The sequence below is a fragment of the Azospirillum brasilense genome (assembly GCF_007827815.1).
In the GTDB taxonomy this organism is placed as follows: Bacteria; Pseudomonadota; Alphaproteobacteria; order Azospirillales; family Azospirillaceae; genus Azospirillum; species Azospirillum brasilense_C.
Genome location: NZ_VITH01000016.1, coordinates 57,672 through 114,729, shown reverse-complemented (window position 1 = coordinate 114,729; position 57,058 = coordinate 57,672). Strand labels below are relative to the sequence as shown.

Genomic DNA, 57,058 nt, shown 5'->3' with positions numbered 1-57,058 from the left:
CGAGCGCCTCGGCTTCGCACCGCTGACCGGCGACGCCGAGATCATCGGGATGTACCTGGTCAAGGCGGCCGAACGGCTGACCGTGCCGACGCTGCGCGTCCACCTCGCCGCCATCGCCACCGCCCACCGCCTCGCCGGGGTTCCGGTCGACCTCAAGCACCCGCGCATCGCCCTGGTGCTCGACGGCCTCGCCCGCGGCCAGGCCGACCGCCCGATCCGCCAAGCCGCGCCGATCCTCCTCGACGTCCTGCCGCGCCTGCTCGTGGCGCAGCCCGACGGGCCGCTCGGCCTGCGCAACCGCGCCATGCTGCTGATCGGCTACGGCGCCGCGCTCCGGCGCTCCGAGTTGGTGGCGCTGCGCGTCGCCGACGTCACCCGCCATCCCGACCGCGGCGTCGAGGTGACGGTGCGCCGCTCCAAGACCGACCAGCGCGGGCGCGGCGACGCGGTGGCCATCTGGGCGGCCGCCGATCCGGATCTCTGCGCCCTGCGCGCCCTCGACGCTTGGCTGGCGGTGCGCGGCGCGTTGCGCCCCGAGGACCCGCTGTTCTGCGGCGTGCTGAAGAACGGCGCGGTCACCGGTAAGCCGCTGTCCGACAAGGCGGTGGCCCGGCTGGTCAAGGAGAGCGCCGTCCGGGCCGGCCTGCCCGAGCCGGAGCGCTTCTCCAGCCACAGCTTGCGTGCCGGCCTTGCCACCGCGGCGGCCGAGGAGGAGGCGCAGCTCCACGACATCATGCGCCAGACCCGCCACAAGTCCACCGAGGTGGCGCGGCGCTATTTGCGCTCGCGCGACCGCTGGCGCAACAACGTCACCGAAAAGCTCTTCCGCTCACGGGGCGGGGGCGGCTCCTGATCGGGAACGCAGGCGAGCCCTTCGGTGAGGCCGTGTGGTCCCTTGCGGTCCGGCCGGACACGGTGAGAATTCTCACCGGACCGTCGGCCAAACCGCAGGCAGGAAAGCAGGCAGGAAAAAGGCCCTTCCCCGCATCCGCAGGAAAGGGCCTTGTTCGGTTGGATGCCGTCAGTGGGCGCTTCCGCCGTCCTCGAAGGAGGGTGCCTGGAGGCCGGACGCCGCCAACTGCGCGACCACCATATCCTTCAGCCGCTCCAGCCCTTCGGAGGTTGCGGATTCGGCACGGGCCACCAGAACGTCCTGGGTGTTGGAGGCGCGCAGCAGCCACCAGCCGTCCGCCGTCGTCACACGGACGCCGTCGATGTCGTTGACGTCGGCGCCCTCGGCCGTCAGCCGGTCCTTGACCTCCTGCACGACCTGGAACTTGCGCTCCTCGCTCACCTGGAAACGGGTTTCCGGGGTGTTCACCACAGCCGGAAGGCGGTCGCGCAGCTCCGACAGCGGCACGCCGAGCTTGCTGACGAGGCCGATCAGCCGGACTGCGCAGTACAGCGCGTCGTCGAAGCCGTACCATTTGTCGGCGAAGAAGATGTGGCCCGACATCTCGCCGGCCAGCGGCGAGCCGATTTCGGCCATCTTCGCCTTCAGCAGCGAATGACCGGTCTTCCACATCAGCGGCTCGCCGCCCAGCCGGGCGATCTCGTCGAACAGCGTCTGGCTGGCCTTCACGTCGGCGATGATGGTGGCGCCGGGATGGTCCTTCAGCACGTCGGTGGCGTAGATCGCCAGAAGCTGGTCGCCCCACACCACACGGCCCCGGTGATCGATGGCGCCGATGCGGTCGCCGTCGCCGTCGAAGCCGATGCCGATGTCGCAGCCCTTCTCCGCCACCGCGGCCTTCAGGTCCACGAGGTTCCGCTCGACCGTGGGATCGGGATGGTGGTTCGGGAAGCTGCCGTCGATGTCGTCGAACAGCAGGGTGTGCGTCCCCGGCAGGCGGGCGGTCAGGCGGCGCAGGATCTCGCCGGTGGCGCCGTTGCCGGCGTCCCAGGCGACCTTTAGATCGCGGGTGCCGTCATAGTCCTTCAGCAGCCGGTCCACATAGGCGTCCCGGACGTCGATCTGTTCCGAGGAGCCCTCGCCCGAGACATAGTCGGCTTTGCCGGCGATGACGCCAAGGTCGAGGATCTGCCGGCCGTAGACCGGCCCCTTTCCCAGCATCATCTTGATGCCGTTGTAGTCCGGCGGGTTGTGGGAGCCGGTGATCATCACGCCGGCCGCCGCCTCGCGGTCGCGGGTGGCGAAATAGAGCATCGGGGTGGGGCCGAGCCCGATGCGCAGGACATGCAGGCCGCAGGCGACCAGCCCCTCCACCAGGGCGGCTTCCAGCTCCGGTGAGGAAAGACGGCCGTCGTAGCCGACGCACACGGTCTTCCCGCCGCCGCGGGCGACCACGGTGCCGAAGGCCCGCCCGACCGCGCGGGCATCGGCGGGGGTCAGGGTGCTGCCGACGATGCCGCGGATGTCGTATTCGCGCAGCACCGTCGGATGGAACGTGTGGGCCTCGCTCATGGTCTGGACTGACCTCCTTGAACCGGTTCCGTTTCAGACGCTGGTGGGCTCGGCAGGCCGCCCGATGGAGGAGTAGGCGAAGCCGGCGGCCGCCATGTCGGCGGGATTGTAGATGTTGCGCAGATCGATCATCACCGGCCGCTTCAGCAGCGCCTTGACCCGCTTCAGGTCCAGCGCGCGGAACTCGTTCCATTCCGTCAGGATGGCGACGCAGTCCGCCCCCTCCAGGGCGCCGTAGGCGTCCTTCGCCCATTCCACGCCGGGCAGCAGCCGTTCGGCCTCGTGCATGCCGGCGGGGTCGAAGGCGCGCACGGTGGCCCCGGCGGCCTGGAGGGCCGGGACGATGTCCAGCGACGGGGCGTCGCGCATGTCGTCGGTGTTGGGCTTGAAGGTGACGCCCAGCACGCCGACGGTCTTGCCGGCCAGCGACCCGCCGCAGGCGGCGACGATGCGCTCGGCCATCCGCTTCTTGCGCGCGTCGTTGATCTCCACCACCGTCTCGACGATGCGCAGCGGGCTGCCCGCTTGCTGGGCGGTGCGCACCAGGGCGAGCGTGTCCTTGGGGAAGCAGGAGCCGCCGTAGCCCGGACCGGGATGCAGGAACTTCTTGCCGATGCGCCCGTCCAGCCCGATGCCGCGCGCCACGTCGTGGACGTTGGCGCCCACCTTCTCGCACAGGTCGGCGATCTCGTTGATGAAGGTGATCTTGGTGGCCAGGAAGGTGTTGGCGGCGTACTTGGTCAGCTCCGCCGTTTCCAGCGAGGTCAGGACGATCGGCGTTTCGATCAGGTAGAGCGGGCGGTAGAGCCGGCGCATCACATCGGCGGCGCGCTCCGAGGAGGCGCCGATCACCACGCGGTCGGGGCGCATGAAATCGCCGATGGCCGAGCCTTCGCGCAGGAATTCCGGGTTGCTGGCCACGTCGAAATCGGCCTGCGGGTTGGTGCGGCGGATGATCGCCTCGACCTCGCGGCCCGTTCCGACCGGCACGGTCGACTTGTTGACCACCACCGCGTAATGGTCGAGATGGGCAGCGATCTCCTCCGCGGCGGCGTAGACGTAGGAGAGGTCGGCATGGCCGTCGCCGCGGCGGGTCGGGGTGCCCACGGCGATGAAGACGGCGTCGGCCCCGGTCATCGCCTCCTTCAGGTCCAGCGTGAAGGACAGCCGCCCGGCGGCGACGTTGCGCGCCACGAGATCGTCCAGACCCGGCTCGTAGATCGGGATCTCGCCGCGCTTCAGCCGCTCGATCTTGCCGGCGTCCTTGTCCACGCAGGTGACGTGCACCCCGAATTCCGAGAAGCAGGCGCCGGACACCAGCCCGACATAGCCCGTACCGATCATCGCTATGCGCATGAAAGTTCCTTTTCTGAAAGCCACGCGCCTCTGCCCGTCTCCGGACCGGGAGGCGGTTCCTGGCATTCAAACGCTGTGCGGTGCGTTTCGGGCCGCAGCCTGGATGACCCGGTCCGTTTGCAGGAGGGCGCGGAAGCCGTGGAGGCCGGCGCGCATCGGGCCGCCCGTGGCCGGCCGGGGAAGGGCCGGCCCGGCCGATGGCCGCTTGCGGCGCGCTGTCGGTGCGAACCGGCCTTCAGGCCATCCGGGTTTGGGGCCATCCAGTGTTGGTGCGGCCTCAGATCGCCTGGAGATAGGCGGGGTCGAGGGCGCCGTGGCGGAACGGGATCCAATCCTTGTGGTCGGCCCGGTACTGCAGGCCGTAGGGATTCTTGAAGAAGATCTTCTGCAGCGGCTGCCCGCCCTCGGCGCGGGTGCGCTCAAGGTCGATCAGGGGAGAGGGGGCGAACACCTTGTCCCACAGTTCGGCGTTGTCCACGTCGCGGCCCGCGTTCTTCACGTAGTCGCGCGCAGCGTCGCTCAGTTGCCAGGCCTCTTCGACCATCGCGTAATAGTCCACAGTACCCTCGGCCATGACCCTGCTCCGAAGCGTTCGAGATGACGCTTGGCATAGCGCATTTTTGGAAGGGAGAAAACCGTTCAGCAGCGCCGCCGGCCAGCGACGATGCGGGGGGTCACGCCGGAGCGGGCAGGCCCAGCGCCGCGGCCAGGGCGGCGGTGACCCGGTCCACGTCGGCGTCGGCCATCGCCGGGAACAGCGGCAGCGACAGGGTGCGGGCGTAATGGGCGTCGGCGCCGGGCAGGGCGAGGTCGCCGTAGCGCCGGCGCCAGTAGGGCTGGCGGTGGACCGGGATATAGTGGACCTGGGTGCCGATGCCCTGCGCCCGCAGATCGGCCATGACCCGCGCCCGCGTCCGCCCGGCGGCGGCGAAGTCGATGCGGGCGGCGCAGAGATGCCAGGCGGGGCGGCACCAGGGCACGCGGGCCGCCGGCCGGACCAGAGGGGCGAGCGGGGCCAGCCGCTCCGCATAGAGGTCCATCAGACGGCGGCGGCGCTCCACGAAGGCGTCCAGCCGCGTGAGCTGGCTGAGGGCGAGCGCCGATTGAAGGTCGGTCAGGCGGTAGTTGAAGCCCGGCTCCGCCATCTCGTAATACCAGGGATTGGCCGAACCGTGTTCGTCGACGGCGGCCTCGCGGTCCTCGAACCCCGCCGGGTCCCGCTCCATGCCGTGGTTGCGGAAGCGGCGCAGGCGGGCGGCCAGATCGCCGTCGTTGGTGGTCACGGCGCCGCCTTCGCCCGCCGCTATGGTCTTCACGGGATGGAAGGAGAAGGCGGTGAGCGTGCCGAAGGCGCCGCCGCCGACCGGCAGGGCGCGTCCGTCGGGCGCCAGATCCAGGCTGCCGATGGCGTGGCAGGCGTCCTCGATCACCGCCAGCCCGTGGCGCCCGGCGAGCGCGCCGAGCCCGGCCATGTCCGCGGTCTGCCCGGCGAAATGCACGGGGGCCAGGGCGCGCACCCGCCAGCCGGCGCGGGTTGCCCGTTCCAGCGCCGCCGCCGCCTGCTCCGGCCCCATCAGGCCGGTGTCGGGATCGACGTCGGCGAAGGCGACCTCCGCCCCGACATAGCGGGCGGCGTTGGCGGTGGCGAGGAAGGTGACGGCGGGCACCACCATCGCGTCGCCGGGGCCGAGCCCCAGCGCCAGGGTGGCCAGATGCAGGGCGGCGGTGCCGTTGGCGCAGGCGACCGCATGGGCCGCGCCGGTGCGCTCGCACAGCGCCCGCTCGAAGGCCTCCACCGCCGGCCCCTGGGTCAGCCAGTCACCGCGCAGAACGGCGGTGACCGCGTCGATGTCGGCCTGATCGATGTCCTGGCGCCCGTAGGGCAGGAAGGGCGGCGGGGACCCGGACGCGGAACTGGTCATCGGAGGGCCGTCACGGGGTTTCCGCGATCAGCCGCATCAGCCGCGGGCCGTCCAGCCAGTCGCCGTTGGTGTCGCTGGCGTAGCGGAAGCCGTCGGCCACCGGACGCGCGCCCAGCCGCTGGTAGGGCTCGTGCGTCCAGAAGGCGAAGGCCGGCTCGATGACGAAGCGGTCCGGCAATTCGAAGGTCTGGCGGGAATCGTCCTCGGTGATCATCACCTCGTGCAGCTTCTCGCCGGGGCGGATGCCGACCGGCTTGTGCGGCAGGTGGGGCGCCATCGCGCGGGCCAGATCGGTGATGCGCATGCTGGGGATCTTCGGCACGAAGATCTCCCCGCCCTGCATCATCGCGATGCAGGAGACGACGAAGTCCACCCCATGCTGCAGCGTGATCCAGAAGCGGGTCATCCGCTCGTCGGTGACCGGCAGCGTCTCCGCCCCTTCCGCGATCATCTTGCGGAACAGCGGAATCACCGACCCGCGGGAGCCCACCACATTGCCGTAGCGCACCACCGAGAAGCGCGTGCCGAGCGACCCCGACAGGTTGTTGGCGGCGATGAAGATCTTGTCCGAGGCCAGCTTGCTCGCGCCGTAGAGGTTGACCGGGTTGGCCGCCTTGTCGGTCGACAGGGCGATCACCCGCTTCACGCCGGTGTTCAGCGCGGCCCGCACCACATTCTCCGCCCCGTAGACGTTGGTGTGGATGCATTCCATGGGGTTGTATTCGGCGGCCGGCACATGCTTCAGCGCGGCGGCGTGGACGCACACGTCCACCTCGCGCATGGCCAGTTCCAGCCGCTCGCGGTCGCGCACGTCGCCGATGAAGAAGCGCAGCGTGGAAGCCCATTCCGAGCCCAGCTGCTGTTGCATCTCGTACTGCTTGAACTCGTCGCGGGAGAAGACGATGACCCGGCGCGGGTTGGCCCGCCGCAGCACCGTTTCGACGAAGCGGCGCCCGAAGGACCCGGAGCCGCCGGTGACCAGGATCGAGCGGCCGTCCAGCAGGCCGAAGCCGGATTGCAGAGCCTCGGTCGGCGCCCCATTCGAACGGTCAAGCTGCTGCATGGTCACCGTGGTCGCGCGTGATGGTGTCTGAGGTCGTCCCGGCCGACCTTAGCCCGATACCCCTATCAGTGGGTTAATATTTCGGCAACCAGCGGGGCGGTCCCACAGCTTTGCCGAAAGCGCCCTTCGCAAAAAATTGTTGCACCGGCACCATTCCTTTGCACTCTGGCGTGCATGCCGGCCAACGATCCTTCCGCAACGGCGAACCGGTCCGGGGCGCCCTCCCTCCCGCCCGCGGGCGCCGTCCATGACGCGGAGGCGTTCCACCGCGCCGTTCTCCGCGGCGATCCCCGCAACGCCGACTCCTTGCTCGGCCTGGGCGCCCTGTGTCTGGACACCGGGCGGGCGGGAGAGGCGGAGACCCTGTTCCGGGCGTTGGCATCCGTCCGTCCGGGGCCGGACTGCAGCTACCACCTCGGCCTTGCGCTGACGGCGTTGGAGCGGGCGGAGGCCGAGGCGGCCTACCGGCAGGCCCTGGTCTTCCGGCCCGACTTTCCCGAGGCGCTGTGCAACCTCGGCGCCGGCCTCAACGCGCAGGGACGGCTGGAGGAGGCCGGGCGGATCTACCGCCGGGTCCTGACGGTCCGGCCCGACCATGCCGAGGCGCTGTCGAACCTCGCGTTGATCCGGCAGGGGCAGGGGATGATCGATCGCGGGGTCGCGGCGCTTTGCCGCGCCCTGGCGGTCCAGCCGGGCAACCCGGACATCCTGCACAACCTCGCCCTTGCGCTGGACAGACAACGGCGGCCGGACGAGGCCGCCGCCGCCGCCCGGCGCGCCGTGGCGGTCCAGCCCTTCCACGCCGAGGCCCTGTCCACGCTCGGCACCCTCCTGCGGGAGCTGGACCGTCTGCCGTCGTCCATTCTGGCGCAGCGGAACGCCATCCTCCTCCGGCCCGCCTGGGCGGAGGCGCTGAACAACCTCGGCAACAGCCTGCACGATCAGGGGCGGCTGGACGAGGCGGTCACGGCCTACGACCGGGCCGTGGCGAGCCGCCCGGACTTCACGAACGCCCATTGGAACCGCGCGCTGTCCCGGCTGCTCGGCGGAGACTTTTCCTGCGGCTGGGACGATTACGAGTGGCGGCTGCGCCAGGAGGGGAACCAAGCGCCGGGCGGTCCCTTTCCGCAGCCGTTGTGGCGGGGGGAGGAGCCGGTCCGCGGCACACTGCTCGTCCACACCGAGCAGGGCTTCGGGGACACGATCCAGTTCATCCGCTACGTCCCGGCCGCCGTGGCGCGCGGGTGGCGCGTGGTGGTCGAGGCGCCGCGCCCGCTGCTCCGCCTGCTCGGCTCCCTGCCGGTTCCCGAGGGCCGTGTGACGCTGGTGGCCAAGGGCGAGCCCCTGCCGCCCTTCGACGCCCATTGCCCGCTGCTCAGCCTGCCGCGCGCCTTCCGCACGGAGTTCGGGACGATCCCGGCGCCCATCCCCTATCTGAAGGCCGAGCCCGACCGGGTCGAGGCCTGGGCCCGGCGGCTGCCGCCGCGGACGGTGGGCGCCGATGGGCCGGGCGGCCTGCGGGTCGGCATCGTCTGGCAGGGCAACCCGCAGGCGGCGGTCGACCGCGGGCGCTCCGTGCCGCTCGCGGAGTTCGCGCCGCTGGCGCGGATCCCCGGCCTGCGGCTGGTCAGCCTGCAAAAGAATCACGGGCTGGAGCAGCTCGACCGGCTGCCGGAGGGCATGGCGGTGACGGTGCTCGGGCCGGGATTCGACGATGGACCGCACGCCTTCCGCGACACCGCGGCGGTGATGATGGGGCTGGACCTGATCGTCACCACCGACACGGCGGTCGCGCATCTGGCCGGCGCGCTCGGCCGCCCGGTCTGGCTGGCGCTGAAGGCCGTGCCGGACTGGCGGTGGCTGATGGGGCGGGAGGACTGCCCCTGGTACCCGACCATGCGGCTGTTCCGACAGACGCGGCCGGGAGACTGGCGCCCCGTCGTCGCGCGGATGGCCGGCGAATTGTTCCAGATCATGATGGCGAAGGCGATGCGGACGACGGACATCCTCGTGGAAACCGCTCCGGGAGAACTCCTGGACAAGATCTCCATCCTGGAGATCAAGCGTGAGCGAATCCAGGACCCGGTCAAACGGCGCAATGTGGAGACCGAGCACGGCATCCTGACGCGGACCGCGGACCGGCACATACCGTCCACCGCCGAACTGCGCGAACTGGCCGCCGCTTTGAAGGCGGTCAACACGGCCCTGTGGGAGATCGAGGACGCGATCCGCGACTGCGAGCGCGCCCAGGATTTCGGGCCGCGCTTCATCGAACTGGCGCGGGCCGTGTACCGGACGAACGACCAGCGCGCCGCCATCAAGCGGCAAATCAACGAACGGCTCGGCAGCGCGCTCGTCGAGGAGAAATCCTACGCGGCCTATTGAGGCCATGCGCGGGAATGACATGTCGGTGGGAATTGGTCTTCGCGATATTGGAGCGGGCGAAGGGATTCGAACCCTCGACCCCAACCTTGGCAAGGTTGTGCTCTACCCCTGAGCTACGCCCGCGCCGCTCCAACGAAGGAGGCAGGGAGATACCGCACCGGCCCGGCGGAACGCAAGCCCTCTGTTCGGCCTCCGCTTGATTTTTCACGCCGGAGGAAATCGGTCGCCGTCTCCTGCGCATCGGAGGGAGCGTTAGGCTTAAAGTTATAACCCACTCAATGCTGTTGACTTCACAGTGCCGACTGTGGAAATTTCCCTTCACAAAACAAAGGCCTTGAGGTCTGGGGAGGAAACCAAAAACATCACGATGCTCCAAGAGCATTAGTCTGCCGCGCCGACCTCGTGTCCGGACGCGGCTTTTTTTTGTCCGCCGTCGTTCTTTTGCCGGAATCCGGTAATACCACTCCGGGCGATGGCGGGCGGGACTTGGCCCCGCCCGTCTCGGCGCAGTGCTTGGCGTCACAGCGCTCCGTGTCAGCGGCTTCGTGCCACGGGGCTTCACGTCATAGGGCTTCACGTCACAGGGCGATTCCGCCGGCCTCCAGATAGGCCTCCAGGGCCAACGCCTCCACCGTCGTCCGCCCGGCGCGCAACTGCGCGCGCAGCCCCTCCTCCATCCGTTCGCGCTCCGCCGCCTTGGCGAGCGCGGCGGCGGCCTCGGCCTGGGGCACCACGACCACCCCGTCGTCGTCGCCGACCAGGATGTCGCCCGGCATGACCATCACGCCGCCGCAGACGATGGGGGTGTTCACATCGCCCGTGGGCTGGGTCTTGGTGGTGCCCTTCATGCTGGTCCCCCGGCAGAAGACCGGGAAGCCCATCTGGCGGATGGCCGCGGCGTCGCGCACGCAGCCGTCGATCACCAAGCCGGCCAAGCCGCGCTGGAGCGCCGCCTCGGTCAGCACGTCGCCCCACGGGCCGGCCTCGGTCATGCCCTTGAAATCGACCACCAGCACGTCGCCCGGACGGGTCAGCGCCATGGCGGCGTGGATCATCAGATTGTCGGTCGGTCCGCCGGACACGGTCACCGCGGTGCCGAACAGCGTCATGCCCGGATAAAGCGGCTTGATCGGAAAGGACATCGCGCCCTTCTTGCCCATCGCTTCGTGCAGCGTGGCCGGGGACTGGCCGCGGAAGGCGGCGACCAGATCGGGGGCGGGACGGGGGAACTCTTTGACGACGGTCATCGCACAGGCACCTTTCACGGCGTGAAGGCCGCCCGCTTCCCGGAGGAGGGCGGGCGGGGAGAAAAGGACATTCGGACTCACTCGTCCTTGAAGGCTTCGTCGCGTCGCCGCCGTATCGCCGGCATCACCATCACGAGCAGCAGAAGAGCGGCGACGGCCAGCAGGCTGCCGCTGATCGGGCGGGTGGCGAAGACGGTGGGGTCGCCGCCCGACAGCAGCAGGGCGCGTCCGAGATTCTCCTCCAGCAGGGGGCCCAGCACGAAGCCCAGCATCAGCGGCGCCGGCTCGCAGTCCAGCTTGCGCAGGACGTAGCCCAGCACCCCGAACAGGGCCATCAGCAGCACGTTGAAGGCGCTGTTGTTCAGCGTGTAGGTGCCGATGCAGCAGAAGACCAGGATGGCCGGGAACAGATAGCCGTAGGGCACCCGCAGAAGCCGCACCCACAGCCCGATCATCGGCAGGTTCAGGATCACCAGGATCACGTTGCCGATCAGCATGCTGGCGATCATGCCCCAGAACAGCTCCGGCTGCTTGACCATGATCTGCGGCCCCGGCGTGATGCCGTGGATGGTCATGGCGCCGATCATCAGCGCCATGATGGCGTTGGGCGGGATGCCCAGGCTGAGCATCGGGATGAAGCAGGCCTGCGAGGCGGCGTTGTTGGCGGCCTCCGGTGCGGCCACCCCCTCGATGGCGCCCTGGCCGAAGCGCTCCGGGTGGCGGGACACCTTCTTTTCCAGCGAATAGGCGGCGAAGGAGCCGAGCGTGGCGCCGCCGCCGGGCAGGATGCCGAGAAGCGCGCCCATCACCGTGCCGCGCACCGTCGCCGGCCACGCCTGGCGGACATCCTCGCGTTTCGGCCACAGGCTGGCGATGGGGGCGGTGGTCCGCCCGACGCCGCCGGTCTGCTCCAGGCTGGCGATGATCTCGGCCAGCCCGAACAGGCCCATGGCGAGCGGAACGAAGTCGATGCCGTCGTAGAGCTGCGGCAGGCCGAAGGTGAAGCGCGTGTCGCCGGAATTCACGTCGGTGCCGACCATGCTCAGCAGCAGGCCCAGCAGGATCATCGCGATGGCCTTCACCACCGAGCCGTGGGCCAGCGTCACCGCCCCGATCAGGCCGAGCAGCATCAGCGACACGTATTCCGCCGGTCCGAAGGCGAGCGCCACCCCGGCCAGCGGCGGGCCGGCCACGGCGATCAGAAAGGTCGTGACGATGCCGGCGAAGAGCGAGGCGAGCGCCGCCGTGGCGAGCGCCACCCCGGCCCGGCCCTGCCGCGCCATAGCGTGGCCGTCCAGGCAGGTCACGACCGAGGAGGATTCGCCCGGCAGATTCACCAGGATCGCCGTCGCCGATCCGCCATACTGCGAGCCGTAGAAGATGCCCGCCAGCATGATCAGCGCGCCGACCGGCGGCAGGTGGAAGGTCAGGGGCAGCAGCATCGCCACCGTCGCGGTCGGCCCCAGGCCGGGCAGGACGCCGATCAGCGTGCCGATCAGCGCCCCGCCGAAGCAGAGCAGCAGATTGTCCGGGGACAGCGAGACCGTCAGGCCGAGCAGCAGGTTGCCGATCAGGTCCGTCATGGCCATACCCCCAGGGGCCAGACCTGCAAGGGCAGGCCCAGCCCCCAGACGAACAGGGCGACGCAGCCCGCCGCCAAGGCGCCGCCCAGCAGCGCCAGCGGAACCGGGCGCAGCGGCTGTCCGGCCAGGTTGCCCACCCCCACCAGGATCAGCACCGCCGGCACCAGCCCCAGGGTTTCCACCGTCCCGGCGAAGGCGAGCACCGCCGCCGTCACCCCGAACAGCGGGCGCCAGCCCCAGGACGGCAGGGCGGCGCCGTGGGCCAGCAGGCTCCGGCCGGTCACCACGGCGCCGGCCAGCACCATCAGCGCTCCGATCATCCGCGGGAAAAAGCCCGACTGCACGTAGGCGAGCGTTCCGGTTGGCCAGTCGCGCCCCATCCACAGGGCGATCAGGCCGAAGGACGTGATCAGCAGGCCCGCAGCCAAGTCCTGCGAGGCCCGCCCCGGAATCCGGAGCGGCGTCCGCTCATCGGCCGCCGCGTTCCGGGATGCAGCCGGGGCGGTGCCGAACGGCGTGGCGGACGGGCCGCGGGGTGGGGTGGCCACGGACGAGGAGGGGCGGAGGTTTGGAAAGGGCAGGCTCGGCATGGGTCTTCCATGGCTTTCAATGGGCGGCTTTCGGAAGGGGGAATTCCGGCTGGGATGGACAGTCGGGCGAGGTTTGCAAGCATAAAGGTAAAATTTAACAGGAAACCCTTATTGATCGTTGTTCATTCATCCTATCCGGATTACTCAGAAGAGCAATAGCGCCGATCATACCCATCAAAATGACGCAACTGACGTCGCGCTTGCCGAAAATGGATTGCTTTATTGATCGATAAGTCCCTTAACGGTTGATGAGTGTTTTCGAATGCACGGCGGACCGATGAGGCCGAGCGTGGCCTTTTCCCCTGTCTTGCCTTGCCGGCGGCCAGCCGTTGCCGTTGCCCCGGAGCGCGTTGCTTGACGCTGATCCGTTCCTGACGGTCCATGGCGAGGCGGTTGGGACGGCCCGGCGGGCGGGGCATCGCCGCCGCGGCGTCGCTTGCCGCTGCGCAGCAAGGCGTCTTTTCTTCGACCAAGCGGGCTTTGGCCAAGCGGGAGCTTGGCTTTTGATCTTCATCAAAAAATGAGTATGTCTTCGGAATAGATGGCCTGTTTACGCGCTGTTAATCAAATCAGCTCATAAATGGCTTCACCAAGTTCTCTTGGTTTCCTCCCTCCCAGAACTAGGCTGCGCCTCACCGGCTGCAGCCTTTTCTTTTTCTGGACATTGTCATCCCAAGGTGGATGGAGGAAACCGCAAGGGGCGGCGTCTTTTCAGCGAAGGCCGCTCAGCGGGGGCTTGACCTTTGCTGCGATGCAGCATAGATTGAGTCCCGGATGCCCTTTGGGCGTTTCCTCCCTAGACTTGAAGGCCGCGCCTCCTGGCTGCGGCCTTTTTCTTGCCCCTGGCCTGCGGGCGCGCGCCCGGCGTCCGCGCGATCGTCTCTCGCGGCGCGGTAGCGCCCGTGATATGCAGGCCGGACCATAGAAGCCCCGTTCGTCGAACCGAAGGCCCGCATCATGGCCGAGCGCCGCACGCCCTCCCTGTCCACCCTCCGCAACCTTGGGCGGGGGCTGCTCGTCCTGCTCCTGCTCGGTGGGGCCGGGGCCTGGTGGGCGTGGCATGGCGCCTTCGGGATGGACGCGCTTCAGGACGTCCTGCGCCACCACCCCGCGGCACCGGTGCTGTTCCTGCTTCTGCACATCCTGGCCAGCCTGCTGTTCTTCCCGCGCTCCGTCATGGCGATGGTCGCCGGGCTGGTCTTCGGCGTCTGGTGGGGCGGGGTGCTGGCGGCGGCGGGCAGCGTGATCGGCGCCTCCACCGGCTTTCTGCTGACCCGCTACGTCTGCGCGGGGCTGGTCCCCGCCCTGGATGGCGCGCGCTGGGGCGACGCCCTGCGCCGGCTGGAGACCGGCGGCTGGCGCGCCGTCGCCATGCTGCGGCTGGTTCCCGTGCTGCCGCACAGCGGGGTGAACTACGCGCTCGGGCTGACGCGGGTGCGGCTCGGCGCCTACGCCTTCGGGTCGCTGGTCGGGCAGTTGCCGATGACGGTCGCCTTCGTGCAGTTCGGTGCCGCGGGCGACCACGCCCTGGCCGGCAAGCCGGACTGGATCGCGCCGACCGTCATCGGGCTCAGCCTGCTCATCCTGTCGGTTCTGCTGCCCAAGGTCGGGCCGAAGCTGCGCGAGAAGTTCGGCGCCGGGCGCGCCTGACGGCCGGGTTTCACCAGAACGGTCCGGCGCGATCTCTTGCGGAGACACCATGAACATCGTCTTCATCCACCAGAACATGCCCGGCCAGTACAAGCATCTGGCCGCCCGCCTGGCCGCCGACCCGGCGAACCGCGTCGTCTTCATCACCAAGCGCACCGACCGGGACATTCCGAACGTCCGCCGGCTCTCCTACCAGCCCAGCCGCAAGCCGCGGGAGAACGCGCATCCCTATCTGGTGTCCACCGAGAACGCGGTGCTGCACGGCCAGGCCGCGGCCCGGCTGCTGATGGGCCTGCGCGAGGAGGGCTTCCGCCCCGACGTCATCGTCGGCCATCCGGGCTGGGGCGAGACGCTGTTCGTCAAGGACGTGTTCCCCAACACCCCTTACCTGAACTACTGCGAGTTCTTCTACCGCGCCCAGGGGCTGGACGTCGGCTTCGACCCGTCGGTCCCGGTCAACATGGACACGGTGCTGCGGCTGCGCATGCGCAGCACGCCGCTGCTGCTGGCCCTGGAGGCCTGCGACCGCGGCATCGCCCCGACCGCGTGGCAGCGCGACTCCCACCCGGCGGCGTTCCACCCGAAGATCGAGGTGATCCACGACGGGGTGGACACCGCACAGCTCCTTCCCGACCCGGGCATCCGAGTCACGCTGGGGAACGGGACGGTGCTGACGCGCGAGGACGAGGTGCTGACCTACGCCGTGCGCAACCTGGAGCCCTACCGGGGTTTCCCCAGCTTCATGCGCGCCCTGCCGCGCATCCTGGAGGCGCGGCCCAAGGCCCATGTGCTGATCGCCGGCGGCGACGAGGTCAGCTACGGTTCGGCGCCCCCCGGCGGGAAGAGCTGGCGGGAAACCATGCTGGCCGAGGTGCCGCTGGACCCGGCGCGCGTCCATTTCCTGGGGCACCTTCCCTACGACCAGTATCTGTCGGTCTTGCGGCTGTCGCGGGCGCACGTCTACCTGACCTATCCCTTCGTGCTGTCCTGGTCGATGGTGGAATCCATGGCGCTCGGCTGCGTGGTGATCGGCTCCGACACCGCCCCGGTGCGGGAGGTTCTCCGGCACGGCGAAAACGGTCTGCTGGCCGATTTCTTCTCCCCCGACGACATCGCCGCCAAGGCCATCGCCGTGCTGCAGGACCCCGGCGCCTTCGCCCCGCTGGCCCAAGCCGCGCGGGAGACGGCGGTGGAGCGGTTCGAGTTGTTCCGCTGTCTGGACCGCCAGATCGCGCTGATCCGCGCGATGGCCTGAGGCGGAAAAGACCACACTCCGTGCGGCAATATTTTCCGGGCGGCTGGGCAGAAGCCGGCAGCCACGGGGAAGATTTTGCCGGGTGAGCCGGCCGGCTGGAATTCCCGGGAATGGTTTGATTTTGAGATAACTTCCAAACGAAAGCATGGGATTGGCCGGGAGGGCACGGGGCGTGGCATGACCCTTGCGATGGTGGGGTTACCGATCCGGCGAACCCGAACACGAGTGCCTGCCATGTCCATGACCGCAGTCCAGCCGATGCCGGCTGCCTCGGCGACCGCCCTGGAGGCGGACGACGTTTCCAACATCCCGCGCCGCGGCGGTTTCGCCTGGGAAGCCGTGAAGACCCTGATCGCCGTCGCCGTCTTCGCCGCGATGCTGCTGCCCGTGGCCTTCCCGTCGAAGGCGAGCCCGCAGGGCCGGCTTCAGCAGGCCTCCTCGGAGGACATGGCGCCGCCCGCCGTGAAGGCCGTGGCGAAGGCCGACGCCCAGAAGGCCGTCCGCAAGCCGGTGGCGAGCAACTGAGTTTCTGACGGCGTTTTCCCCACGACAAAGGCGTCCGGTGCCATCACCGGACGCCTTTGTCGTTCCTGCCGGACCGCTCAGAGCGGCCGGGCACCGGTGCGGATGATGGTGCCGACATGCTCGCCGCGCAGCGCGGCGGTCAGACGGCCCGGAACCAGCCCGTTGACGACCTGCACGCGCTCCAGATGGCGGGCGTTCGCCATCACCTCCAGCAGCGCGCCGTCCAGCGGCAGCGTGCCGCCCCGCTTGGCCAGTTCGGCGGCGGTGGTCTCGCGCAGCAGTTCCGCCGTTCCGCCCTCGGGGCCGTTCGGGTCGGTGGTGTGGATGCCGTCCACGTCCTCCACGATGGTCAGCCCGGCGGCGCCCAGGGCGTCGGCCAGCAGGAAGGCGCCGGTGTCGGCCCGGTGCTGCGGGATGCGCGAACCGGGGAACTCGTGGTGGTGGTAGGGCGGGAAGGCGCTGCCCACCACCGCGCGGGCGGCGGAGAGATGAACCGCGAGCTGGTTCGCGATGGTCCCGTGCTCGACATAGGACACGCCGTCCGGCGAGAGCAGGGCCGCCAGGATGTGGCCGTTCTGCCCGGCCTCGGTCGCGGCGAGCGGGGCGAGCGAGCCGACCGGCAGGCCGAGGTCCAGCCCGACGCTGTAGAGGTGGCGGGCGCGGATGCCGGCGCCGGTCAGGATCAGCAGCCGGTGCTCCGGCAGGACGCTGCGGATCTCCTCGACGATCGGCAGGATCGCCTCGTGGCCGCGGTCCATGATCGACCGCCCGCCGATCTTCACGACCTGCAGCCAGGGCAGCAGGCGGATCGGGCGGACGCCGGCGACCGGGGCGGTCAGGCTGCCGTCGAGCAGGGTCTGGCGGGCGAGCGGCGAGGCCACATGCTTGATGCTGTTGGTGATGTCAGACATGGGATGTGGTCCTTCAGCACGCGGTGATGATGGTGCCGACATGCTCGCCGGCGAGCGCACGGGTCAGGTTGCCGGGGACGAGGCCGTTGATGACCTGCACCTCGCGGACGTGGCGGGCGTTCTTCAGCAGGTCGAGCACCGGGAACTCCAGGATCGAATCCTGCAGCCCCTTCGCCTTCATCTCGTCCACCGAGATTTTCGGGATGAAGGTGGTGTTCTTGGAGGTCTTCGGGTTCCCGGTGTAGAGCCCGTTCTCGTCCTTCACGTAGATCATCGCCTTGCAGCCGAACTGCTCGGCCACCAGAAAGCAGCCGGCGTCGGTGCGGTAGGGCGGAATGACGCCCTCGGCGGCGGGGCGCATCCACAGCTTGTAGGGCGGCATACCGCTGAAGACGACGGCGTTCACTTCGGCCAGGAATAACGGTACCGACGACAAGCCGGCGCCGTCCACCGCGGAGATGCCGTGCTTGGCGAGGAGCTGGCCGAGCATCGCCGCGTTCTGGTCGGCGACCGAGCCGCCGAGTTGCGAGAGCAGGCCGGCCGGCAGGTTCAGCCCCGCCGCGATCGAGTAGATGTGGCGGGCGCGGGTGCCGGCGCCGGTCCCGATCAGCAGCTTGTGCTCCTTGCGGGCGGCGACGATCTCGTCGACCAGCGGGTAGACGGCGGCGCGGCCGCGGTCGATGACGCTCTGCCCGCCGATCTTGAGCACCGTCGCGTTCGGTAGGATGCGGAAGTCCGCCGCGGCGTCCGCCGCCGCCAGAAGCTGCGCGTCGGTCAGCGACCGCTGCATGAGGAGCGCTTCAAGCTCCGCTGTCGTGCTGGTCATGAGGGGCTGTTCCCTTTCGGTTCGAAGGCGTGCCGGTGCGTTTCCGCCCTGCCGATCCCGCAAAACGGCGTATCGGAGACTAACTTTTGTATTAAGCGTTGTCGGAACCGTGAGCCTTTCCCGCGGTCGCGTCAACCCGCAAAATGAAAAGATCGTTGTTTTTCATGGCGTTATGAAGGGCGCGGTGATAACGCCGATGCATCGCTCATAAATTCCTGATTCAACGGTCCGTTCCGTCTGTCGAGGACCTGCGCGCGGGCCCGACTGCAGGGTCCGGTTATAGGATCCGGCTACAGGGTGATGAACGCGATGTAGGAATCATTGCCGGCCATGCCGGTGGTGACGGTCATCGCGCCCACCGACTTGCCGGTGAAGGTCATGCTGGCGTCGATGGTGCCGTTGCCGTCGATGTCGCAGCGGACCGTGGCGCCCTTGTAGCCCTCGGCACCGCCCATCTCCTCCCAGGTCAGCCGGGACTGGCCGGGCACGAAGCCCCAGAGGGTTGTCCACTCGCCGCGCTCCAGGTCGACGATGGTGGACCAGGTGACTTCGCCCCCGCGGCCATCCACGAAGAAGGTGTCGTGGCCCGGCCCGCCGATCAGCCAGTTGGAGCCCGATCCGCCGTCCAGCACGTCGTCGCCGGCGCCGCCCCAGGCAGCGTCGTTGCCGCCCATCAGATGGATGAAGTCGTTGCCGTCCGACCCGCCGACCACCTCGTCCTCGTCGGTGCCCAGGAAAGCCCATTGCAGGTTCGCCACCGGCCCCTCGTAGGCATAGGCGGCCACGGCCTGCTGCACCCCGCCGACGGTCCGGCTGAAGGGGACGAAGGGCCGCTCCGGGGCGGCGTCGGGAAGCGGGGACGAGGCGGGCGGAGCGACCGGCGACGTCGGCAGCGCGCCGCCGTCAGGCTCGAGGACGGGCGGTGTGGCGGGGGTTCCGTTGTCGGGCACCGGCACCGGGGCGGGCGGCTGGTTGGTCTGGGGATCGGACGGGGGCAAGGGGGTGATGCCCCCGCCGCCCTCCTGCGGGGGCACCGTGCCGCCGCCGGAGACGATGCCCATCAGCGTCCAGGCGAGATCCTGGAGGCCGGCGGTGAGCGCCGGGGACAGCGGCAGCAGGCTGTAGTCGTGGTTGTAGGCGTCGGCGAACAGCGGGTCCCCGGTCCGGTCGTTCGTTCCGTAGGCGCCGACCTGATGCAGGAAGTTGGCGTCGATGGCGTTCTGCCCGGCCGACAGGATCGTCACGTAGCCGCCGAGCGGCGTCGTCCCCGACACGAGGTTGCCGGTGACCGTGTTGTTCGCCGGAATGCCCGCCGCGCCCGCCAGGGGCACCCATTCGATGCGGATGAAGCTTTCGCCGTTGGCGCCGAGCACGCTGACGTTGTTGGTGACGGTGTTGTCGTGCCCGCCATGGATCATGACGGCGGCCCAGGCGGTGTCGCGCAGGAAATTGCCTGTCACCGTCACGCCGCTGGTCAGGTCGTCCAGATAGATGCCGTAGCCTTTGTAGTCGCGCAGCCACTGGCCGGTGCTGGTGGTGGCGATGCCGCCGGTGTGCTCGACCCGGTTGCCCTCGATCCGCGTGCCGGTGTTCAGGTTCGACCGCCCGAGCAGCTCGATGCCGCCGGAATCCGCCGTCTCCAATCCCGTGTTGCGCACGCGGTTGTAGAGGATGGCGTTGTTCAGGCTGATGGTCGCGGTGTCCCAGTTCTTGACCGAGATGCCGTAGCGCGCGCTGCGGTCGATGTCGTTGTGGGAGATCACCGTGTCGCTGATCCCCGACGCCATGATGCCGCCGGCGTATTTGCGCACCTCGCCGATGTTCTGGATGCGGTTGCCGGTCACCGTGTTGCCGATCGACTGGCCGGTCAGCGCGATGCCGTTGATGCCGAGATGGTCCAGGTAATTGCCGCTGACCAGATTGCGGTCCGATCCCTGGGTCAGCCGGATGCCGGTGCCGACGTTCACGAAGCTGTTGCCGGCGATGGTGTTGACGTCGCCGTTGAGGACGTCGAGCGCGTTGCCGTCCGTCGTCGTGTTGGCGAAGGTCAGCCCTTGGACCGTCACCCCGTTGGCGCCGTTCAGCCGCAGCAGCGTGCCGAGCCGGGCGACCTCCACCCCGGTTCCGGTGAAATCCTCCCCCGCCTTGATGACCAGCCGCCCGTCCGAGGCGCGGTAGGCGAACTCCCCAACCTGGTCGACATGGGCGCTGTTGCCCAGCAGCTTGAAGGTCGAGCCGTCGCGTATGGTGAAGGGCGCGTCGGCGGTGAAGGTCAGGGTGCGCGTCACCGTGTCGATGCCGGCGACGGTCAGGATCGCGTCCTGGAGCCGCTCTGTGTCGAAGACCTGGACCCGGCTGCCCGGCACCAGATCGGCGGTCGTGACGTCGCCCGCCCGGTAGCGCAGCGCGTTCTTGCTGGCGCCATAGGCGCTCGCGTCGGCGACGAACCAGCCGGTGGTCGGGTCCTGCGGGTCGTAGGCGCCCTTGGAGGCCAGCCGGTAGCGCACGCCGTCGACGGTGACGTCCAGCCCCGGTGCCGCGGACAGGGGCGCCGACCAGACGCCGTTGCCCTCGTAGGTGAAGCCGGTGACCCGCTCGCCGCCGCTGAGGACCGCCTGCTCGCCCGGATAGCCGAGGATGCGGACGCCGCTGTCCGGCGCGCCGAGGGTGAGCGTGTTCGTCAGATTGTAGGAGCCCTCGCGAACGTAGGTGGTCTTGACGTTGCCGGCGCGCATGGCCGCCTGCGCCCGTTCCAGGCTGGCGAAGGGGCCGTCGGTGCCCTCGGCGTTGGGGTTGGCCAGCCGCCCGGACCAGCCGTCGTTGCCGTTTTTCGCCACGTAGAAGGCGTCACCCTGCGGAGCCGCTGTGTCCGACGCGCTGCCCTGGAACACGGGGGCGGCGACCGCCAGGGTGACGGAGCCGTCGTTGGACGGCGCCGGGGGGGCCTGGGTCTTGCCGTTCACCGTCACGGCGCCGAGCGCCAGGGCGCCGGCCGGTGTCCCGTCCACCGGCAGGATCCGCACCGTGTGAGCGATGGACGGGTCCAGGATGACGCCGAAGGTGAAGCGTTCGGCGGTGCCGGACGCGGCCTCCGCCTCCCCCACCGGCTTGCCATCCACCAGGACCTTGAAGCGCACCAGCCCGGTGGCGGACGCGCCGCGCGCCGCCTCGACGGTGATGGGGATGGGCCGGGTGATCACCTCCTCCGGCTTGGGCGGGGGGCGGACCAGCGGACCGCCGAACATCTCCTCGCCCAGGCCGAAGGACAGAAGTCCGCCCCAATAGAGCCCGACCTGGCCGGGGACCACGTCCTTCCCGTCCACCACCCCCTTGTCGTAGGTGGCCCGCGCGTCGGTGGATTTGACCTCCTGCCCGTCGACGAGGATGGAGCCGACGAAGAGGTTGCGGTCCACCCCGTTCACCACCCCGTCGTTGTCGTACCAGATCGAAATCCGGTGGGCTTGGTCGGGATCGACCGTGGCGGTGAAGCGGTAAGGGGTGCTGGAGGTGGCGGCGACCCACGCTTCGCCGATCATCACGCCATCGACCAGCAGTCGGAAATGCGGCGCCTGGCCGGCGGACACGCCCCAGGCGTTCACGACGATCGGGATGTCGATGGTCCGTTGCGGGGACGTGGACATGCGGGATCCTGAAGCCTGCGGGCGGAGAAACCGCCCGTCCCGAGGGTTGCGGATTGCTCCCTCGCGCTCCAAAGCTGGCATACCACTATCGATTGGGTGTGTGACATTGGTCCCAGAATGGCCACAGCCAAGGCACTGGTCACAGCCCATGCGGGAAGGCTTGCCCAGGCTCGCGGAGCGGCGGTAGATAGCGGTTCCCCTCCCGCCTCCTGCACCGAGCCCCCATGACCCTGCCGCCGACCTTCGACGCGGATGCCCTCGCCCGCTACGCGGCGGCGGACGTCATCTTCCTGGCCCAGGACGGCTTCCGGCAGCCCTCCGCGCGGGTGCGCTGCTACAACTTTGCCAAGGCGCTGCGCCAGCAGGGGCTGCGGGCGGAGGTGCTGTCCTTCTTCGACCATCTGGGCGCCGCCGATCAGGCCGGCGCCCTATCGACCATCCCCGAGGAGGAGAAGATTTGCCTGAACCTGGAGGCGCACCGGGTGCTGGCGACCAACCCGCGGGCAATCCTCTACGTCCAGAAGGTCGGCTACCACACGCTGGCGGCCGCCCTGGCGGCGGAGCGGGGCGGCAACCGGATCGTGCTCGACTACGACGACTACGAACTGGACATGCAGCCCTTCCGCCGGCTGGAGCCCTGGTTCCCCAGCCTGCGCCCCGACCAGCTCTTCCACACGGTCGCCAACCGGGCCGGCGCCTGCGTGGCGGCCAGCCACCGGCTCCAGGCCCTCCTGGCGCCGCTGAATTCGAACACGCACCTGATCCACACGGTGGCCGACCAGGATCTGTTCACCGCCGACGGACGGGACGCGCCGCGCCGCCGCTTCGGGGACCGGGTGAACATCCTCTATTCCGGCGACTTCTGGGGCGACATCCCCATGAAGGACGTGCTGTTCGCGGTGGACGCCTTCGCGCTGGTCCCCCGCGCCGTGCGCGACCGCGCCTGTTTCCACATCATCGGCTTCGGGCGGGCCTGGGAGGAATTGAAGCGGCGCCTGAGGGAGCGCTTTCCGGACCTGCCCAACCTCGAACTGCACGAGTTCATCCCGCCGACCGAGATCCCCGCCGTGCTGCGGGAGATGGACATCGGCGTGCTGCCCTACTCGGCCAACGAGTTCAACGTCGCCAAGAGCCCGACCAAGATGTTCGAGTTCCTGCTGGCCAAGGTGGCGGTCTGCGCCACGCCGGTGGGCGAGGTGACGCACTGCCTGGAAAACGGCGTGTCCGGACTGCTGGCCGAGGGGATGGAGGGCTACTCCGCGGCGCTCGCCCGGCTGATCGGTGACGACGCCTTCCGCCGGGACGTCGCCGAGGCCGCGCATCGGGTGGCGATGGAGCGTTTCTCCCTCCAGGGCATCGCCCCCCGGCTGGCCGCCGTCGTCCGCGGCCTGCTGGAGCCGGAGCTACGGGCGGAGGCCCAGCCGGTGACGACGCTGGAGGATTTCCTGGCCGCCCGCCTCGCCCGGCCGGTCCCGCCGGCCCCGCGCGAGGTGCATCTGATGCGCCGCGACCTGGAAGCCCTGCTGGCCACCGAGAACCTGGAGACCGCCGACCCGCGCCGCTGGAGCGGGCCGCTGGTCGCCGCCCTCGACTGGCCCGGCCTGACCAGCGTGGAGCGGGTGGCGCCGGACCGCGTGGCCGCCCTGAAGACCGCGGCGGCGCGCCACCGCAACGCCGCCCGGCTGCGCCCGGAAATCCTCCTGCCGGCGCGGGAGCGGCCCCCCGGCCCTCCGGCGCTCGGCAAGCTCGCCGCGGCGGAGGATTGGGACGACCCGAATTGGCGGCCCTGGGCGGTGCGGGTGCGGACCAACGTCTCGACCTTCCAGGCCCCCTACATCGACGACGCCGACGCGGAGCGCCGCCGCGACGAGGATGCCCGCAACAACATCGACAATTTCTTCAAGCGCAGCCGCGGCACCTGGGAGCGCGCTCAGTTCCTCTACGGCCTCGACCGGCTGGGGCTGCTGGAGCGGAGCCCCCGCGCCCTGGTGGTGAGCGCCGAGGTGGACGGCTTCTACCTCATGCTGACCGAGTTGGCGCGGGCCGTCGGGGTGGTCGATGTCGGGCCAGGGGCGGCGGCCCATGCGGAGCGGGTGGGGCGCGGCGACCGCGACCCCTGGCTCGCCAAGCCGCGCCGCTTCCACCGCGACCGCATCGCGATCCATCACGGGATGCCCGGACGGGATCTGTTCGCCGACGCGCCGTGGGACGCCGTCGTCCTGCCGCAGAACACGCTGCCGCGTCTGGCGGAAGAGGGCAAGGCGGCGGAGGTGCTGGCCTGGATCGACCAACGTCTGGCGCCGGGTGGGGTGCTGGCCTTCTCGGCGGAGATCCGGCTGAATGGGCGTCCGGGCGTGCCGGGGCTCACCCCGAGTCAGGCCGAGGACCTGGGAGACGCCTTGGCGGGCACCGGACTGGAACTGCCGGGGCCGGTGGACCTGTCGCTCAGCGACGCCACGCTCGACCGCTTCGTGACGACCGGCGTCCCGGGCTCCGCAAACCCGAACTTCGCCGCCCGCACCGGCGAGGCCCTGCACGTCACCGCCGTCTGGTTCGCCCGCAAGCAGGCCGCCACCCCGGATGGCGGGTGGGAGAGGCTGGCCGGGCTCCTGGCCTGACCGGCTTCTCCGTCTGGCTTCACTCCGCCGGGCCTTACTCGGCCAAGACAGGCGTGTCGTCGTAGAGATCGCGCAGGGCTGCGGCGGGAATTCCCAGCCGCGTCGCGTCCTGTCGCATCGCCGTGCGGGAGGAGACGATGCGGGGCGTCAGGAAGACCGGCCCCGCGAAGCCGGGCAGGGTGGCGGGGGCCTCCACCGGAGCGCCGTCCAGCGACTGGCCGGCCAGCTTGCCGTCGAACAGCCGCACGCGGCCCTCCGTGATGAGCGGCTTCAGCGCCGGCACCTGCCCCAGCGTCTCGAAGAAGTCGGTGCCGATGCCCCACAAGGCCACCGGCCCGTCGGCCGCCGCTTCGGTCACCGCAGCACCCAGCGCACGCCATTGGCGGATGAGGTAGTCGGAGCTGCTCTTGGCCTTGTCGGCTCCGATGGCGAGGTCGCCTTCGGACAGGCGACGCATCTTCTCGCCGCCGTCCGGCACGTAAAGATACTGCTCGTCGAGCGCCGCCCCGGCGTAGCGGTCGAGATGGCCTTTCTCCCGCAGGGTGGACATCGGCGTGCCCTCGATCTCGCCGCAGCCCGTCTCCTGGAAGGTGTCGAGCGGCAGGCTGGCGATGTAGGCCTTGGTGTCCTGCATCTGCTCGCGCGTTTCGCCCGGCAGGCCGTAGGTGAAGGTGCCGTGCACCGTCATGCCCAGACGCTTGATCTCATGCACCGCGGCGCGCGCGGTCTCAAGGTTCAGGCGCTTGTTGACGATGTTGTCGTTGACCCACTGGTTGCCGCTCTCAAAGCCCAGCTTGACGCCGAAGCAGCCGCTGTCGCGCATGGCCTGCCACGTTTCCAGCTTGATGGTGTCGGCGCGGCACATGGCCGACCAGGGCAGGCCGATGCGGGTCATCACCTCGCATATCCCCAGGACGTGCTTGTCGCCGAGGTTGAAGGTGTCGTCGTCGAAATAGATGGACCGGTAGCCGTAGCGTCCGACCAACTCGCGCAGCATCCCTTCCACATAGTCCGGCTCGTAGAAGCGGACCGAGCGCTTGCCGGTGCCGTCCGGGTCGTTGCCGGTCATGGTCGCCGGCCAGACGCAGAAGATGCACTTGTAGGGGCAGCCGCGGCTGGCCCAGACCTGGAGCTGTGGCGCCTTCTGCCCGGCGGGGTTCACGTCCCAATAGCGATGGGCGATGACCTCGTCGAAGTAGGGATAGGGCGCGGCGTTCATCTCCGCCACCGTCAGCAGTTCGTGGGGAAGAACACCCGACGCGCCGTTCAGCACGCGCACGCTGCCCTTCTCGTACTCGCCCTGGATGACGGCGTGGATGGGGAACTGCTCCATCACCGCCTCGCCCTTGGCGGACATGGCGCCGGTCAGCACGATCTTGGTGTCGGGCAGGATCTCCTTGACGCGCCGCACGATGGTCTGGTCGTGGTCCCAGCAGGGCGTCGCCGTCTCGATGAAGATGTACTCGTACCGCTCTTCCCGCAGATGCTGGAAATAGCTGTCGTAGGACTCGCGCAGCGCGACGGAGTCGCGGAAGACGACCTTCGCCCCGGTGGCCTTGGCGGCGTAGGTCGCGGCGTAGCCCATGAAGAAGGGATAGGGCAGATACTCCCCGAACACGAAGTTGCCGGGCGCGGAGTGGGCCTGGTTGGTGTGCGGCCACCGCGAACCGGCGCGCACGCCGCTGAACCAGGCGGAGGCCGGGGCGTCGTCGCCGGCGAACTCGAACCGCTTGACCCACCAGGGCGGATTGCTGAACAGGACCTTCATCGCGCTTCCTTCCACCGCTCCCCGCGGATCGTCATTCTCGGGCCAACCGTCACTGGCCAGCCGTCACGGGCGGGCAAACCGGTCGGTCATTTCGGCATGCATCTCGGCCAGGATACCGTCGATATCGCGGGTCAGCGACCAGTCCGGATAATGCTCCTGGAAACGCCGGATGTCGCTGATCCACCAGATGTGATCGCCGATCCGGTTGGTCTCGTCGTAGCTCCAGGCCATCGGGCGGCCGGTCAGCTGCTCGGCCTTGGTGATGGCCTCCGCCATCGAGCAGTTGGAATGGCGCCCGCCGCCGATGTTGTAGACCTCGGCACTGCGCGGCTTCTGGAAGACATGCCAGAAAGCGTTCACCAGATCGAAGGAATGGATGTTGTCGCGCACCTGCTTGCCCTTGTAGCCGAACACCCGGTAGGGCGTGCCGGTGACCGCGCATTTCACCAGATAGGCCAGGAAGCCGTGGAGCTGGGCGCCGGAATGGCCCGGCCCGGTCAGGCAGCCGCCGCGGAAGCAGGCGGTCTTCATGCCGAAATAGCGCCCGTATTCCTGCACCATCACGTCCGCGGCGACCTTGGAGGCGCCGAACAGGCTGTGCTTGGTCTGGTCGATGCTCATCGCCTCCGGAATGCCGTGGGCGGCCCAGGGGTGGGACGAGTCCAGCTCCCAGCGGCTCTCCAGTTCCACCAGCGGCAGGGCGTTGGGCGTGTCGCCGTAGACCTTGTTGGTCGAGGTGAAGATGAAGGGCGCGTCCGGGCAATGGCGCCGCGCGGCCTCCAGCAGGTTCAGCGTGCCGTTGGCGTTGACCGAGAAGTCGGTGAAGGGCTCCCGCGCCGCCCAGTCGTGCGACGGCTGGGCCGCCGTGTGGATCACCAGCGCGATGGATGCTCCGTAGCGCGCGAACAGCGCGTCGATGGCGCCCTGGTCGCGGATGTCCGCGGTGACGTGCGTGTAGGACGGGTGACGCTTCTCCAGCCGCTCCCGGCTCCAAGCCGTGCTCGCCTCGTCGCCGAAGAAGTAGCGGCGCATGTCGTTGTCCACCCCGACGACGTCGAACCCCTTCTCCGCGAAGAAGCCGACGGCTTCGGCGCCGATCAGGCCGGCGGACCCAGTGACGATGACGACGGACATGAGGGAATTCTCCTCGGGGAAAGTGGAGCGGAGGACCGCCAAGCGCCGTCTATAACAGAATCGGTTCCAGGATGCGCCGGTTGGCGTCCAGCCAGCCGAACAGCTCGTCCATGATGACGCCGGGTGTCTGTCGTGGGCGCCAGCCGGTCGCTTGCGTGACGTCCGCGTTGTCGGTCACGTACCAGGGGATGTCGGCGGCGCGGGTTTCCGGGCTGGCGGCGATGGGAATGCTTCGGCCCGCCCGCTCCGCGCAGAGCGCGGTCAGCTCAGCCAGCGAGACGCTCACCTCCGGCCCGCCGCCCACGTTGAAGACGCGGCCCTTGAACCGGTCCATGCCGGCCACCTGCACCGTCAGCAGGTCGTACAGGTCGGTGACGTGCAGCATGTCGCGCACCTGCAGCCCCTTTCCGCCGAAGCCGCTGTAGGACAGGGTGCCGCCATACAGATGCCGGGCCGCCCACAGCACGACGACGCCCTGGTCCACCTTGCCCATCTGCCAGGGGCCGGTCAGCACACCGCAGCGGTTGATGACGGCGCGCAGGCCGTACATGGCGCCGTATTCCTCGATCATCAGTTCCGACGCCAGCTTGGTGGCGCCGTAGATGGAGCGGCTGCCCGGCATCGGGAAGTCGGTCGCGATGCCCGCCGCCGACCAGCCCGGCCCGGCGGCGCCGTCCGGCAGGACCAGCCGCGTGGCGCCGCGCTCCAATGGTAGCCGGCGCAGCGGGTCGATGGGATAGACGCGGCTGGTGGACAGGAACACCATGTCGGCGCCGTGGCGCCGCGCCGCTTCCAGACAGTTCACCGTGCCGACGAGGTTGGTGTTGATGACGTAAGCCGGGCTGCCGTCATAGCCGGCGTGCACCGACGGTTCGGCGGAGCATTCCAGCAGCAGGTCGAAAGCGCCGAGTTCCTCCAGATCCTCCGGGTTGCGCACGTCGCCGTGAGCGAAGCGCACGCCGCCCGCGCGCAGGCGTTCCAGGGCCAGTTCGGAACCGCGCCGGCGCAGGTTGTCGAAGACGACGACCTCGGCTTCGGGCTGGTCGCGCTTGAACAGAAGGGCAAGGTTGGAGCCGACGAATCCCGCCCCGCCGGTGACGACGATCCTGCAGGGGCGTGTGGCGTTCATGATGGGGCGTTGTCCAGATATCTTGCGGCCGAATGGGTCGATGATCGAAGGGGGGCGGTTAACAAAGCCTCAAATCCTGCACCCCGCCGAGGCTTTCGCATCAGTCCCTCAGCGCCGCGGCCAGCCGCGTCCAGCCGCCGGGCACCGTGGGACCCGTCTTGCGGCAGAACCAGACCACGGACGCGAGGAGGGTGTCGCCGGTCAGCGCCACCAGATGCGGATTCTCCGCGCCGGGCGCTCCGGTCCGCACCAGCCGGTCGAGCGTCGCGTCGCTCAACGATGAATCGAAGCCGCCCAGCAGTTCGAAGCCTGTGTGCCGTTCGAACAGGGCCGCGAGTCCGTCGCCGGCCAGTTCGGGGCCGAGGCCCGCCACATCCGGACCACCGTCGAGGCGCAGCCGGCCCATGATGGCCAGAACGCCGCCGTCCGCCAGCCGCTCGTCCGCCCAGGCGAGCACTTCGCCGGCCGCCGGATCGAAGATCGCGTCCTGGAGCAGAAGGACTGCGTCCCAGGGCCGTTCCCCGGCGGCTTCGGGATGGGCACCGGGCGGGCCGTGGTGGACGGCGATCCGGTCGCGGTGGAACAGACGGGGCTTCAGCAGCCAAGTGTCCATCTCGCCCGCCGCCGCGCGCTCCGCCCGCGCTGCGGCATCGGCGCCGATGTCCAGCACGTCCACATGGGCGGCCCATTCCGTCAGGGCGAGATAGAAGCCGTCGACGGCGGTGCTGACGGCCAGCATCCGGGCCGTCCCGTCGAGCAGCCCCAGCCGGTCCAGCCCGTACAGCATATGCACGCGCTCCCAGGTTCCCCGGCTGCGCTTGAAGTAGCTGTAGACGTGGTTGAGCAGCTCGTCGTCCCGCAGCGCCTCGAAATCGGGAATGTTGTCGGCGGCGGTGACATGGAAGGTGCCGCAGTTCGTCTTGAAGCGCTGTGCCCATGCGAACCAGGCCGGGTCCTCCCAGTCCTCCGACGCGGCCAGCTTGCCAAGGCACGGCGGCCCGTCCGGCCGTTCCGTCGCGGCGATGCGCAGACGCGGGCGCAGGCGGCGGGCGTTGCGGTGGCGGAGCGCCGCCTCGCGGATGCGGGCCAGCGTCTCTTCAGGCACGCCTTCGCTCCGTGCGGCGCCCGGCCAATCCAGCAGGGCGAGCAGCGGCGCCGACCAGCGGCGCGGATCGACGGTGGCGAGGTCGGGAGCTGCGGCCGCAGCCTTCAGATCGCCGCGGGCGAGCGCCACCTCGCGCGAGGGCATCGCCAGCCGGCGGCCGAGGGCCTGCCGCATGAAGGCTTCGAGAGGCACGCCCGCCGGGCCGGCGGATGCGTCCGGCGCCATGGCCTGCCGGATGATGGCGGTCAGCCGGTCGCCGACGGCGTCCAGTGTGTAGTCGGCGAGCGCCCGTTCATAGGCGGCTTCGGCCACGGCCCGGCGTTTGCCGTCGTCGCCGATCAGAGTCGCCAGCCGGTCGGAGAAATCCTCCAGCCCCTCGCCGAGCAGAATGGACGCGCCGTCCTCCAGGCAATGGACCGCCTCGCCGACCGGCGTGGCGCAGATCGCCACCTTGGTCAGCATGTACTCGAACATCTTGGTCGGGCTTTTCGAGGCGTTGAACGCGTTGTCGGCGTAAGGCAGGACGCCGATGTCCATCTCGTTGAGCACCGCACCGAACTCGCCCGGCGGGATGTGCTCGTGGAAGACCAGATTGTCCATCTCCGGGTGGCGCTGCCGCAGGCGGCGCTTCAATTCCTCCCAGGCGCGGCCGAAGCCGATGATGTGGAAGCGGGCCTTGCGACGGATGCGGCTCGGGACCAGGGCGAAGGCATCGACGCCGAAGACGATGTCCTTCATGGGGATGTCGCCCCACACGTCGCCGCACCACAAGATGTTCACGCAATCGCCGAAGCGTCGGCGCGGTTCGCCGCGGCGGTCGGGATTGAAGACGTCGCGGTCCGCCACCGTGTGGACGAGGTGCGTGTTCGGATTGAACGGGGCGAGCAGGTCGAGGATGCGCCGGCTGGACGCCACGCAGGCCTGGGCCCGTTCGGCGAAGCGGGCGAGGAACTCCTCGGGCTTCAGCGACGGCAGCCAGGGCTCGATCCGGCGGAAGGGCTGGCTGCCCAGATCGTAATCGTCGTAGTCGAGCACGATCCGGTTGCCGTTGCAGCCCGCCGCCATCAGACAGGACACCGCGTGGTAGCCGGCCTTCTGCACGTAGAGCAGCGCCCGCGGGTTGTGCGACAGGATCTCGAAGGCGGCCAGATTCAGGCGGAGTTTCTCCTCCTCCGGCAGATTGGCCGCCAGCCCGCCTTGCTCGGTCGCGCCGAGATGATCGAAAAAGGAGAGCACCTCCGCGCGCAGTCCGCGCTGGTTGACCAGCTTCGCGAAGCTGTAGGCGCGCACACGGGCGGGAGCGAGCTTGAAGCCGTCCTGAGCGACAAAAACGACGTCGGCGGCGTCGATGCGGGCGAGCCAGTCGGGATCGAGGAGAGGCTCTGACACCATGATGTCCGCTCGGGGGAAAGACAATCGAGGGAAGCGACCTTGGAGCAGCCCTTCACGGTGGGTCAAGGCCTTATCGGTGACGCGGCCTGGGCCGCGCTTCACCGGCTGCGGCGCGCCGGGTTCACGGGCGTGGAGGACGCGCCGCATGCGCGGGCCAGGCCGGGCGAATTGTGTCCTCCTCGCGGTCCGTTTCGCATATCGTTTCCCCGATCCCGCCCGCTTCCGGGCTTCCAGTGCGCCACTTCCAGGGTGTTCATGGCCGTTCCGTTCGTCATCGCCTCCGATCTGCCCCGGGATGCGCGCGTCTATGTCTACGGTTCGGGTGCCGGCGGGCAGGCCTTGGCGCGCTATCTGATCCGTTCGGGTCTGGATGTGGCCGGATACGTCGACTCGTTCCGCGAGGGCCGCGTGGACGGGCTGCCCATGCATCGCTTCGACCGGTACCTCGCGATGCGCCGGGCGGGGGATGCGCTGCTCATCGGCTCCACTTTCGTCGGCGAGATCGAGCGCCATCTGGTGGCGCACGGCATCACGGACGCTTTGGATGGCTCGCTCCTGGCGATGGCCCTGCTGGAGCAGAGCCGCATGGCGTCGCGCCTTGTGGACGGACGCGTCCGCCTGACCGTGCCGGAGGCCGGGTGATGGCCCGTCGTCCGCGCATCGCCTTGTTCGCTCCGGCCTCGCCGCTTTACGTCAACGTTCTGATGGGCCTGCGGGCCGGCTTCGCCGAACTTGGGGTGGATGCGCACGCCGGCTGGCCGCTGCCGGACGGGCGCCTGCTCACCGCTTTCCTCGGCAATTTCCGCCCCGACGCGATTCTGGAAATCAACCGCTGCCGAGACCAGATCACCGGCTGCGACGTGCCGTGCCGCCATCTCGCCTGGATGCAGGATTTCCAGTATGACGGGCAGCGGCTGCTCGACCGGTTCGGCGGCAGCGACCTTTTCTACTTCATGCTGCCGCCGGACATTTACGGGATCGATCCGGCCACGCTGCCCGCCTGGCGGTATCTGTGGCCGGGCGTGAACCCGGACATCCATCGACCGAAGCCCACGGAACCGCTCTGGGATCTCTCGCTGATCGGGCACATGTACCCGCCGCCGCCCGAAGCGGTGATGCAGGCGGCCGTCGAGGTCGATGGGCAGGTGGTGGGAACCTTCGCCGCATTCGCCGACGCCTTCCTCGCGTCGTCCATCGGCTATGCCGACATCCGTCTGGGCGCGGTCCACGGATTTCTGGTGGACGAGTGCGCGCGCCGCGGCGTGACGCTGTCCCCGAAGGCGCTGGATGCAAACGCGCTGTTCCTCTTCGACGAGGTCCTGTTGCGCATCAAGGACCGTCGCGCCGTGGCCGACGCCATGCTGCGCGTCTCCTCCAACGTCCGTTTCTTCGGCAACCTCGGCTGGATCCTGTGGCCGGATTATGCCCGCCGGTATGGCGGAGAACTGGTCGATCCGCACGATCTTGCCGCCGCCTACCGGTCGTCGCGGCTGACCGTCAACAATTCGGCGTGGCCGCTGCATTTCCGCACGCTCGACGCCATGGGCTGCGGGTCGGTGGTCATGATCAACCGGGTCCGCCGTCCGGACGTCGACGAGCATTTCCACACCGACTTCCAGCCCGGCACGCACTATGTCGACTACGACGCCACCGACTTCGGGGACGCGGCGGCCCGCGCCCTGCGCGACGACGCGGCCCGGATGCGCATGGGCGCCGCCGCGGCGGAGGTGATCGCGCGCAAGCATTTGTGGCGCCACCGGGCCGAACAGATCCTGGCGGACCTGGACGCGTTGTAGCGGCGGTTCAGCGTCCGACGATGCCGCCGGCGGGGCTGAAGATCCGCTCGGCCACGGTGAGGTCGCTCGGCTGATCGACTTCGCACCAGGGATCGGCGATGGGGACCGCCTGGATCTCCACCCCGCGGGACAGCAGGCGGGACAGCAGGCCGGTCATGTCGAGCCGGTCGGCCTCCGCCGCCGGAAGTCCGCCCAGATAATCCGTCACCGTCCGCCAGCCGGCCGGCGTCAGGCGGAGCAGGCCCATGTATTGGCCTTCGACCTCCGCGAGGGACTTCGGGCGGGCGCCGATCTCGACCAGCCGTCCGCGCGCGTCGACCCGGAACGTCTCCGCGTCGTCCAGCGGGTCGGCGAAACGACGGCTCCACAGCGACAGCCAGTTCGGGTCGTAGGTGATGGCGATGTCGCCTGGCGCTGCCATCAGCCTGCGGACGCTGCCGGGGCTGTAGACGATGTCGGTGTAGCTGACGACGCAGGGAGCGGCGGCAAGCCAGTCGTCCGCGCAGGCCAGCGAGGCGACCATGTTGGTCTGCTGCCAGCGGTCGTTGGTGAAGAAGCGCGACACCGGCAGTTCCTGCCGGTCCCAGAAATCGGCGAGATAGCCGCGAACCACCGCGATCTCTCCGATCCCGGCGGCCGTCAGCGCCTCGATCTGCCACCGCACCAGAGGACGCCCGTGCAGGGAGACGTAGCATTTGGGGTGGGTGTCGGTGGCGGTGCCAAGGCGCGAACCCCGGCCGGCGGCGAGAAGGATGGCTTTCATGGCAGGGCCAGCAGGTTGCGGAACAGGGCGATGTCCCGTGGATCGAAGGGCAGGGTCCGCTCCGGATGCCACATAACGGCGGCCAGGGGAAGCGTGGGGTGGCGCATTGCTTCGATCAGGCCGTCGGCGCTGCGGGCCTCCACGATCCAGGGTCCGGGGGCCCTGGGCAAGCCGTAGCGATGGAAGCTGTTGACCGTGCGCCCGCCCCAGCGTCCCTCGATCGGGTGCGGCGTGCCGATGTGCCCCGTGGCCTCGGCGAACACGCCACCGAAGGCGCAGGCCAGGGATTGGAAGCCCCGGCACACGCCGGCCAGAGGAAAGGCGCCGCCGCTGGCCCGGCGGATCAGCTCCTGTTCGACGGCGTCGCGTTCCGGCGCCGTGCCCCCCAGCGCCCCCGGATCGCCGCCGCCAGTGAGGATGACCCCGGACAATCCTTCCGCCAGGGCTTCCACCGTCTCCAGATGGTTCGGCAGCGGCAGGGCCACCGCCCCAAGCGCCTGGACGAAGCGCACCCAGTTCTGGTCGAGCTGGTCGCGCCGCTCGTTCCAGTCCGCCACCTCCTCGACCCTCTGGGTCAAGCCGATCACCGGCAGGGGCATGCGCGTTCCTTTGTCGGTTGGGGCTGTGCGCATCAGCGGCTCACATCAGGATCGTCACCTGCCGTCCGGCGCCGTCGATCTGCAGCCGGCGGGCCCGCGACCAGGATTGGTAATAGGCTTCGCCGCACCCGATCACCGCTGGCAGACCAAGCTCCTGCGCCCGGATCGCCATGTGGGAGTTGATGCCGCCATACTTCGTGATGAAGCCGGCGATGCCGCAGGTGAACAGCCAGTCGTAACCGGGGTCGGCGGCGGGGATCAGGACGATGCGGTCCCGCAGCGCCGCGCGCCCGGCGTCCGCCAGGGCGACGGGGGCTGAAACGCGCTTCTGGGTGACGAAGTTGGGCGCGGTCGTGGGCAGATGGAAGCTCCATGCGTCGCCCGGCTCGGTGACGAGAGGGGGCAGCACGATCGTGTTCGTGCGGGCATGGCGCTCGCGGCCTTCCGCGATGGAGCGCGCCAGCAGGCCGTGTGCCTCGTCTGCCCCGCCGGCCAAGCGGGCAACCGTCCCGATGTCGGCGAAGGACAGCGCCTCGCGGTCGAAGCCCAGCCCGGCCCCCCACTCCGCGAACAGCTCCATGGCGTCGCTGAGGTTGGCGGTGAAGATGAACTTGGCGTATTCCCGCCCCTCGATCGCCGCCTTGAGGAAATCGAACAGGCCCAGCAGGGAGTCGTCCAACCCGTGCTGCTTCATCAGCCCTTCGATCCGCCGGAACTGCTCCAGGCTGAGGCAGAAGGTTTCGGCCGGTTGCGGCTGCGGTTTGTCCTGGTTCGACCAATCGAAATACAGATCCGGCGCGGCGTCGTAGCGGGGCGACGTGATGTCGTAGGTGCCCGGTCGCAGATGCCCGTAGCGATCCAGGAAGGCGGGTTTCGACAGCCGCTGGAAGTCGCGTCCCATCTCGCTCGACACGGTTTCCAGTGAACGCATGAACTGGCTGCGCTCGGCCTCCGAGAAGACCCCGACATCAACCAGCGAGCGCAGGAGTTGGACCGCGATGAAGCCGGCCCGCGCCAGCCCGGCGAAGGGCAGAGTGCCGTAGCGCTTGCAGTCTTCCAGCAGCCAATAGATCTTGTGCAGGCTGTCGAGGTTGCTGTCCAGGATCGTGCGGCGCCGCGTGGCCAGTATGTCCAGCTTCGCCCGGTCCTGCCGCCACAAGCCCTGCCCATGATGGATGATCCGGTGGGTGAGGCGGCGAAGGCTGTCGGACAGCGTGCCGATCTCCGTCTCGGTGAAGCCGGCGGACGCCAGCCGTTCCAGCCGCTCCGGAAGATCGAAGGTGTAGCAGCTGAACACGATGTCGAACTCGACCTTGTCATGGCAGGCCGGGTGTTCGATGAGGGTGGTGAGGTAATGGTCGGTCAGCCGCTCCGCCAGTTCGTCCGGCAGGTCCTTGGGCAGGAAGGAGTTGAAGCTGACCCGCACGTCGATGAACGGCACGCCCTGGAAGCTCTGCAGCAGGGGGAAGCTGCGCAGGTTGCGGTAACCGTAATTGTCGCGCTGATAGGCCCAGATGGCGTCGGTCACCATCTCCTTGTAGAGCGACAGGGCGAGCGGCCTTGGCCGGACACCGATGATCTCGGCGGGGTTCCAGTCCGGCATCACCCCGTAAACCGTGCGTTGGCCGAACAGGAAGGGATGGCGTGTCTGGCCGGCGGTCACCTTGGCGGCGATCCGCTCGACCCAGGCGGCGTGTTCGGCGGGGTTCGGCCGAGGGACCCGCAGGACGAGGGGACGGACTTGGAGCAGCACCACCGATCCGTCGCCCTGAACGGCGAATTCGACGTCCAGCGGCAGGCCGGAGAACAGGTTGCCGAGTTCCTGCAGCAGGGCCGCAACTCCCGACAGGGCGGCGGGCGGACACGGAGCCGCGTGGTGGATGTAGCAGGTGCGCAACCCTTCGCCGTCGCCGCTCGTTACGGCGTCGGTGCGCTGACCCTCGCTGTAGTTGACGACGTGATAGGGACCGCCGCCGTTGGGGTCGCAGGTGAAGGCCACCCCGGCCATGACCACGTCCTCGACCATCGGCTGTACGAAGAACTCATGGAGGCCGGGGGCTTCGGCCATCGAGCAGGCGACGTCCGCGCAAGCCTCGGCAAGATCTTCGGGGCGAACCTGGAGCCGGGTGGTGAACGCACCGGCCATGGAGCCGTCGGCGGCGTCCTCCTGTGCGGCGGATGATCGGACGGCCATGAGGGACCAGCCCTTGGCCTTGAGGACGGCCAGGATTCGTCCGGGCTCACGCAGCCATTCCGTCAGCGGCACGATCTCCAAGGGTGGGATCTTGGCGCTTTGCAGCTGGCCGGCCAAGGCTGCCAGCGTGCCCGCCTTGGACCGCGCCAGCCAGGGGGAACGGCTGGGCTCGTTGGAGCCGCTTCCATCGGTCTGATCCCGATGGATCGGGCCGTGATGTCTGGCTTTTGCTGCGGTCGTGGTCAGGTCTGGCATTGGGACGTCCGGTGATGCGAGGCGTGGGGGCTCCATCCCTGTGTCCGGGGCAGCAAGGCACGTGTGGCGATCGCCTGCGGCATGGTGGGGCGCTGGGCATGTCCGAACGCCGGCAGGATGTCGTCGAGGAGCCAGTCACCCATGGATCTGCCGTGTCCAGCATAGCGCGCACGGGCTTTTACCATGAAGAACGTCCGGTAAATCATCCGTAAAGAGAATCCGCAGTGGCCGTCGAGACGGCGATCATCTTGTGGATCTTGGCCTTTCAGAGGACGGAACCGGGGAGTGGAGGAGGAATCTCGATCCGGAATGCCGCCTTCATCCGGATCAGCCGCTCGCGGATGGTGTGTGCCTGCGCGGGGGGCATCGGGCAGAACAGCGTGGCGGATGATGGCACCTGCTCCATGGCCAGCACGGGGCGCCCGAGAAAGTGGGTCCCTTGCATGACGGGGTCTTCGTCCACGAAGAACGAAACCTCGTTCTTGGTCTGTGAGGCCAGCCACGTCGCCGCGACCGATGTTCCGAGCAGGCCGACCGGCCCGGACGCGGCCAAATGCTCGACGGCTCCACCCACGGCATGAAGCCAGGAGACCATCCGCTCCACGGTGGCCAGATCAGCCATCGGTTCCCCGGTCAAGCGGGTTTCCGGCACGGCCGGGGAAGAAGCGGCGACCGCCCTTTTTGCCAAGCCGGCCACGACGGAAAGCTCCTTGGGAATCCAGCGATCCACATGCAGGATCTGCAACCCCGCGTTTCGGACCACGCGGCTCAGCGTGTCGGCCGTGAAGTGGGAGCAGTGGTCCGCAATGGTCAGGTCGAACGGGTTTTCCGTCAGCGAGGGCACCTGAACGAGCAGGCGTCCTCCGGGAGCGAGAAGACTGGCGGCTTGGCGCAGAAAACCGGCGGGATCGGCGACATGCTCCAGCACATGGACCATCGACACCACGTCGAAGGTGGCATCCAAGGCGTTCAGAGGCCCTGCGTGGAACAGCGCGACGCCGGGGATGGCGAGGATGCGGTCGCGGACACGGTCGTCCTGCTCCGCCCCCGCCAGACTCCAGCCGGGGCGGAGCTGCGCGGCCGACTGAAGCAGCGGACCCGTGCCGCAGCCGATGTCGAGCAGGCGTCCCCGCTCCGCAGGCTGGTCCCACGCGATGAAGCGTTGCAGAAGCGCGCCCGAGCGGCTGCGCAGGGTGTTGTCCTGGCTGTCGCGGACGGCATGGTCGGTTCCGCCCCGTTGGTGGAACATGGCGTAGGAGCCGTAGATCTCGGCCATCTCGGTCCGCCAGGCCGCGTCGACGCCGGCCTGCACGGTTCCGCAGATGGGGCACACGCCAAGCCGACCTCCGGACGGCCATGGGCGGCAGTCCGAGGTGGTGCGCGCCAGGGACGCGAATGCCTCGACATCCGCGATGTCTGCGGCGGCGCAGACGTGACAGCACAGAGGAGCGGCGATGGTCATGGCGGTGCGAGGGCGTCCAGGGCGTCGAAGGGGGACGGGGCGGCGATCCCGTATGTCTGTTCAAGGCGCGTCGCGTCCAGGCTCGTGTGCCGCGGATTGGCAATCAGGATCACCCCGGCCTCGTCCGACCGGCAGGGGCTGACGCGGTCTCGCGGAACGCCCAGGCGTTCTGCGATGTGGAACGCAGCGTCGGCATAGGTGATGTCGTGGGTTGCCGAAACTTGGAAGAGCCCTCCCTCGCTCCCATGGCCCACCGCAACGAGGGCTTCCACCGCATGATCGACGCGGATCGGCGCCATGCGCAGATCGTCGAACGGGTGGATGGTGCGGCCGGCGGCAAGGTCGGCGGGCCAGTTGCCCAAGACCGGCATTCCGGAACGGATCACCTTGGTCAGCCGCAAGGTCGCCGCGGACGCTCCCAGGGCGGCGATGCCATCCTCCGCGAGAGCCTTCTGCCGCCCATAGTCACAGGCGGGCTTCCGTGGCGCGTCCGCTGCGGCGCGGGGAGCGAGGCCATCGAGAACGAGGCTGGTCGACAGGAACACGACGAAGGCACCGGCATCGGCAAGCCGGCGGGCCAGAAGAAGGGTGTTGTGCCGGTTGATCCGATCCGCCGTTTGCGGATCGTCGCGGCACCCGGCGAGGCCGGTCATGGCCGCGCAGAGATAGGCGATGTCGATGGTCCCCGGTGGCGTCCAGCCGGACAGATCGGACGCAAGGTCGAGCGGGATGCAGGCGCCCGCGGTGTCCGCGACCGGCCGGCGGCGCGAGGTTCCGGTGACCTGCATTCCCTGCGCGCGGAGCCGCGCGGCGAGCGCGGAGCCCACGCCGCCATCGACTCCGACCACGAGGATGCGCTTGCCCATGGATTTCCTTCACGCAGACGGATTCTGCGGGCTGGCCACGCGGGTCAGTTCCGGATGAAGCGGAACCAGTCGCGGGTCGCCTCGGCGATGCTGTCCTTGTCCCACACCGGCGCATCGCGCCAGTAATCGAGATTGTCCAGAAGCCGCGCCACCCCGTCCTCGATGCTGACCTGGGGGCTCCAGCCCAGCTCGGCGCGAATCCGGCTCGTGTCGGCGAAGGTGCAGTCCGGTTCACCGGGGCGTTTGGGCAGATGCTCCACGCGGCCATTGCCGAGAAGCTCGACCAGCCGGTTGACGCTGACCGAGGTGCCGCTCCCGACATTGTAGACGGCTCCGGTGTGGCCCTTTTCGGCGGCGGCAAGGAAGGCGGAAACGACGTCGGTGACGAAGGTGAAGTCGCGCGTCTGGGTGCCGTCACCGACCACGGTCAACGGCTTGCCGGAGAGCATCTGCGCCAGGAAAACGCCGAACACCGCGCCGTAGGTGCCGCTCGTGCGGGCGCGCGGGCCATAGACGTTGAAGAGGCGCAGGGAGGTCACCGGCAGGCCGTAGACCTGTGCCCAATGCAGGAGCTGCTGTTCCCCCATGTACTTCGTCAGCGCGTAGGGATAGCGCGGATTCGGGGGGGCCGATTCCGGCGTCGGGTAGACGTCCGGGATGCCGTAGCACGACGAGGACGCGGCGTAGAGCAGACGCGTCACGTTGTTGGCGCGGGCGGCTTCGGCGATGGAGAAGCAGCCGTTCACGTTGGCGTCGAAATAGCGTTCCGGATTCTGGACGGACGGCACGATGTCGGCCAGGGCCGCCAGATGGAACACGCGTTCCGCACCGGCGAGCAGCCTCGCCATCTCCGCACGGTCGGCTACGTCGGCCTGCACGAATCGGAAGGCCGGATTGCCCTCGTGGGCGGCCAGATTGGACAGCCGCCCGACCGCCAGATTGTCGATGGCGAGGACGCTCCGTCCTTGCGCGACAAGCGCGTCCACCAGATGGCTGCCGATGAACCCGGCCCCGCCGGTCACCACGTCGAAACGACTCATTGTCTCATCTTCCTTCCGCCGTCGGCCGGGGGCCGCCGTCTGACTGTATATCGGATTTCCGGCTGGCTGTGGCGTCGCGCGCTTCCGCCCGACCGTTCATCCGGTTCGGTTCGCCGTCTCGCTCGGCCTCTTCGGCCCGACACAGACGGCCAGCAGATAATGCGCCATCGGGAAGAAGCCCGTATGCACCACCTCGTCGTTCATGGAGAACATGAAGACCGTGTGGAAATGCTCCAGCATCGTGTGACGCAACGCCTCGCCAGTCTTGCAGTTCACGTGCCCGGCCTTGCTGTCTGCGGATGCGTAGGCCTGACTTTCCAGGGACGGCATGCCGGCGATGAAGACGCCCTGGCCGGTCAGGGACGCGATGACGTTGCCGAGGTAGACCTGTTCCTGCACGGGCGGGATGTGTTCGAGCACATCCAGGGAATAGGCGGCGTCGTAGGTGCCGGGAACCGGACCCGACAGAATGTCGTGGACGAAGGCTCCGCTCACCCAGGGCTCGGCCATGCGGGCCTTGGCGTCTTCGATGAACAGAGGGTCGAAATCGGTGATGGTCAGGTCGCCGACTTCGTTCTGCACCAACCGGGAACAGAAGCCATCGCCGCACCCGATCTCGACAACCCGCCGCTGCCCTTTCAGCATCTTGGCGACGAACTTGTAACGGGCCAGCGTGAAGACCAGCCGCTTCGGGTCCTGATGCCAGACCTGATTGTTCATGATGCCCAGGCGGGCCAGCCCGATCCGTTCCCGAAGTTCGAAAAGGCCTTGGTTCACCGGATCTTTGGCCTGCATGGACGTGATCTCCGTTTTCAGGGTTGGTGGTGGCGGATGGAGCGCACCCCATGGCGGCGCGCTTCTCCCGTCCCGTCGTCTTTTCCGTTCGTGGGGCCGCCGCTTCAGGTGGAAGGCGGGGGCCATGCACCAAGGGTACCGGCAGGGATGGCCGCGGATTCCAGGATCGTCTGGACCGCCCGCGCCGGAGTCATGTCCGCAAAATTGTCGATCAGGACATCCGGCGTCTTGGGCAGTTCCGGAGCGAGATCGAGACCGACAACGTCCGTGGTGTTCCGATAGACGTCCTTGGTGTCGCGCCGCTTCAGCTCCTCGATGGGGACGCGGAGATAGACTTCGCAATAGCCCGGGATATGCTCGCGGTTCCACGCCCGCACGGCGTCGAACATGGAAATGGTGGCGCAGACGACGTCGATGCCTTGGCTGGCGGCTTCCCGGCACAGCCGGCCGTAGCGGTGGGCCAGATCCAGACGGTCGGCCCTGGAGTAACGGTCCCCACCGGCGACGATGCTGCGCAGCACGTCGCCGTCGAGGTAGAGAACCGGGCGGCCCAGAACCCGCAACCGGTCGGCGAGACCCCGTCCGATGGTTGTCTTACCGGCGGCCGACAACCCCGTGATCCAGAACACCGCGCTGCGTGGCGGTGCGAAAGTCGGCTCAGGCGGCACCAAAAGACACTCCGGCTCCGGCATGGACGCGGCGAGCCCGGGGAATGCCCCGGAAAGCCTCGACGTCAGCAAAGGGCGCCAATGGTAAACTTCGGGTAAAACCATCCGCGGCGATGCGAAAAGCCTCAGGAATGGGGGGCTTGTCGTGCATCCGCCGCGATGCTTTCCAGAGTGGCGAGCAGATAAGGACTGGCCCAGCGGTAAACGCGCGCCCAACTCCAGGCAAAGACGGGGTGCAGGGCGAGCAGCCGGCGCAACTCGCTCCGCGCTTTTTCCTCGTTCCCCGCGCGATGCCAGGCGATCGCCCGGTGCAGGCACACCAACCCGTTGTCGTCCGCTGCATTGTGGTAACGGAGCGCCTCGTCGATGCGGCCGATTTCCTGCAAGGCAAGGCCAAGTCCGCTTCGCAGGAAGGCGTTGTCGGGCTCGATACGGACGGCTTCGCTGTAATGGGCCAGGGCGCCTTCGACGTCGCCCTGCGCCAAGCTGACCAAGCCGCGCGTGTTCGGCAGCAGGCCGATCCTGGCCTCCTCCGGCGAGCGTTCCCGCAGGGGAGCCAGAGCGCCGCCGGTGTCGCCCAGCGCGACGCGCGCCATGGCAAGCATGGCACGGAAGAAGACGTTGCCGGGATCAAGGAGCATGCTGCGGGAGAAGCAGCGCTCTGCCTCCTCCATGGAAGACAGAGCGAACAATTTATACCCGAGCCACTGCAACGCCGTTGTCCGGGCAGGATCGAGCGTCAGAATATGACGGGGAATCGCAATCGATTCAGAGAATTCGCTTTCCGTGTGTACGGTGTTGGTTTTCTCCAGCGCTTCGATGAGGGAAAGTTCCCAAGCCGGATTGGTGTGGAGAGCGCAGGCCTTGCCGAACGCCTGGACGGCCTCCCGGGCATCCGGGGTGGATTCCCCCAAGTCAGCGTAGGCGGAGGCTGGATAAAGCGGGTCGCCGGCACGGGCAGCCCGCTCGATCCGCTCGGCTTCGTCGTGGCGCCCGATCTGGTGCAAGAACTCCGTCAGGCGGAGCGACGCCAAGGAAAAATCAGGTTTTTCGCTCAAGGCTCTTTGAAGCGCTTCGAGCGCGGCCTGGTGGCTGCCTTCGTTCCACAGCGCGATCGCCATGTGGAGGTGGTAGCCGGCGAAGGTCGTCTGCCGGATGTTGCGCCGCCATGCATCCACGTCGATGGCCGGAGCGATGGCCGCCGGATCGTGCCTGTCCTTCGGAACGAACGGATGGTCAGATGGCATGATGTCTCCGGCAGACGGCAGAATCGACTCGAAAATCGGCTCGAAAAACTGCCATGGCGAGAGACCGAACACAAGCGGGTAGAGTGTGCGTTCCTCCATGGAAACTGCCTTCAGGAAGGCCAAAAATCCCTGTATTCATACATTGTTAAGCGTCCCCGAATTAGCCTCTTGCCACCACTTTCCAGGCAAAGTGGCTGATTTTGTAATAGCCGAATTCTTTTGGAAACACGATGACGGACGCCACGCGCAGGCATGGAGACTATACAGGTCTGGCCCAGGACTACGATCGGTTCCGGCCAGGCTACGCTCTTTCTCCATTGAAGGCCTTGCTCGCTCTTCTCGACAAGCCGGTTGCGGATGTCGATGCGGCGGATGTCGGCGCGGGCACCGGGATCTGGACGCGAATCCTGGCTGGCCAAGGGCTGCGCAGTCTGACGGCCGTGGAACCGAACGACGACATGCGGCGTGTCGGACGGGACAGCTCGGCGGGGTTGTCCATCGAGTGGCGCGCCGGCCAAGGGGAAGCCACCGGACTGACGGACGGCAGCCGCGACCTGGTAACCATGGCGTCCTCGTTCCATTGGGTGGATTACGACGCGGGGATGAGCGAATTCCGTCGCATCCTGCGGCCGGGCGGGCGTTTCGCAGCCTTGTGGAACCCTCGCTTGATCGAGGCCAGCCCGATCCAGGTGGACATCGAGAACCACCTCTCCCAGCTTTGCCCCGGCATGAAGCGGGTTTCGTCCGGCCGTTCGGGTCTGACCGATCATCTGACCGACCGGCTGGCTGCGACACCGGGCTTCAGCGATGTCGTGTACATGGAGGCCCGTGACGTCATGACCCGGACTCCGGAGGAATATCTGGGGGCGTGGCGCTCCGTGAATGATGTCCAGGTCCAGCTTGGGCCCGAGCGTTTCGAAGAGTTTCTCGGCTATGCAGCCGAGCGGATCCGTGGCTGCGCCATGATCGAAACGGTTTATCTGACCCGGCTTTGGACCGTCCGGAGGGACTGAGAGGGACGGGTCGTTTCCCTGCGCCGGAGCGGCCTGTCCTCACAGCCGTGCTTTCCCATTTCCCGTGGACAGAAACGATGATCGCCGCCGAAATTCATCAACTTTCCGGTCTCTCGCATCTGGGCCCCGTGTTCATCTATGGCACAGGGGCCGCCGGCCGTTGGATGAAGGCCGCCTGTGATGAAAGCGAAGGGACGACGGTCGAGGGGTTTCTTGACACCTTCCAATCCGGAACGTGCGAAGGGCTGCCGGTTCTCCATCCGCAGGCGCTCCGGCAACGCCCGGCAGACGGCTTCACCGTTGTCATCGCCAGCATGTATGCGCAGGAGATCCTTCAGGTTCTGGTGGAGAATGGAATTCGCAACGCCGTCAACGCCTATCCTTGCTTCACCCACGCCAAGCTGCGGACCGTCTCCGACATCGAACAGGTTTCCCGGCAACTGGTCGAGTTTCTGATTCGGGAGCGTCCGGGGCGGCGGATCGCGGTGTTCGGTCACCGTCAGTCGGCGATGGAGACGGTCGCCGGCTTGCAGGCGAGCGAGGCCGCTTCCCGGCTGGTCGCTCATTACGACGACGAGCACATCGCCATCGACCCGCTCAACCGGCGCCGCGACCGGGCCTACGACGATTATGCCGCCGGGCGGGACTTTGACTGTGCGGTCCTCGTCATGCCACAGGCGCCATGCCGGGACACCATCCGCTATCTGGTCGACGTCTGCGGGCTGCCGGTCGAGCTTCTGGTGCCGACGAACGTCACCGACGGCGCCACCCTGGAACGGGACGAGCGTTATCCTCTGGTCGGGACGGTCCCCCGGAATGCGGAAAGGGCTCTTTCGTCGCCGATGGTTCTGGTCGTTCCGCCATGCGCCGGGACACACCGTCTGATGCCGCCCATGCAAGCGATCCTGCAGCATTACGGGTGGCTTGAGCGGAGTTACATGTCTCTGATCCAGAACACTTATTATCTCAGCCGTTATCGCGCGCCCGCCCCGGTTCCTCCGTTCGAACGCCTGGACGAGTTGCACACCCAAATCGCCAAGGACGCCGCGGAGACCGTCCACGCGTTCGCGCGCCTGCTCAACCATTGGGAATTCATGTGGGTGCACGATGCGGGGTTGGACCTCACCAGGTTCGCCGACATCGGCGGCCCGGTGGTCGTGCTCATGCGCGATCCACGTGATATCATCAATTCTTATTACTTCCGGTATTTCAAAGATTCACCGGAAACGCGAGAGCAGAACTTCCTGACTCTGCTCGATGGCGTTACGTTCATGGGCACTCCCAAATATCATTTCCGATGGCCTTCCGCAAAATATTGGACGGACAGCTATCTTGATGTCTTGGGGAGGGAGAACTATCACATCCTTCGCTTCGAGGATTTGCACAACGACCCCGTCCGGACATACCGGCGGCTTCTGACGGATCTTGGTCTGGACCGCGATCCGATCACACCCATGAGTGATGCGAAACTCCGTGACTGCATCAAGCTCGGAACGTTCGAACACCAGACCGGTGGGCGCGCTTCACGGGGGGAGGACCGTCGCGAGATCGTTTTGCTGCCCAACGGGATCGAGACGTCTTGCCGGAAAGGGGTGACCGGCGATTGGCGCAACAACTTCACCCCACGGGTTGTGGAGCGCTTCAAAGAACTGACCGGCGACGCCCTGGTGCGCCTGGGCTACGAAGCGGACGCGGACTGGCACCTCTGACGTCCGCCCGCCCGGCTCCGCAGGGACGAGCCCGTGGAGGAGTCGTCAGGGCTTGCTGCCGCCGAGAATGATCGACTCCCCCATTCTCCAGTGGAATGCGCGCAAGGCGGGCAACCGTCAGCCTCAGCTGTCCGCCGCCACCGTGCTCCATGGCACGATGACGAAATCGACCGGTTTCTCTCCCGACTTTTCCAAATTGGAAAGCAGGATTTCCAGGTATATTTCCTGGCCGTTGAGGAATTCGGTGATGCCGTGCTGGAGCAAGGTCCGCGCGATGTCTTTCAGGTACATCGAGGTGATGATGATTGCATCATCCGGACGCCGGACGCCCTTCAAGTAATCGTCGAGGCGATGGACCGGCAGACCTTCGACCTCACCGGCCGTATGGCTGTCGATGAATCCCCGGATGTTGGTCAAACCGTAGCGATGGGCGTGGGCCAGGACGCTCCGTCCGCATTCGCCGGAGCCATAAAGGTAGATGGCCGGAGCGCCTGCCACTTCCCCGAAGCTGCGCAGAAGCGGAATGTCGATGCGGTAGTCTTCCAACGCGGCCCGCAGCATTTCGATAACCTGGGCGGCATCCTTGCCGATTTCCGTCATGGCGGCCTCGGTGTAGGCCCGGCCTTTGAACAAAATAGGCCGATCGACGAAGGTCCGGTGGAATGCGTTGGTCGAATGCTGCCCCCACGACAGAAACTTCTCCATCGAAAAGGCTGCGGAGGTGTCGAGAAGGGTTTTTTCGTGATCCGCGCGGCTGATTTCGATCAGGCAGGCCTCGTCGGAGTCCTGGATGACATGAATGCGCTCCAGCTGGGTGCCGGCCCGCTCGATGTAATCGCCGTCGATGGTCCCGAGGAAGCTGTCCGTCTCGGTGCTCGCCTTGACCAGGATGGGATGAAGATGCCAGCAGTGCGCCAGAATTCCGGCCGGCGGCACAAACCAGAACGTCTGTGACGGCCACTGGGAGCAGAAGCGTTCCGCCCCCCAGGTCAGAACCTGGGTGTAACGATGAGGAAATTCGAACGCGCAGTCGGTCAGATCCGCGGCGTCCATGTGGATCGTGCCGTCGGGACGGCGGTAGCGGGCGCGGATCGCCGGCAGGGCCGTTTCCTTGGTCACCCGGATGCCGCTGATCAGGACCATCTCCATTCCTTCCAGCATCCGCTTCTCGATGGCGGCGAAGGAACCGTCCGACAGGATGGCGTCAGGAGCCAGGAAGGCCAGGAAGGCATTGTCCCTGGCGGCCTCCTGGATGGCACGCTTGTGGAGCGACCCCATGAGGTGCCGGACCGACGCCGTCTTGATATGCGCGTTCTGTTCGGGGTGGATGACGTGGATTTCGGCGGGCATGACTTCCGCCAGCCGCTGGAAGGCTGGCGATGCCTGAATTGTCTTGGCGTCGTCTGCGGTCGTGTAAATCTTATAGGTATAAGCCTGCCTGTGTTGCAAGGCCGGCAGGTTGTTGTCGGAAAGCTGGCTTGGAAGCACCACATCAATAAAGACGTCTGTATAGCTCTCGCCCCAAACCGCCATGATGAAGTGCAGATTTGGAATGCTCATCATTTTTTCCTTCCCGGAATGGACATGGATGTCCATCAGACAAACTCGATGTGACGACTGTCGACATTTATATACTCATTCAGAACCAAATTCTTGCGGTGAGCTACGCAATGATGGCGGCATTGAAGAGCTGGATTGATTTCGGCAAGGCGCTTCCTGTTTTCATCGGAGTACCAGAATTCCCGGAAGCTCCGGCCCCGCAATGATCCGAGATGTCCGGATTCCGTATAGGCTTTGTCCTGGCAGGTGTAGACACTGCCATCGGCGCCGATCACCGTCAGGAACTGCAGGAAGGGGCAGCGCGTGTAGCCTTTCTCGAAACGGTCTTCCAGCTCGTGATAGTGGTCGACGATCCGGAAGGTGTCGTCATCGAGACGTTTCGCCGCCGCCAGCTGTTCAGCGACGATGGCGTGAAGGCGGCGGTGGTAGGCGTTGTTTTCCTCGCGATCGTTGGAAACGACCGCGCCGCTGACTTTGACGTGACTGACGCCAACATCCTTGAGAATCCTGCAAACCTCGGCAAGGTGGGGGGCGTTGGTCTCGCTGACGATGAAGCTCACGCCCAGGACGCAGTCGGCTTTCCGGGCGGCGAAGGCGCGCAGGTTCGACAGCAGCCGCGTAAAGCTGTCCGCCGCAACGCCACGGGCGTCGGCATAGCTCTGATCGTCCCACGCATCGAGCGATACGCGCACCCAAGCCCCATGGGCGGCGAAGGCGTCGGCCATCGCGCCCTTCAGGTTCGAACCGTTGGTCAGGGTCGCGACCTTGATGCCGCCTTCGGCCAAACGCCGGACGACATCCGGCAAGCCCTTGTAAAGCAGCGGCTCTCCGCCGCCCGAGAAGGTCACCGCGCGCACGCCCATCTCGATGATGTCGTCCACGATCCCGTGCATCATGTCGAGCGGCAGGACATCCTCGGTGCTCATCGCCTCGCCCAGCGTCAGGCTTTCGACGCGGTAGGCGCAGTACCAGCAATTGTGATTGCAGCGGTTGATCGGCTTGATGCGGATGTGCACCGGTGCGGCCAGTCCCTCATGGGTCAGGGCATCCAGCTGAGGCCGAAAGCGCAGGAATTTCAAATTGCTGTAAAGCTGCGTCATGTTGTGTCCAAGACCGATGCGAGCCTGTGGAGCGTGCGCTCCGCTTCGTTCGCGTTACGCGGCAAACCGCCTGCTACCAAGGCGCCTGTTTTGTTTATGAACAATCAATCCCTGTCTCGGTGAGGCGCGCCGGCCGCACCGGCTGCCTTCCTTGCATCGGCGTTCATCAAGCCCAGGATGTGATCGCGCATCCGCTCGACCGGCACGGCTTGGCGTCCGGTGCAGCGCAAGCATTCGGAATCGAGATCCTGCCCGGTCAGCAGCTGCTGCCGCAGGCGTCGATACGCATCGCTGCCGATGATGTCGTCGATCGAGACCCCATTCTCCAGCTTTCCCATCACCAGGCCACGCTGGCAGCAGGAATAGGCTTCGCCTTTGGGGTCGAAGTAGATTTCCGCCCAAGGGGCTTCGCACATGCGGGTCATGCCGGGTGGAACGTCGTCCATGACATCCCCGGGCATCACGAATTTTCCCTGGATTCCCGAACGGACGATGTCCGCGCTTGGCTGTGCACCGGCGATCTTCGGCGCTCCGCCGTCCTGGAAGAAGTTGTAGCCCCGCCAATAGGTCACGACCCCGGCGTCGATCAGCCGCCGCTCGATCTCGTTCTCATGCATGGAGCCGATCACGATCTGGCCGCCATCGTCGGGCTGTGCCTTGTAGTCGTCGAACTTCAGAACGACTTCGTTGTCGACCGCGCCGGACCGCGCACTGTCGATGTATCCGGCAAAGCGCAATTCCGGATGGGCACGCAGCCAGTTCCGCAGCGTCCGCCCGGCCTCGCCGGCACCGTAGATGTAGACGGGGCGCGCCGGGTCCAGATCATCGAAGGAACTGAGCTTGCGCGTCAGCTCGACGTACCGTTCGATTCCATAGTCCTCGATCAGCCGCCGCTCGACCCGCTGGGTGCCGCCGATCGACAGCTCGACGCCGTGCCGGACGGCGAGGCGTCTGGCCCTTTCCAGTGTGCCGGCGGCCTGGATGAAATCCTGCGGTTCCATGTCGTAGATGCTCCGGGCAACCCCGGACGTGCCCTCGAAATAGGCGACGTCGTTGAAGTTGATGCTCCGGATGCCGCTGGACACCGCCATGGCGACCAAGTCAGGGATGCCCGACACGATCTGGTCCGTCAGAACGCCCGTCCACACGATCTTGGGCATGGGAAGATCATTGGCCAGCACATAGGACCGGACAAGATGCGTGTTGTAGAGGATCGTTCGTGCGTCGACGGCTTTGCGGATCTGCTTCAGAAGTTGAATGTCGATGGTGTCGATGCTCATCTGCAGCTCGCTGAAGCGTGCGACGACCTCGACCTCCTCCGGTTTCAGAATCCGCGAGAAACTTGAGACCAGCGTGATGTAGAGCCCCTGATCGAGAAGCGGCCGGCAATGGTCCTCCCAGCCTTGGACCAGCAGCGTTTCCCCATAGTAACCGATGTCGATCCTCTCGATGTCGTGAGATCTGGCATAGTCAACAATTTTCCGAATCTGATCGTCTGATGATTCGGCGTGGAAGCTCTCTGGATGCGTCCCTTGCGGGCAATAGACGCAACGCAAATTGCATCTGTTAGTAAAATTAAAGGCAATATGCTTCAGCGAAGGAGCTGGGTTCAGCAAGTCAATATGACTAAATTCAGCACTCTTCACATTAAGCATCATCGTGTCCATTCTTGGTTTATTTCCAATCTCAGCAGGCTGTGGCTGGGCACGATCGCCTTGTCTAAAGTGAATCTGGAAGGATTCCAGGTGGCCTGTTCTTGTCCTTTTATCAAGGAAATGCAATGACGTTAACAGAGCCTTTGTTAAGAATCGGTTTCCTGGCGATTCCGCCTCTTACAACCTGTCCGCGGACGCCTCCAGAATTTCCAAGGACGCGAGGCGTGCCGCCAAATCACAACCGTTTTCACCTTTTGTATACCGTCTGGCGGGTACGTCTTGACCGATTGCGCAATAACCGTTACCGCGGTCCGGCGGTGGGTGAAGCAAAGGGGGCTGGCGGGATCGGCCCTCACGCCTCCGCGGGGCTATGGCGAGGCATGCCGCGGTTCGGTCTCGTTCGCATAAGGGTCGGAAGTCATGATTACGTCGAGCGACGATAGCGGAACGATGCTGGCCGAGGATGCGCCCCGGTCATCCCGCAACAAGGTCCGGACCCTGGACGAGGTCGCCGTGCTGGCCGCCGAGGCGCGCCGGCAGGGACGCAGCGTCGCCCTTGCGCATGGCGTCTTCGACCTGCTGCATCTTGGGCATGTGCGTCACCTCGAGGAGGCGCGGCGGCACGGCGACCTGCTGATCGTGACCATCACCGCCGACCCCTTCGTGAACAAGGGGCCCGGACGGCCGGTCTTCTCGGAACTGCTGCGCGCGCAGATGGTCGCCGCGCTCGAACATGTGGACTATGTGGCCGTCAACCCGGCCCCGACGGCTGTGACCGTGCTGTCCAAGGTGAAGCCGTCGGTCTACGTCAAGGGATCCGACTATGCCGACGCGTCGTCCGACGTAACCGGGGGGATCGTCGACGAGCGGAACGCCGTGGAAAGCTGTGGCGGGCGCATCGTCTTCACCGACGACATCACCTTCAGCTCATCCTCGCTGATCAACCGCTACCTCGGCGTCTATGACGCCGAACTGCAGGCCTATCTGGAGGACGCCCGCGACCGGAACATGCTGGAGCGCACGCTGGAGGTCCTGGAAAGCGTGCGGGACAAGCGGGTCCTGCTGGTCGGCGACACGATCATCGACGAGTATCGCTACGTGGTGCCGATGGCGAAGTCGCCGAAGGAGAACATGATCGCGACCCTGTACCGCGATCACGAAACCTTTGCCGGCGGCGTCATCGCGGCGGCCAACCATGTGGCGGCCTTCTGCGCCCAGGTCGACGTCGTCACCTGTCTCGGTGAGCACAGCCGCTACGAGGACCTGATCCGCCAGACCCTGAAGCCCAACGTGTCGCTCCGCGTCGTCGACCGACCCGGCAAGCCGACGACGCGCAAGACGCGCTTCGTCGAAACCGGCTACATGCGCAAGCTGTTCGAAGTCTACGAGATGGACGACGCGCCGCTGGACGCGGACGAGGAACAGCGGCTCGTCCACATCCTCGAGCGGCACGCCGGTGACTACGACGTCGTCATCGCGACCGACTTCGGCCATGGGATGCTCACCCCGTCGGCCATCGACGCCCTGTGCCGCCACAGCCGTTTCCTGGCGGTGAACACGCAGACCAACAGCGGAAACATGGGATACAATCTCATCACCCGCTATCCGCGCGCCGATTTCGTCTGCATCGATGCGCCCGAGGCGCGGCTGGCCATCTCGGACCGCTTCAGCGACATCGCCATCATCGCCAGCCAGAAGCTGCCGCAGCGCATCGCCTGCGGCCGTGTCATCATCACGCATGGGAAGCACGGCTGCGTGACGTTCGACGGTGCCGAGGGCGACGGCGCGGAGGGCGTGCACCGTATTCCGGCCTTCACCAACACGGTGGTGGACACGGTCGGGGCGGGCGACGCCTTCCTGGCCGTGACGGCGCCGCTGGTGGCCACGGGAGCCCCGATGAGCGTCATCGGCTTCATCGGCAACGCCGCCGGCGCCATCAAGGTCGGCATCGTCGGGCATCGCCGCTCGATCGAGAAACCGGCTCTGGTCAAGTTCCTGACCGCCATCCTGAAATAGAGGCCCGGCATGCGCGACCGCATCGACGCCTCCTCCGCGGCCAGATGCGCCCATGATCGGGCGGCACGCTGATGTTTGCCGGGAGCGGGTGCAGCGCCGCCATCGCCAACCATATGGCCGTCGATCATTCACAGAACGGCGGCCTGCGGCCCCCGGCCTTCAACGACGGCGCCACCCCGCTGCGGCGCAGCGGGAACCTGAATCTCTCCATCGCCAACGACCAATACGGCTCTGTCAAGATCACCCATCTGTCGCTCCTGCACGCCATGCCCGACTTGGCGATGGGCTGGACGGCGGTGGATGTCGAAGCCGTGGTGTAAGCAAGGATCGAACCATCATGACCGAACGAACCTGGCACGTGCTGGTCACCGGCGGAGCGGGCTATGTGGGCAGCGCCCTGGTGCCGAGGCTTCTGGACGAGGGTCACAGCGTCACCGTGCTGGACCTCTACATCTATGGCGACGTGTTCGCGGGTCTGAAGAACCATCCCCGCCTGACGGAGATCCGCGGCGACCTGCGCGATCCGGAGACCGTCGCCCGCGCCCTGCGGGGCTGCGACGCCGTGATCCATCTGGCCTGCATTTCCAACGATCCGAGCTTCGATCTCGATCCCGCGCTCGGCCGCTCGATCAACTACGAATGCTTCCGTCCCCTGGTGCGTGCGGCGAAGGAGGCCGGCGTCGAGCGATTCGTCTACGCCTCGTCCTCGTCCGTCTACGGCATCAAGGAGGAGGAGAACGTCACGGAGGATCTTCCGCTCCAGCCGCTCACCGACTATTCGAAGTTCAAGGCCCTGTGCGAGGAGGTGCTGCAGGAGGAGCGCGCGCCGGGCTTCACCGTCCTGACCGTCCGCCCGGCCACGGTGTGCGGCTACGCTCCCCGGCTGCGCCTCGACCTGTCGGTCAACATCCTGACCAACCACGCGATCAACGCCGGCAAGATCAAGGTCTTCGGCGGCAGCCAGAAGCGCCCGAACATCCACGTCGCCGACATGGTCGAGTTCTACGTGCGCTCCCTGGCGTGGGACGCCTCGGCCATCGACGGCAAGGTGTTCAACGTCGGCTACGAGAACCACACGATCATGCAGATCGCGGAGATGGTCCGCGACGTGATCGGGGCATCGGTCGCCATCGAGGTGACGCCGACCGACGATCTGCGCTCCTACCACATCTCGTCCGACAAGATCCGGCGCGAACTCGGCTTCACCCCGGCCCACAGCATCGCCGACGCGGTGCGTGGACTGAAGACCGCCTTCGACGCCGGCTCCGTGCCCGACAGCATGTCCGACCCACGCTACTTCAACATCAAGACGATGCAGCAGATCGCCCTGAAATGACCGGACGCGCCCCGCTCATCGGCCTCGATTTCGACAACACCATCGTCCTGTACGATGATGTGTTCCGCGGCATCGGGGAAGACACAGGACTCCTGCCGCGGGGGTTCGCCGGCGGCAAGGCGGAGGTGCGGGCGCATCTCCGTGCTCTGCCCGATGGCGAGGCGCAATGGACCCGGCTCCAGGCCAAGGTCTACGGACCGGGCATCGCGCGTGCCATCCCCGCCCCCGGCCTGTCCGGCTTCCTGGCCGCCTGCCGGGCGGCCGGTGCCGGTGTCGCCATCGTCAGCCACAAGACGGAGTTCGCCGCCGCCGATCCCGGCGGGGTCAGCCTGCGCGCCGCGGCATGGTCCTGGATCGGGGCACAGGGGCTGACCGATCCCGCCCGCGGGGGCATCGATCCCGGCCTGATCTTCTTCGAGGACAGCCGGACCGCCAAGATCGCCCGGATCGCGTCCCTGGGCTGCCGCTGCTTCGTCGACGATCTGGAAGAGGTCTTTCTCGAACCGGACTTTCCCGCGGAGGTCGACCGGATCCTGGTCAAGCATGGCGCCCGGCATCTTCCGGCCGGTCCGTTCCGGGCGTTCCGCGCGTGGGAGGAGATTGCCGATGCCGTCTTCGGCAGCGCCGCGGCTTGAGGCCACGCACGACCCGGCCGAAACGGCGCGGGTGCTGGCCGGTCCCATCCGGTCCATGGAGCGGCTGCCCGGGGGCGGCAACAACCGCATTTACCGCGTGGAAACCGCGGGCGGCGCGCATGCCCTGAAATGCTACGGAAGCACCGAACGGCTGGCCCGCGAATATGGGGGGCTGTCGTTCCTCGCCGCCATCGGGAGCGGGCCGCTGACGGTGCCGCGTCCCGAAGCGGCCGCCCCGGGCCATGGAGCCGCCCTTTACGAGTGGATCGACGGAACGGCGGTGTCCCGCGTTCCGGACGGGCGCAGGGAGGACGATGTGGCCCGGGCCGTCGCGTTCGCCGCGTTTCTTGCCGGACAGCGGAGCGCCGAGGGGGCGGTGGCCCTGGCCGAGGCCGCGGAAGCGTGCCTGTCGCTCACCGGCCTTCTGGACCAGATCGAGAGCCGTTTCGCCCGGCTGTCCGACGTGGACGACATCGCGCTCGGACACTTCCTGCGGGACGACGCGCGACCGGTCATCGACCGCGCCCGGACCCGCGCCCGGACCGGCTACGCGGCGGCCGGCCTCGACCCGTCCATTCCGCTGGAGCCGGCGCTGCGGACGCTGTCGCCCTCCGACTTCGGATTCCACAACGCCTTGCGCCGCCGCGACGGCAGCCTTGTCTTCCTGGACTTCGAGTATTTCGGCTGGGACGATCCGGTGAAGCTCACCGCCGATTTCCTTTGGCACCCGGCCTTCAGCCTGGCGCCGCAGGAGCAGGCAGACTGGCACGGCGGAATGGATGCCCTCTTCGCCGCCGACCCGGCCTTTGCCGCGCGCTTGCGGGCACAGCTTCCGCTGTACGGCCTGCGCTGGACGATGATCCTTCTCAACGAATTCCTGCCCGAACGGTGGGAGCGCCGCCTGTTCGCGGGAACTTCGGCGGGATGGAGCGAGGCCAAGGCGGCCCAGCTGTCCAAGGCCCGCCTGTGGCTCCGCGAGGCCCGCCGCCTGACCGACGGCCCGGATGGCGACGTCCGGTCTTCCTTTCCCCTGCTTGCCGACCGATGAGCGCCATGGACGAACGATCACGCTACCTGAGACGACGGATCATTGACGCCTTGGAAGGAGGAGGACGCGGCCACATCGGGTCCTCCCTGTCCCTCGTCGAGATCCTGCGGGTCCTTTACGACGACGTCCTGCGCGTCCGCCCGGACGAGCCGGGCTGGCCGGACCGTGACCGCTGCATCCTGTCGAAGGGCCACGGCTGCCTGACTTGGTACGCCGTGCTGGCCGACAAGGGGTTCTTCCCGCAGGACGAGTTGCTTCGCCAGTGCCACCCCGGGGCGATGCTCGGCGGCCATCCCGAACGGGCCCACATTCCGGGGGTGGAGGCGTCCACCGGATCGCTGGGCCACGGCCTGTCGATCGGCATCGGCATGGCCCTGGCGGCCCGCCTGCAACGGCGCCCGTCGCGCGTCTTCGTCATCACCGGCGATGGCGAACTGGACGAGGGGTCGATCTGGGAAGGGGCCATGTCGGCGGCCAAGCACCGGCTGGACCATCTCACCGTTCTCGTCGATTACAACAAGCTGCAGTCCTACGGCTTGGTCAAGGACGTGCTGGACCTGGAGCCGCTGGCCGACAAATGGCGGGCGTTCGGATGGGCGGTGCGCGAGGTCGACGGGCATGACGTGGCGGCGCTGCGCGAAACGCTCGGCCAGTTGCCCTTCGCCGCCGGCCAGCCTTCGGTGGTGATCTGCCACACGGTGAAGGGCAAGGGGCTCGACTTCGCCGAATTCAATCCGGATTGGCACCATAAGGCCAAAGTGGGCGCGGCTGATGTGGCGTCCATGCGGGAAGCACTGGAGCGCGCGGAATGAGACAGCACGCCGTCAACATGGTGGACACGCTGGCCCGCCGCGACAGCCGGGTCGTGTTCATCGGTTCCGACCTCGGTCCCGGCGTGCTGAAGGGCATGAAGCGGGACATGCCCGAGCGCTTCTTCATGGAAGGGGTGGCCGAGCAGCACATCATCGGCATGGCCGCGGGCATGGCGATGGAGGGGTTCGTCCCCTACGTCAACACCATCGCGACCTTCCTCACCCGGCGCTGCTTCGACCAACTGGCCATCGACGTCTGCATGGAGAACCTTCCGGTGCGCCTCATCGCCACCGGCGGGGGCACCGTCTATGCGCCGCTCGGCCCCACCCATCTTGCTTTCGAGGACATCGCAATCCTGCGCGCTTTGCCCAACATGACCATCGTCGCCCCCGTGGACGAGGTCGAGATGGTCAAGCTGATGGACGCGAGCCTGGATTGGCCCGGTCCCCTCTACATCCGCGTCGGCAAGGGCAACGAGCCCATCGTCACCGCGCAGGACACCCCCTTCGCCATCGGCAGGGCGCTGGAGATGCGTCCGCCGGAGGAGGTCACCTTCATCGCCACCGGGATCGTCACCGCCAAGGCCCTGGCCGCGGCGGAACGGCTTGAGGCCGCGGGCCTCCGGGCGGGCCTGATCCACATGGCGACGGTGAAGCCGCTGGATGCCGCCGCCGTGCGCCGTGCCGCCGTCGCGGCGCGCCTCGTCGTGACGGTGGAGGAGCACACGCGCATGGGCGGCCTCGGCAGCGCCGTCGCCGAGCTGATGGCGGAGGAACCGACCGGCGCGCGCCTGCTCCGTCTGGCGCTGCCGGACGCCTTCCCCGAGGGCTATGGCGGCAACGACCACCTGATGCGTCTGGCCGGCCTTCAGCCCGACCAGATCGCCGACCGCGTGATGCGCGCGCTGGAGCCCGCGGCATGACGCCGTCCTTCGACTTCCTGACCGCGGAGGAGCGCGCGCTCGGCGACCGCTTCCGCCGGGACGGCTTCATCGTCGCCCCGGCGGAGGACCGGGCGGCGCTGGACGCGATCCGTGACCTGATGGTCGGTCTCGCCCGCCATCGCCTGGGCATGGATGAGGGCGCCGAACGTCCCGATCCGCCCGGCCGCCTGCTTGACCGGATCGGCGATGTCGTGCCGGTGGAGGAACTTAACGCCTTCCGGCTGGCCATGATCGGCGGCATGAACGCGCAGCCTTGGTTGCGCGCCGCCTATTTTTCGGTCGCCCGGCGCACCCTGTCCGCCATCGTCGGCAGCGAGCTGTGCATGCAGCGCCGTGTCAATCTGTCGATCCAGTTGCCGGACGACGACAGCTCGCTGCTTCCCGTGCACGCCGACACCTGGTCGGGCGACAGCCCGTTCGAGGTGGTGCTGTGGATTCCCCTGGTGGACTGCCATGGCAGCAAGAGCATGTTCCTGCTTCCCCCAGGCCCCAACGCCGAGCTCGAGCGCAACCTGCACCGCTTCGCCGCCCGCAGCGTGGACGAGATGTTTGCCGCCATTGAGCCCGACCTGACCTGGATGGACGTCCCGTACGGGCATTTTCTCCTGTTCAATCAGAACCTTGCCCATGGCAACCGGGTGAACCGGGAAGCGGACGCGCGCTGGTCCATGAACTGCCGCTTCAAGGGGGTCTTCACGCCCTACGCCGACAAGAAGCTGGGCGAGTTCTTCGAACCCATCACCCTGCGGCCGGCAAGCCGTATTGGACTCGACTACGAGATGCCGGCGGGTTTCCATGAATGAGCGCCCGGAAACCCTGCGCTCGGGATACCGGGGCTACATCGGCTCGCGACCCGTCCTCGGGAGCCGCATCCCGCAGCATGTCCAGAATCTGGTGATCCGCGACTACGCGGCGCGGTCGGGGCTGACCTTCAAGCTGTCGGCCACCGAATACGCGATGCCGCATTGTTACATGATGCTGGAACAGGTGCTGGCCGAACTGCCCGGACTGGACGGCATG

46 protein-coding genes and 1 tRNA gene (2 of these 47 only partly in view) are annotated in these 57,058 nt (G+C 67.6%); 19 read left to right on the top strand and 28 right to left on the bottom strand.

Annotation, left to right across the window (positions count from 1 at the left end):
- On the top strand, nt 1-853 hold the 3' portion of the coding sequence (locus FBZ83_RS26155; RefSeq protein ID WP_186466193.1) for a site-specific integrase. The gene continues 254 nt to the left of window position 1, outside the view; 853 of the gene's 1,107 nt are visible here — the last part of the coding sequence; the start codon falls outside the window, past its left edge; its stop codon occupies nt 851-853.
- 168 nt (nt 854-1,021) lie between these two features.
- Here FBZ83_RS26155 and pgmG read toward each other — a convergent pair whose 3' ends face one another.
- The 5 genes from pgmG to pseB all read right to left on the bottom strand — a co-directional run bounded on the left by pgmG (nt 1,022) and on the right by pseB (nt 6,766).
- Nucleotides 1,022-2,425, bottom strand: a complete 1,404-nt coding sequence (pgmG, locus tag FBZ83_RS26150) for a phosphoglucomutase/phosphomannomutase PgmG (protein ID WP_145689748.1) — start codon at nt 2,423-2,425, stop codon at nt 1,022-1,024.
- 33 nt (nt 2,426-2,458) lie between these two features.
- Nucleotides 2,459-3,781, bottom strand: coding sequence for a UDP-glucose dehydrogenase family protein (locus tag FBZ83_RS26145; protein WP_145689747.1), 1,323 nt, complete (start codon nt 3,779-3,781; stop codon nt 2,459-2,461).
- Between the two features lie 277 nt (nt 3,782-4,058).
- Nucleotides 4,059-4,355 (bottom strand): hypothetical protein, encoded by a 297-nt coding sequence (locus FBZ83_RS26140; protein WP_145689746.1) that lies wholly within the window; start codon nt 4,353-4,355, stop codon nt 4,059-4,061.
- A gap of 100 nt (nt 4,356-4,455) precedes the next feature.
- On the bottom strand, nt 4,456-5,703 hold the full coding sequence (gene pseC / locus FBZ83_RS26135; protein ID WP_145689744.1) for a UDP-4-amino-4,6-dideoxy-N-acetyl-beta-L-altrosamine transaminase: 1,248 nt from the start codon (nt 5,701-5,703) through the stop codon (nt 4,456-4,458).
- 10 nt (nt 5,704-5,713) lie between these two features.
- A complete protein-coding gene (gene pseB, locus FBZ83_RS26130; protein ID WP_200479216.1) occupies nt 5,714-6,766 on the bottom strand; it encodes a UDP-N-acetylglucosamine 4,6-dehydratase (inverting) in 1,053 nt (350 codons plus the stop codon).
- A 174-nt stretch (nt 6,767-6,940) separates the two neighbouring features.
- Between pseB and FBZ83_RS26125 the strand changes: the two genes are divergently transcribed.
- Nucleotides 6,941-9,151, top strand: coding sequence for a DUF6165 family protein (locus FBZ83_RS26125; RefSeq protein WP_145689742.1), 2,211 nt, complete (start codon nt 6,941-6,943; stop codon nt 9,149-9,151).
- Between the two features lie 48 nt (nt 9,152-9,199).
- Here FBZ83_RS26125 and FBZ83_RS26120 read toward each other — a convergent pair.
- The 4 genes from FBZ83_RS26120 to FBZ83_RS26105 all read right to left on the bottom strand — a co-directional run bounded on the left by FBZ83_RS26120 (nt 9,200) and on the right by FBZ83_RS26105 (nt 12,571).
- Nucleotides 9,200-9,274 (bottom strand) — tRNA-Gly (locus tag FBZ83_RS26120).
- 455 nt (nt 9,275-9,729) lie between these two features.
- The gene (locus FBZ83_RS26115; RefSeq protein ID WP_145689740.1) at nt 9,730-10,398 is read right to left on the bottom strand and encodes a 4-carboxy-4-hydroxy-2-oxoadipate aldolase/oxaloacetate decarboxylase; all 669 of its coding nucleotides are present in this window, start codon (nt 10,396-10,398) and stop codon (nt 9,730-9,732) included.
- Nucleotides 10,399-10,475: 77 nt separating this feature from the next.
- The gene (locus FBZ83_RS26110) at nt 10,476-11,981 is read right to left on the bottom strand and encodes a tripartite tricarboxylate transporter permease (RefSeq protein ID WP_145689738.1); all 1,506 of its coding nucleotides are present in this window, start codon (nt 11,979-11,981) and stop codon (nt 10,476-10,478) included.
- Entirely contained in the window at nt 11,978-12,571 is a 594-nt protein-coding gene (locus FBZ83_RS26105; protein ID WP_145689736.1) for a tripartite tricarboxylate transporter TctB family protein, read from the bottom strand. The genes FBZ83_RS26110 and FBZ83_RS26105 overlap by 4 nt, the downstream gene beginning before the upstream one ends.
- Nucleotides 12,572-13,528: 957 nt before the next feature.
- Between FBZ83_RS26105 and FBZ83_RS26100 the strand changes: the two genes are divergently transcribed.
- From FBZ83_RS26100 to FBZ83_RS26090, 3 genes are all read left to right on the top strand, one after another.
- A complete protein-coding gene (locus tag FBZ83_RS26100) occupies nt 13,529-14,221 on the top strand; it encodes a TVP38/TMEM64 family protein (RefSeq protein ID WP_145689734.1) in 693 nt (230 codons plus the stop codon).
- 49 nt (nt 14,222-14,270) lie between these two features.
- Nucleotides 14,271-15,476, top strand: a complete 1,206-nt coding sequence (locus FBZ83_RS26095; RefSeq protein ID WP_145689732.1) for a glycosyltransferase family 4 protein — start codon at nt 14,271-14,273, stop codon at nt 15,474-15,476.
- 234 nt (nt 15,477-15,710) lie between these two features.
- Nucleotides 15,711-16,001 (top strand): hypothetical protein, encoded by a 291-nt coding sequence (locus FBZ83_RS26090; protein WP_145689731.1) that lies wholly within the window; start codon nt 15,711-15,713, stop codon nt 15,999-16,001.
- 77 nt (nt 16,002-16,078) lie between these two features.
- Here FBZ83_RS26090 and FBZ83_RS26085 read toward each other — a convergent pair whose 3' ends face one another.
- The 3 genes from FBZ83_RS26085 to FBZ83_RS26075 form a co-directional block, all read right to left on the bottom strand.
- Nucleotides 16,079-16,912, bottom strand: coding sequence for a molybdenum storage protein subunit alpha (locus tag FBZ83_RS26085; RefSeq protein WP_145689729.1), 834 nt, complete (start codon nt 16,910-16,912; stop codon nt 16,079-16,081).
- A 13-nt stretch (nt 16,913-16,925) separates the two neighbouring features.
- A complete protein-coding gene (locus FBZ83_RS26080; RefSeq protein WP_145689727.1) occupies nt 16,926-17,738 on the bottom strand; it encodes a uridine kinase in 813 nt (270 codons plus the stop codon).
- Nucleotides 17,739-18,028: 290 nt separating this feature from the next.
- The gene (locus FBZ83_RS26075) at nt 18,029-21,379 is read right to left on the bottom strand and encodes a carbohydrate-binding domain-containing protein (RefSeq protein WP_145689725.1); all 3,351 of its coding nucleotides are present in this window, start codon (nt 21,377-21,379) and stop codon (nt 18,029-18,031) included.
- Nucleotides 21,380-21,603: 224 nt separating this feature from the next.
- Here FBZ83_RS26075 and FBZ83_RS26070 point away from each other — a divergent pair, with 224 nt between their 5' ends.
- Nucleotides 21,604-23,997 (top strand): glycosyltransferase, encoded by a 2,394-nt coding sequence (locus tag FBZ83_RS26070; protein ID WP_145689723.1) that lies wholly within the window; start codon nt 21,604-21,606, stop codon nt 23,995-23,997.
- Nucleotides 23,998-24,031: 34 nt separating this feature from the next.
- On the opposite strand, the gene FBZ83_RS26065 is transcribed toward FBZ83_RS26070, so the two are convergent.
- The 4 genes from FBZ83_RS26065 to FBZ83_RS26050 form a co-directional block, all read right to left on the bottom strand.
- The gene (locus FBZ83_RS26065; RefSeq protein ID WP_145689721.1) at nt 24,032-25,765 is read right to left on the bottom strand and encodes a B12-binding domain-containing radical SAM protein; all 1,734 of its coding nucleotides are present in this window, start codon (nt 25,763-25,765) and stop codon (nt 24,032-24,034) included.
- Between the two features lie 63 nt (nt 25,766-25,828).
- Nucleotides 25,829-26,899 carry an NAD-dependent epimerase/dehydratase family protein gene (locus FBZ83_RS26060; RefSeq protein ID WP_145689719.1) on the bottom strand — a complete coding sequence of 357 codons (1,071 nt, stop codon included), beginning with the start codon at nt 26,897-26,899 and terminating at the stop codon, nt 25,829-25,831.
- Between the two features lie 49 nt (nt 26,900-26,948).
- Nucleotides 26,949-28,028 carry an NAD-dependent epimerase/dehydratase family protein gene (locus FBZ83_RS26055; RefSeq protein WP_145689717.1) on the bottom strand — a complete coding sequence of 360 codons (1,080 nt, stop codon included), beginning with the start codon at nt 28,026-28,028 and terminating at the stop codon, nt 26,949-26,951.
- A 100-nt stretch (nt 28,029-28,128) separates the two neighbouring features.
- Nucleotides 28,129-30,525 carry a glycosyltransferase family protein gene (locus FBZ83_RS26050; protein ID WP_145689716.1) on the bottom strand — a complete coding sequence of 799 codons (2,397 nt, stop codon included), beginning with the start codon at nt 30,523-30,525 and terminating at the stop codon, nt 28,129-28,131.
- Between the two features lie 255 nt (nt 30,526-30,780).
- On the opposite strand from FBZ83_RS26050, the gene FBZ83_RS26045 reads away from it, so the two are divergent.
- On the top strand, nt 30,781-31,167 hold the full coding sequence (locus FBZ83_RS26045; RefSeq protein WP_145689712.1) for a hypothetical protein: 387 nt from the start codon (nt 30,781-30,783) through the stop codon (nt 31,165-31,167).
- The gene (locus FBZ83_RS26040) at nt 31,167-32,321 is read left to right on the top strand and encodes a glycosyltransferase (RefSeq protein ID WP_145689710.1); all 1,155 of its coding nucleotides are present in this window, start codon (nt 31,167-31,169) and stop codon (nt 32,319-32,321) included. Before FBZ83_RS26045 ends, FBZ83_RS26040 begins: the two co-directional genes overlap by 1 nt.
- A gap of 7 nt (nt 32,322-32,328) precedes the next feature.
- On the opposite strand, the gene FBZ83_RS26035 is transcribed toward FBZ83_RS26040, so the two are convergent.
- From FBZ83_RS26035 to FBZ83_RS25995, 9 genes are all read right to left on the bottom strand, one after another.
- The gene (locus FBZ83_RS26035; RefSeq protein ID WP_145689709.1) at nt 32,329-33,084 is read right to left on the bottom strand and encodes an NTP transferase domain-containing protein; all 756 of its coding nucleotides are present in this window, start codon (nt 33,082-33,084) and stop codon (nt 32,329-32,331) included.
- Nucleotides 33,081-33,683, bottom strand: coding sequence for a gamma-glutamyl-gamma-aminobutyrate hydrolase family protein (locus FBZ83_RS26030; protein WP_186466192.1), 603 nt, complete (start codon nt 33,681-33,683; stop codon nt 33,081-33,083). The genes FBZ83_RS26035 and FBZ83_RS26030 overlap by 4 nt, the downstream gene beginning before the upstream one ends.
- Before the next feature lie 40 nt (nt 33,684-33,723).
- Complete coding sequence (locus FBZ83_RS26025) at nt 33,724-36,132, bottom strand: PEP/pyruvate-binding domain-containing protein (RefSeq protein WP_145689705.1); 2,409 nt, start codon at nt 36,130-36,132, stop codon at nt 33,724-33,726.
- Between the two features lie 265 nt (nt 36,133-36,397).
- Nucleotides 36,398-37,594, bottom strand: a complete 1,197-nt coding sequence (locus FBZ83_RS26020; RefSeq protein WP_145689703.1) for a class I SAM-dependent methyltransferase — start codon at nt 37,592-37,594, stop codon at nt 36,398-36,400.
- The gene (locus tag FBZ83_RS26015; protein ID WP_145689701.1) at nt 37,591-38,460 is read right to left on the bottom strand and encodes a sugar nucleotide-binding protein; all 870 of its coding nucleotides are present in this window, start codon (nt 38,458-38,460) and stop codon (nt 37,591-37,593) included. The genes FBZ83_RS26020 and FBZ83_RS26015 overlap by 4 nt, the downstream gene beginning before the upstream one ends.
- A gap of 44 nt (nt 38,461-38,504) precedes the next feature.
- On the bottom strand, nt 38,505-39,500 hold the full coding sequence (locus tag FBZ83_RS26010; protein ID WP_145689699.1) for an SDR family oxidoreductase: 996 nt from the start codon (nt 39,498-39,500) through the stop codon (nt 38,505-38,507).
- Between the two features lie 96 nt (nt 39,501-39,596).
- The gene (locus tag FBZ83_RS26005; protein WP_145689697.1) at nt 39,597-40,295 is read right to left on the bottom strand and encodes a class I SAM-dependent methyltransferase; all 699 of its coding nucleotides are present in this window, start codon (nt 40,293-40,295) and stop codon (nt 39,597-39,599) included.
- A 104-nt stretch (nt 40,296-40,399) separates the two neighbouring features.
- Nucleotides 40,400-40,987, bottom strand: a complete 588-nt coding sequence (locus FBZ83_RS26000; RefSeq protein ID WP_145689695.1) for an adenylyl-sulfate kinase — start codon at nt 40,985-40,987, stop codon at nt 40,400-40,402.
- A gap of 101 nt (nt 40,988-41,088) precedes the next feature.
- Nucleotides 41,089-42,309, bottom strand: a complete 1,221-nt coding sequence (locus tag FBZ83_RS25995; RefSeq protein WP_145689693.1) for a tetratricopeptide repeat protein — start codon at nt 42,307-42,309, stop codon at nt 41,089-41,091.
- Nucleotides 42,310-42,440: 131 nt separating this feature from the next.
- On the opposite strand from FBZ83_RS25995, the gene FBZ83_RS25990 reads away from it, so the two are divergent.
- Both FBZ83_RS25990 and FBZ83_RS25985 read left to right on the top strand, forming a co-directional pair.
- Nucleotides 42,441-43,223 (top strand): class I SAM-dependent methyltransferase, encoded by a 783-nt coding sequence (locus tag FBZ83_RS25990; protein WP_145689691.1) that lies wholly within the window; start codon nt 42,441-42,443, stop codon nt 43,221-43,223.
- Nucleotides 43,224-43,300: 77 nt separating this feature from the next.
- Nucleotides 43,301-44,932 carry a sulfotransferase domain-containing protein gene (locus FBZ83_RS25985; RefSeq protein ID WP_145689689.1) on the top strand — a complete coding sequence of 544 codons (1,632 nt, stop codon included), beginning with the start codon at nt 43,301-43,303 and terminating at the stop codon, nt 44,930-44,932.
- Nucleotides 44,933-45,055: 123 nt separating this feature from the next.
- Here FBZ83_RS25985 and FBZ83_RS25980 read toward each other — a convergent pair whose 3' ends face one another.
- The 3 genes from FBZ83_RS25980 to FBZ83_RS25970 all read right to left on the bottom strand — a co-directional run bounded on the left by FBZ83_RS25980 (nt 45,056) and on the right by FBZ83_RS25970 (nt 49,259).
- Nucleotides 45,056-46,528: a hypothetical protein gene (locus FBZ83_RS25980; protein ID WP_145689687.1), complete on the bottom strand. Its 1,473-nt coding sequence runs from the start codon at nt 46,526-46,528 to the stop codon at nt 45,056-45,058.
- Nucleotides 46,528-47,592: a radical SAM protein gene (locus FBZ83_RS25975; protein ID WP_145689685.1), complete on the bottom strand. Its 1,065-nt coding sequence runs from the start codon at nt 47,590-47,592 to the stop codon at nt 46,528-46,530. The genes FBZ83_RS25980 and FBZ83_RS25975 overlap by 1 nt, the downstream gene beginning before the upstream one ends.
- A gap of 104 nt (nt 47,593-47,696) precedes the next feature.
- Entirely contained in the window at nt 47,697-49,259 is a 1,563-nt protein-coding gene (locus FBZ83_RS25970; RefSeq protein ID WP_145689683.1) for a radical SAM protein, read from the bottom strand.
- A gap of 408 nt (nt 49,260-49,667) precedes the next feature.
- Between FBZ83_RS25970 and FBZ83_RS25965 the strand changes: the two genes are divergently transcribed.
- The 9 genes from FBZ83_RS25965 to FBZ83_RS25925 form a co-directional block, all read left to right on the top strand.
- A complete protein-coding gene (locus FBZ83_RS25965; RefSeq protein WP_247888477.1) occupies nt 49,668-51,263 on the top strand; it encodes a PfkB family carbohydrate kinase in 1,596 nt (531 codons plus the stop codon).
- A 71-nt stretch (nt 51,264-51,334) separates the two neighbouring features.
- Entirely contained in the window at nt 51,335-51,583 is a 249-nt protein-coding gene (locus tag FBZ83_RS25960) for a hypothetical protein (RefSeq protein ID WP_145689681.1), read from the top strand.
- A 17-nt stretch (nt 51,584-51,600) separates the two neighbouring features.
- Entirely contained in the window at nt 51,601-52,599 is a 999-nt protein-coding gene (locus FBZ83_RS25955; RefSeq protein ID WP_145689679.1) for an NAD-dependent epimerase/dehydratase family protein, read from the top strand.
- Nucleotides 52,596-53,234 carry a hypothetical protein gene (locus FBZ83_RS25950; RefSeq protein WP_145689677.1) on the top strand — a complete coding sequence of 213 codons (639 nt, stop codon included), beginning with the start codon at nt 52,596-52,598 and terminating at the stop codon, nt 53,232-53,234. The genes FBZ83_RS25955 and FBZ83_RS25950 overlap by 4 nt, the downstream gene beginning before the upstream one ends.
- Nucleotides 53,206-54,282, top strand: coding sequence for a phosphotransferase (locus FBZ83_RS25945; protein ID WP_186466191.1), 1,077 nt, complete (start codon nt 53,206-53,208; stop codon nt 54,280-54,282). The genes FBZ83_RS25950 and FBZ83_RS25945 overlap by 29 nt, the downstream gene beginning before the upstream one ends.
- Entirely contained in the window at nt 54,279-55,094 is an 816-nt protein-coding gene (locus FBZ83_RS25940) for a transketolase (protein ID WP_200477130.1), read from the top strand. The genes FBZ83_RS25945 and FBZ83_RS25940 overlap by 4 nt, the downstream gene beginning before the upstream one ends.
- Complete coding sequence (locus FBZ83_RS25935; protein ID WP_145689666.1) at nt 55,091-56,017, top strand: transketolase family protein; 927 nt, start codon at nt 55,091-55,093, stop codon at nt 56,015-56,017. Before FBZ83_RS25940 ends, FBZ83_RS25935 begins: the two co-directional genes overlap by 4 nt.
- A complete protein-coding gene (locus tag FBZ83_RS25930) occupies nt 56,014-56,841 on the top strand; it encodes a sporadic carbohydrate cluster 2OG-Fe(II) oxygenase (protein WP_145689664.1) in 828 nt (275 codons plus the stop codon). The genes FBZ83_RS25935 and FBZ83_RS25930 overlap by 4 nt, the downstream gene beginning before the upstream one ends.
- On the top strand, nt 56,834-57,058 hold the 5' portion of the coding sequence (locus FBZ83_RS25925) for an LIC12192 family sporadic carbohydrate cluster protein (RefSeq protein WP_145689662.1). Its footprint extends 198 nt past the window's final position; 225 of the gene's 423 nt are visible here — the first part of the coding sequence; the start codon lies at nt 56,834-56,836; the stop codon falls past the right edge of the window. Before FBZ83_RS25930 ends, FBZ83_RS25925 begins: the two co-directional genes overlap by 8 nt.

Coding starts and splice junctions, on each gene's coding strand:
- pgmG (WP_145689748.1), bottom strand. CDS start 2,425: ATGAGCGAGGCCCACACGTTCCATCCGACGGTGCTGCGCGAATACGAC.
- FBZ83_RS26145 (WP_145689747.1), bottom strand. CDS start 3,781: ATGCGCATAGCGATGATCGGTACGGGCTATGTCGGGCTGGTGTCCGGC.
- FBZ83_RS26140 (WP_145689746.1), bottom strand. CDS start 4,355: ATGGCCGAGGGTACTGTGGACTATTACGCGATGGTCGAAGAGGCCTGG.
- pseC (WP_145689744.1), bottom strand. CDS start 5,703: ATGACCAGTTCCGCGTCCGGGTCCCCGCCGCCCTTCCTGCCCTACGGG.
- pseB (WP_200479216.1), bottom strand. CDS start 6,766: ATGCAGCAGCTTGACCGTTCGAATGGGGCGCCGACCGAGGCTCTGCAA.
- FBZ83_RS26125 (WP_145689742.1), top strand. CDS start 6,941: ATGCCGGCCAACGATCCTTCCGCAACGGCGAACCGGTCCGGGGCGCCC.
- FBZ83_RS26115 (WP_145689740.1), bottom strand. CDS start 10,398: ATGACCGTCGTCAAAGAGTTCCCCCGTCCCGCCCCCGATCTGGTCGCC.
- FBZ83_RS26110 (WP_145689738.1), bottom strand. CDS start 11,981: ATGACGGACCTGATCGGCAACCTGCTGCTCGGCCTGACGGTCTCGCTG.
- FBZ83_RS26105 (WP_145689736.1), bottom strand. CDS start 12,571: ATGCCGAGCCTGCCCTTTCCAAACCTCCGCCCCTCCTCGTCCGTGGCC.
- FBZ83_RS26100 (WP_145689734.1), top strand. CDS start 13,529: ATGGCCGAGCGCCGCACGCCCTCCCTGTCCACCCTCCGCAACCTTGGG.
- FBZ83_RS26095 (WP_145689732.1), top strand. CDS start 14,271: ATGAACATCGTCTTCATCCACCAGAACATGCCCGGCCAGTACAAGCAT.
- FBZ83_RS26090 (WP_145689731.1), top strand. CDS start 15,711: ATGTCCATGACCGCAGTCCAGCCGATGCCGGCTGCCTCGGCGACCGCC.
- FBZ83_RS26085 (WP_145689729.1), bottom strand. CDS start 16,912: ATGTCTGACATCACCAACAGCATCAAGCATGTGGCCTCGCCGCTCGCC.
- FBZ83_RS26080 (WP_145689727.1), bottom strand. CDS start 17,738: ATGACCAGCACGACAGCGGAGCTTGAAGCGCTCCTCATGCAGCGGTCG.
- FBZ83_RS26075 (WP_145689725.1), bottom strand. CDS start 21,379: ATGTCCACGTCCCCGCAACGGACCATCGACATCCCGATCGTCGTGAAC.
- FBZ83_RS26070 (WP_145689723.1), top strand. CDS start 21,604: ATGACCCTGCCGCCGACCTTCGACGCGGATGCCCTCGCCCGCTACGCG.
- FBZ83_RS26065 (WP_145689721.1), bottom strand. CDS start 25,765: ATGAAGGTCCTGTTCAGCAATCCGCCCTGGTGGGTCAAGCGGTTCGAG.
- FBZ83_RS26060 (WP_145689719.1), bottom strand. CDS start 26,899: ATGTCCGTCGTCATCGTCACTGGGTCCGCCGGCCTGATCGGCGCCGAA.
- FBZ83_RS26055 (WP_145689717.1), bottom strand. CDS start 28,028: ATGAACGCCACACGCCCCTGCAGGATCGTCGTCACCGGCGGGGCGGGA.
- FBZ83_RS26050 (WP_145689716.1), bottom strand. CDS start 30,525: ATGGTGTCAGAGCCTCTCCTCGATCCCGACTGGCTCGCCCGCATCGAC.
- FBZ83_RS26045 (WP_145689712.1), top strand. CDS start 30,781: ATGGCCGTTCCGTTCGTCATCGCCTCCGATCTGCCCCGGGATGCGCGC.
- FBZ83_RS26040 (WP_145689710.1), top strand. CDS start 31,167: ATGGCCCGTCGTCCGCGCATCGCCTTGTTCGCTCCGGCCTCGCCGCTT.
- FBZ83_RS26035 (WP_145689709.1), bottom strand. CDS start 33,084: ATGAAAGCCATCCTTCTCGCCGCCGGCCGGGGTTCGCGCCTTGGCACC.
- FBZ83_RS26030 (WP_186466192.1), bottom strand. CDS start 33,683: ATGCCCCTGCCGGTGATCGGCTTGACCCAGAGGGTCGAGGAGGTGGCG.
- FBZ83_RS26025 (WP_145689705.1), bottom strand. CDS start 36,132: ATGCCAGACCTGACCACGACCGCAGCAAAAGCCAGACATCACGGCCCG.
- FBZ83_RS26020 (WP_145689703.1), bottom strand. CDS start 37,594: ATGACCATCGCCGCTCCTCTGTGCTGTCACGTCTGCGCCGCCGCAGAC.
- FBZ83_RS26015 (WP_145689701.1), bottom strand. CDS start 38,460: ATGGGCAAGCGCATCCTCGTGGTCGGAGTCGATGGCGGCGTGGGCTCC.
- FBZ83_RS26010 (WP_145689699.1), bottom strand. CDS start 39,500: ATGAGTCGTTTCGACGTGGTGACCGGCGGGGCCGGGTTCATCGGCAGC.
- FBZ83_RS26005 (WP_145689697.1), bottom strand. CDS start 40,295: ATGCAGGCCAAAGATCCGGTGAACCAAGGCCTTTTCGAACTTCGGGAA.
- FBZ83_RS26000 (WP_145689695.1), bottom strand. CDS start 40,987: ATGCCGGAGCCGGAGTGTCTTTTGGTGCCGCCTGAGCCGACTTTCGCA.
- FBZ83_RS25995 (WP_145689693.1), bottom strand. CDS start 42,309: ATGGAGGAACGCACACTCTACCCGCTTGTGTTCGGTCTCTCGCCATGG.
- FBZ83_RS25990 (WP_145689691.1), top strand. CDS start 42,441: ATGACGGACGCCACGCGCAGGCATGGAGACTATACAGGTCTGGCCCAG.
- FBZ83_RS25985 (WP_145689689.1), top strand. CDS start 43,301: ATGATCGCCGCCGAAATTCATCAACTTTCCGGTCTCTCGCATCTGGGC.
- FBZ83_RS25980 (WP_145689687.1), bottom strand. CDS start 46,528: ATGGACATCCATGTCCATTCCGGGAAGGAAAAAATGATGAGCATTCCA.
- FBZ83_RS25975 (WP_145689685.1), bottom strand. CDS start 47,592: ATGACGCAGCTTTACAGCAATTTGAAATTCCTGCGCTTTCGGCCTCAG.
- FBZ83_RS25970 (WP_145689683.1), bottom strand. CDS start 49,259: ATGGACACGATGATGCTTAATGTGAAGAGTGCTGAATTTAGTCATATT.
- FBZ83_RS25965 (WP_247888477.1), top strand. CDS start 49,668: ATGATTACGTCGAGCGACGATAGCGGAACGATGCTGGCCGAGGATGCG.
- FBZ83_RS25960 (WP_145689681.1), top strand. CDS start 51,335: ATGTTTGCCGGGAGCGGGTGCAGCGCCGCCATCGCCAACCATATGGCC.
- FBZ83_RS25955 (WP_145689679.1), top strand. CDS start 51,601: ATGACCGAACGAACCTGGCACGTGCTGGTCACCGGCGGAGCGGGCTAT.
- FBZ83_RS25950 (WP_145689677.1), top strand. CDS start 52,596: ATGACCGGACGCGCCCCGCTCATCGGCCTCGATTTCGACAACACCATC.
- FBZ83_RS25945 (WP_186466191.1), top strand. CDS start 53,206: ATGCCGTCTTCGGCAGCGCCGCGGCTTGAGGCCACGCACGACCCGGCC.
- FBZ83_RS25940 (WP_200477130.1), top strand. CDS start 54,279: ATGAGCGCCATGGACGAACGATCACGCTACCTGAGACGACGGATCATT.
- FBZ83_RS25935 (WP_145689666.1), top strand. CDS start 55,091: ATGAGACAGCACGCCGTCAACATGGTGGACACGCTGGCCCGCCGCGAC.
- FBZ83_RS25930 (WP_145689664.1), top strand. CDS start 56,014: ATGACGCCGTCCTTCGACTTCCTGACCGCGGAGGAGCGCGCGCTCGGC.